Origin of the sequence: Nocardia cyriacigeorgica, from assembly GCF_010858045.1 — a bacterium.
Lineage (GTDB): Bacteria > Actinomycetota > Actinomycetes > Mycobacteriales > Mycobacteriaceae > Nocardia > Nocardia cyriacigeorgica_E.
The window spans coordinates 1-57,671 of the sequence record NZ_JAAGVC010000022.1 but is presented as its reverse complement, the minus strand read 5'-3'; the positions used below and the strand labels follow the sequence as shown (position 1 = coordinate 57,671).

Sequence of the window (57,671 nt, the reverse complement as noted above, 5' to 3'; positions counted from 1 at the left end):
CGGGCCCGATCTCGAGGGACGGGAAATCAGTCGATGCGGACCGAATTCAGCGTCACCGGCTGGTTCGGCTTGCCGTCGCCGGGGCCGTTGGACTCGTCCTGCCCGGCCTGGGCGATCTTGTCCAGGGTGGCGAGCCCGGTCTCGTCGACGGTGCCGAAGATGGTGTAGTTCGGCGGCAGCTGGGAATCGCCGTAGACCAGGAAGAACTGGCTTCCGTTGGTGCCCGGCCCGGCATTGGCCATGGCGATGACTCCGCGCTTGTAGGCGATCGGTTCCTGCAGGGCCGGATCATCGGGGGCGAACTGATCGGTGGGGTACTCGTTGTCGAACTGGTAGCCCGGTCCGCCCATGCCGGTGCCGGTAGGATCGCCGCACTGCAGCACCTCCAGGCCGGGGCCCTGGGTGAGGCGGTGGCAGCTGGTGCCGTCGAAGAAGCCCTGACCGGCCAGGCTGGCGAAACTGTTCACCGTGCACGGCGATTCGGCGTTGTTGAGCGTCAGGCCGATCGGGCCCTGGCTGGTCTCCATGCTGATGCTCAGCGTCGCGTTGTCGCCGGTGGTCTGGATGCCCTCGGTGCGCGGCTTCTGCGCCGGCTTGTCGGCGGGCTTGGGGCTGTCGGGATAGGCGCAGCTGACGGTGGCGGGCTTGGCCTTGGCCGGCGGCGGAGGCGCGGCGATGGGGGTGCTCGACAGCGAGGCGTCCGGCGTCTCGGCCGCGGTGTTGTCGTTGTCCTCACCGCGGGTCAGGAAGTACACGCCGGTCACCGCCGCGACCGCGACGACGACGCCGAGCGCCGACATGGCGATGGTGAGTTGCTTGCGCTTGCGCGCCCGCGCGGCCCGGTTGGCCAGCTGGCGCTCCAGCTTGCGTTTCGCTGCCGCTCGACGCTGTTCGTTGCTCGGCACTACCACGTTCCTCCCGTGCGGCGGCCTGGCCCGGAGACCGGCCGTGCGCTGTTCTCTCACTACGAAAGTGTCATGTTCGGCTAAGAGTGTGCCATCTCTACCTGAGACCGCCCGGCACCCGCCGCGACCCGCGCGGACAAACCGGTTGGACTCGAGGCACGGTAGTGAGGGAAACTGGACCATCGTGACCAAGACCAGCAGCTTCTCCGCCCCGAAGGGGGTACCGGACTACGTGCCCCCCGGCTCGGCCGAGTTCGTCGCGGTGCGCGACGGCCTGATCCGCGCCGCCCGACTCGCCGGGTACGGGCATATCGAGCTGCCGGTCTTCGAGGACACCGAGCTGTTCGCGCGTGGTGTCGGCGAGTCCACCGATGTGGTGAGCAAGGAGATGTTCACCTTCTCCGACCGCAGCGATCGCAGCGTCACGCTGCGGCCCGAGGGCACCGCCGGAGTGATGCGCGCGGTCATCGAGCACGGCCTCGATCGGGGGCAGCTGCCGGTCAAGCTGTGCTATTCCGGCCCGTTCTTCCGCTACGAGCGCCCGCAGGCCGGCCGTTACCGTCAGCTCCAGCAGGTGGGCATCGAGGCCATCGGCATCGACGATCCAGCGCTGGATGCCGAGGTCATCGCCGTGGCCGATGCCGGCTTCCGCGGTCTGGGGCTGGACGGCTTCCGGCTCGAGGTCACCTCGCTCGGCGATGAGACCTGCCGCCCGCAGTACCGCGAGCTGTTGCAGGAGTTCCTGCTGGCGCTGCCGCTGGACGAGGAGACCCGCCGCCGCGCCCAGATCAACCCGCTGCGCGTGCTCGACGACAAACGTCCGCAGGTGCGTGAGATGACGGCCGACGCGCCGCTGATGATCGATCACCTGTCGGAATCGGCGAAAACCCATTTCGAGCAGGTACTCGGCCACCTCGACGCGCTGGGCGTGCCGTATGTGGTGAACCCGCGGATGGTGCGCGGGCTGGACTACTACACCAAGACCACCTTCGAATTCGTGCACGACGGGCTCGGCGCCCAGTCCGGGATCGGCGGCGGCGGCCGCTACGACGGCCTGATGGCCGAGCTGGGTGGGCAGGCGCTGTCGGGAATCGGTTTCGGTCTCGGCGTCGACCGCACCGTGCTCGCGCTGGCCGCCGAGGGCAAAACGGCGGGCGATCCGGCGCGCTGCGAGGTCTTCGGCGTTCCGCTGGGCGAAGCCGCGACTCAGCGCATGGTGGTGCTGGCCGCACAGCTGCGCGCCGCCGGGGTGCGGGTCGACCTGGCCTACGGCGGGCGCGGGGTGAAGGGCGCGATGAAGGCGGCCGATCGCTCCGGGGCGAAGTTCACCCTGGTCCTCGGCGACCGCGATCTGGCCGAGCAGACCATCGGGCTCAAGAACATGGCCACCGGCGACCAGCGCCAGATCCCGCTCGGCGAGGTGGTGGGCGCCGTTACCGCCGCATTGCATCGCGCGGAGTAGTACGGTGCCCGGGACATATCCCGCCGTGAGGACGACAGCGCGACCGTGACCGAACCAACTCCCACACCGGGCGAATCCGATCCGCCGATCGGGCTCGACCTGGTCGCTCCCGAGGTGTACGCGCCGATGCTGCGGCGCCTGTCCCTGGCCGCCATCGGCGTCGGCGTCGGTGCCGCGCTGCTGGCGGCGGTGTGGGTGAGCTGGCCGATCGCCGTCCTCATCGGTCTCGTCGTCGGCGCGCCAACAGTCGGCTACGCGCTGGCGCTGCGGCGTCGGCGGATGTGGTTGCGCGGCAATACGATTCACGCCCGCACGCTCTTCGGTGAGCGCCGGATCCCGCTCGCCGAGGCGACTGGCGTGGAGATCCTGGTATATCCGGGCCGATTGAGCCGAATCGTGCTGCGCGTGACCGCCGGGCCGGATACCCAGATCATCCCGCTGGCGATGTATACCGACGCGGGCAGCGGTCGCGAACTGCATCTGCTCGGCCTGCGCAAACTGGCCGACGGGCTGGCCGCCAGCCAGCTGGCGACCGCGGTCGCGGTCTCGGACATGCTGGTGCATCAGCTGCGCGCCGAGGCGCGCGATGCCGGGCTGGGGGAGCGTCCGCTCTATCGGGCGGTCACCCTCGTCCGCGCCAAGGACTACGTCTCACCGGTGGTGCTGACCGATAGCGAAGTGGCCGAACTGAGCTGAGATGTCTGTTACCTCACGGTCGGCCGACTCCGGCCGTGCGGCTGGCTAGGGTGGAAAAAGCCCGATCATCCGGCCGACCGCTGAGGAGTCGCTGTGAGTGCTGCCGCCCGACCCGCGCCCGTGACCGTCGCCGTGACCGGCGGGGCCGGCCAGATCGCCTACGGATTGCTCTTCCGGATCGCCTCCGGCGCCATGCTCGGCCCCGATACCCCGATCCGGCTGCGTCTGCTCGAGATTCCGGCCGCGGTCGCCTCGCTGGAAGGTGTCGCGATGGAACTCGAGGACGGTGCGTTCCCGCTGCTGGAATCGGTCGATATCAGCGACGATCCGTGGGAAGGATTCGACGGCGCGAATATCGCGCTGCTGGTCGGCGCGCGCCCGCGCACCGCGGGGATGGAGCGTTCGGATCTGCTGGCCGCCAACGGCCCGATCTTCACCGATCAGGGCGCGGCGATCAACGCCAGCGCCGCTGACGACGTCAAGGTGCTGGTAGTGGGCAACCCGGCCAATACCAATGCCTACATCGCCATGACCAACGCCCCTGACGTACCGGCCGAGCGGTTCACCGCGATGACCCGGCTCGACCACAACCGGGCCATCGCCCAGCTGGCCAAGAAGACCGGAGCCGCGGCCGCCGAGATCGAGCGGGTCGCGATCTGGGGCAACCACTCGGCGACCCAGTACCCCGACCTCACCCACGCCACCGTCGCCGGCCGTCCGGCGCTCGAGATGGTGGACTCCGGCTGGGTGCGCGAGGACTTCGTGCCCACCGTGCAGCAGCGCGGTACCGCGATCATCCAGGCCCGCGGCGCTTCCTCGGCCGCCAGTGCCGCCAGCGCCGCGATCGACCACATCCACGATTGGGTGCTGGGTAGCGCGGGCGACTGGGTGTCGATGGCGGTGCCCTCCGACGGCTCCTACGGCGTACCCGAGGGTCTGATCAGCTCGTTCCCGGTGACGTGCGCCCACGGCGGGTACACCATCGTGCCGGATCTGGAGATCGACGAGTTCTCCCGTGCGCGGATCGACGCCTCGGTCGCCGAGCTCGACGCCGAACGCGGTGCGGTGATCGATCTGGGGTTCGCGAAACCGGCCTGAGCCGCCGCTCAGCCGACCGTCCAGGTTTCGGTACCGGTCAGCAGTTCTTGCAGATCGGCGCGACGGCCCTGCTTCGCCGCCGCGGTCTGGGCGCGCACGGCGTCGTCGTAGGTGGGGCGGGTGACGTCACGGAAGACGCCGGTGACGACGTGCTCGAGCCCCTGATCCGACAGCCGTGACAAGGCATAGGCGTATTCGGGCGCGTCGGTGTGCGCATCGTGCACGATGATCTCGCGCTCGCCGACATCGGCGGTGCGTGCCACCGCGAGCCCGAAACCATCGCGTACGACAGCGAATTCACCATCGGCGCCGAAGACGACGGGCTGCCCGTGACGCAGCGGGATCAGCCGGGACTCGCTGTCGCCGCGGCGCAGCACATCGAAGGATCCGTCGTTGAAGATCGGGCAATCCTGCAAGATCTCCACGAACGAGGCGCCCCGGTGTGCGGTGGCCGCGCGCAGCACCTCGGTGAGCCCGGCGCGATCGGAATCCAGTGCCCGCGCGGCGAAGGTGGCTTCGGCGCCGAGCGCCATCGACAGCGTGTTGAACGGGTGATCCACCGACCCCATCGGGGTCGATTTGGTCACCTTCCCCGGTTCCGAGGTGGGGGAGTATTGGCCCTTGGTCAGGCCGTAGATCCGGTTGTTGAACAGCAGGATCGTCAGGTTGACGTTGCGGCGCAGCGCGTGGATCAGGTGGTTGCCGCCGATCGAGAGCGCGTCACCGTCGCCGGTGACCACCCACACCGACAGATCCGGTCTCGTCACCGCCAGGCCGGTGGCGATGGCGGGTGCGCGGCCGTGAATGGAATGGATGCCGTAGGCGTCGAGGTAGTACGGGAAGCGGCTCGAACAGCCGATCCCGGAAACGAACATCAGGTTCTCCTTGCGCACCCCGAGTTCGGCTAGGAAACCACGCACGGTCGCCAGGATGACGTAGTCGCCGCATCCGGGGCACCAGCGCACTTCCTGGTCGGAGGCGAAATCCTTGGCGCGCTGCGGGCTGTCCGAGCGCGGCACCGCCGCGGTGCCCGACGCGTCGGGCATGCCGAGAAAGGCGCCGGTTGCGGTGAGGTCGATGATGGTCATGAGCGGCCCCCGGGGCTGCGATAGGTGGCCCGCGCCCTGGCGGCGAAGGCCTTGTCCTGTTCCATATCGTCGAGTGATCCGTCGAGTGCGGCGTCGATGACGCCGACGAGTTCCTGAGCGGAGAACGCGGTGCCAGCGACCTTGGTCCACGGCCGGACATCCACCAGGTAGCGGGACCGCAGCAGCATCGCGAGCTGCCCGCTGTTCATCTCCGGCGCGACCACGGTGCGGTAGCCGCGCAGCAGCTCACCCAGATTCGGCGGCAGCGGGTTGAGGTGGCGCAGATGCACATGTGCGACCGGGACGCCGCGTCGGCGCGCTCGCCGGCAGGCCTCGCCGATCGGGCCGAAGGAGCTGCCCCACCCCACCAGCAGCAGTTCGGCGCGGCCGTCCGGGTCGTCGACCTCGACTGCCGGGACGGTGATCGCGTCGATCTTGGCCTGCCGCAACCGCACCATCAGTTCGTGGTTGGCCGGATCGTAGGAGATCTCGCCGCTGCCATCGGATTTCTCCAGACCGCCGATGCGATGGGCCAGTCCGGCCGTACCCGGCACCGCGAGCGGGCGGGCCAGTGTCTCCGGGTCGCGGGCGTAGGGCTGGAAGGGGCCCTCGGCGGGCGCTTCGGTTTCGAAGCCGGGATCGATGGGTGCGAGCTCCTCCACCCGCGGAATCGCCCACGGCTCCGAGCCATTCGCGATCGCGCCATCCGACAACACCAGTACCGGCGTGCGATAGGTCAGTGCGATACGGGCCGCCTCGACGGCGGCGTCGAAGCAGTCCGCGGGTGAGCGTGGCGCCAGCACCGCGACCGGTGATTCGCCGTTGCGCCCGTAGAGGGCCTGGAGCAGATCGGCCTGTTCGGTCTTGGTCGGCAGGCCGGTGGACGGGCCGCCGCGCTGGACATCGATGATCACCAGCGGCAGTTCGGTCATCACGGCCAGACCGATCGTCTCGCTCTTGAGCGACAGTCCCGGCCCGGAAGTACTGGTGACGCCGAGCGCTCCGCCGAGGGCGGCGCCGAGCGCTGCGCCGATGCCCGCGATCTCGTCCTCGGCCTGGAAGGTGGTGACGTCGAAGCTCTTGTGCCTGCTCAATTCGTGCAGGATGTCGGAGGCCGGGGTGATCGGATACGAGCCGAGGAAGACCGGCAGGCCCGCCAGCCGGCCCGCGGTGATCAACCCGTAGGCGAGCGCGGTATTGCCGGTGATCTGACGGTAGGTGCCGGGCGGCAGGGCCGCGCGGGCGACGGTGTAGGTGGTCGCGAAACTCTCGGTGGTCTCGCCGTAGTTCCAGCCGGCGTGAAAGGCCAGGATATTGGCCTCGGCGACGGCGGGGGAGTCGGCGAACTTCTCCCGCATGAAGCGTTCGGTGCCGCCGAGTTCGCGCCCGTACATCCACGACAGCAAGCCGAGCGCGAACATGTTCTTGGCGCGCTGGGCGGCCTTCTTGCCGACGTCGGCCGCTTCGGTGGCGGCCAGCGTCAGCGAACTCATCGGCACCGGATGGACCACCACATCGGCCAATGTTCCGTCGGTGCGCGGATCGCTGGTGTAGCCGACGCGGGCCAGGTTGCGTGCGGTGAATTCGTCGGTATCGAGGATGACGGTGCCACCGCGCGGCAGATCGCCGAGATTGGCCTTGAGCGCGGCCGGGTTCATGGCCACCAGCACGTCGGGCTGATCGCCCGCGGTGAGGATGTCGTGGTCGGCGATCTGGATCTGGAACGACGACACCCCGGGCAGTGTGCCCTGCGGTGCGCGGATCTCGGCCGGGAAGCTGGGCTGGGTGGCGAGGTCGTTGCCGAAGGCGGCCGCCTCATGGGTGAAACGATCGCCCGTCAGCTGCATGCCGTCGCCGGAATCGCCCGCGAAGCGGATCACTACCCGATCCACCGGGGTGGCGGCCCGCACTGTCGAGCCGGGAACTGCTGCCCGGCCCGCGATGTCGTGGTGGTCGACCATGTGCCTGCTTCACTTCCTGTCGAAGAGAGCTGCCCCTGGCCAACCTACTCCGCTCGGCGGGTGGGCTGCCGGGAAAGTGGGCGATCCTGGGCGCGTCGCAGCACGTCAGCGTGGCGGAGCGGCTGATCAGGCGAAAAGCGCCAGTTGCGGATCGACCGCGGCGGGCGCCCGCGGCACCGTCTCGGCGGGCTCGGGTGTCTCGCGGGTGAGCCGATGCCGTTCCAGCAGTGGGTCGATGCGGCCGCGCAACCACCGCGAATACTCGGGCGTGACGTAGGCACCGCGGCCGTAGAGTTGGCGGTACCGGCGCAGCAACGCCGGATGGGTCTCGGCCAGCCAGCCGAGGAACCAGCCCCGGGTGCTGCCACGTAGGTGCATGGGAAAGGCGACGACGCTGCGCGCGCCCGCATCGGCGATGGCGGCGAACAGCTCGTCCAGATGGCCACTGCTGTCGGTGAGGTAGGGGATCACCGGCGCGACCATGACATCGACCTCGAAACCCGCATCGGCGAGCGCGCGCACCAGCTCCAGCCGCGCCTTGGGCGACGGGGTGCCCGGCTCGACGCTGCGATGGAGTTCGGGATCGAGCATGGCCAGCGACACCCCGATGTGCACCGGTACCTGCCGCGCGGCGAGGGTGAGCAACGGCAGATCGCGGCGCAGCAGCGTGCCCTTGGTGAGGATGGAGAAGGGGGTACCGGAATCGGTGAGGGCCCGGATGATGCCAGGCATCAGCCGGTATCGGCCCTCGGCACGCTGATAGGGGTCGGTATTCGTACCCAGGGCGACGGTTTCGCGATGCCAGCTGCGGCGCGCCAGTTCGCGCCGCAGTACCGCGGCGATATTGGTCTTGACGACGATCTGATTGTCGAAATCGGATCCGGCGTCCAGATCGAGGTATTCGTGCGTGCCGCGGGCGAAGCAGTACCGGCAGGCGTGCGAACACCCGCGCATCGGGTTGATCGTCCACCGGAACGGCAGGCCCGACTCCTCGGGCATCTTGTTCAGCGCGCTCTTACAGAGCACTTCGTGGAAGGTGATGCCGTCGAATTCGGGGGTCTGTACAGTTCGGACGAAGCCTGCCCGGTCCAGGCCGGGCAGCGCGCCGTCGTCGGCGTCCAGGGTCTGGCTTTGCCACCGCACCCCGCTAGTCGAACATGCGTTCTAACCGCTGTCAAGCAATCTGGCGTGATTGCGGCGGTGTGGTGCCGGCCGGGTCGGCGAAGAACGCCACCAGGTCGCGCACCGTCTCCTGGAGCGGTCGCGGCTGGTAGCCCAGTTCACGAGTCGCCTTGCCGTGGTCGACGATCGGCGCCGATACCAGCGCCCCGATGGCGGCCTTGGACACGATATCGGTGCCGAGGCGTTTGCCGATCGGCTCGAGCACCGGCATGAGCCCGGTGATCACCTTGGGTGAGATGACGAATCGCGGGCCCTTCTTGCCGTTGATCGTCGCCGCGGTGCGGCAGACGTCGAGCATCGAGGTCATTTCGCCGCCGAGCAGGTAATTCTCACCGGTGCGGCCCTTTTCGCCGGCCAGGATCAGGCCTTCGGCCACATCGCGGACGTCGACCAGGTCGAATCCGCCGCCGATCATCGCGGGCACCCGGCCGAGCGCGGCGTCGCGCAGGGTGCGGTTGATCCGCGACAGCGGAGTGCTCAGATCGCGCGGGCCGTACACGCCGGTCGGATTGCACAGCACCGCGTCGAGGCCCTGTTCGATGACCGCGCGCAGCTCGATCTCGCCCTGCCACTTGGAACGGTCGTAGACCGGCAGTGCCGGGTCGGTCGAGCGCGCCGAGGTCTCGTCGATGCTGCCGCCGCAGGTGTACTGGTCGAAGGCGTGGATGGAGCTGGCGTGCACCATCCGGCGTACCCCGGTGGCGAGGGCGGCCTCGGCCACCACACGCACGCCTTCGGTGTTCACCCGCCAGGCCAGATCGTTCTTCTCGGCGAGGGTGATCACCGCGACGAGGTGGTAAACGATCTCCGCGCCCGCCAGGGCCGACCGCATGGATTCGGGGTCGAGGACGTCGGCGGAGACCCAGGTGACGCCCGCTGGACCGGGTTGGTGCGGCACGACCCGGTCGATCGCCGTGATCTCGTGTCCGCGATCGGCGAGCAGGGGGAGCAAATTCGTGCCAAGGTACCCGGCTGCGCCGGTCACTGCGACCTTCATGGGACAGAGGATATAGAACTTGTTCTAATTTGCAACACGTTCCAGTTTTCTCGCGCGCCCGTATGAGGGGTCGAGCGATGTCGGTGTCGTCGGCTATATTGGGCCGCAACCGAAGCGGCCGTGCTGTCGGGAGAACTTGCGCTGTAGGGGCAGACGAGCGGACGTTCGAGCAACGCGATGTTGACGACACTGATGTTGATGAGGATTGGGGGGCAGCTCCATGAGTGATGTCTCGGTAGAAACCGAAGGGCTCCGCGCGTTCGGCGCCACGAATGCGGCGATCGCGGGCGATATCGCCGGGGCGGGGAATATGGATGTGGTCGCCAGCGTCTCGGCGATGACTCCGGTGTTCGGGCTGATCGGGGCCGATTACCTACTGTCGTTCGCGGCCGCGCAGGTGCTGCAGGCGCGCGATATCAACGACCTATCCGATAAGTACGCCAAGCTGTCGCAGGCCGCGTTCAGTTCCGCTACCAATTACGACGTCACCGATCTCGGTAACGCGGGCGATCTCGGCAAGGTCGCAGGCGAGATCGGCGGTGCCCTGTGAAACCACTGGACGCCTCCGGCGCGTCCGGCGTGATCGCGCCGGAGGCCGAACAGTCGCTGATGGAGCAGGCCCGCGATCAGGTCGCCGCGGCCGCCCAGCAGGCGTCGGCCGTGCCGCTCGAGCAGCAGGCGATCCTCGACCTGCCGATGCCGCAGCTGCCCGCCGACCTCCCGCCGATCGAGCCGCCGGAATTCGTACTGGCGCAAAAGATCACCGAGGAAGGTCCGGGTGTCGGCGCCACACCGGTCGGCATGCCCGGGCTGTCCGGTCTCGGCGCGCCGGTCGCCACGCCCGAAGATGTCCTCAGCGGGCTGCCACCCGAGGCGTCTGCCCTGATCGGTGATGCCGGAGCCGTGATCAACCACGCCGCGGCGCCTGTCCTCGACGCCGCCCAGGGCGTGCTCGGGCAGGCCGGCGGTGCGGTGAGCAGCGTGATGGGCGGATCCTCCGCCGCGAGTGCCGCCTCGGCGGCGGGTGCCGCCGCCACTCCGGCCGCTGCGGCGCTCCCGGCGCTGCCCGCCGATCCGGTCGGCGCCTTGATGAGCGGTATCGCGCTGCCCGCCCTGCCCGGGATCGACATGCTGTTCAAACCCATCCTGGATCTGCTCGGCAGCTTCGGCACCGGCGTCATGGGGGCCTTCGACCCCACCGCCATCCTCAGCCAATCCTCCAAGGTCATCGAGATGGCGATGCAGGTCGGCAAGGGCAGCCTCGGTGCGGTCGAACAGGTGTGGCAGAGCCAGGCCGCCACGGCCGCGCAAGACGCGGGTCAGAAGGCCAACAGCGAGGGCATGGAGACAAGTCAGCGCGGGATCGACATCTCCGAGCTCACCCAGCGCGCGGCCGCGGTGGTGCAGCAGGGCAATGCCCAGCTCACCACGATCGCCACCTCGTTCGCCAGCCAGGCGGTCGCGCTCGCGCCGGTGATCATGACCCCGCCCGCCCAGGCCACCCTGATGGCCACCGCCACCGAACATCTCGGCCAGGCGGTCAGCGTCGTCAACGCCACCCGCGGCGATCTGGCGGGTAAGACCGCCGAGCTCAACGGGCTGGTGAGCCAGCTGGTCGGGCAGAACGGCCCGGCGCCGGCGGAGATCGCCCAAGCGGTCATGCAGAACGTCGGCGAGCCGCTCATGTCGCAGGCCGAGGAGGTCGCCACCACCGCGGCCGGTTTCGATTCCGGCACCAGCGGCACCAACGGCCTGTCCACCAGCGCCGCCAGCTACGGCAGCGGTGGTTCGGCCGGCAGCGGCGGCGGCACCGGAGCGTTCGGCACCGGCGGGTTCGGTCGGGGCGGCAGCGGCGGTTCGGCGGGGCGCGCCGGTAGCGGTGGCGTCGCCGGAATCCCTTCTCTGCCGGGCACATCCGGTGCACCGGGCGGTGTCGCGCTGCCCGGCGGTATGCGCGCACCCGTCGCCGGCATGCCGATGGGCGCGGGCCTCGGCACCACGCCTGCCTCGAGCTCCGGCTTCATGGGCGGCCCCGGTGCCGCCGGTGCCGCGGGGCAGCGCAACAACAACGAGGACGAGCACTCGCGCAACGTCGACCCGTACCGCAGCCGCACCGGCAACGACGACCTCACCGGTCCGCTGGGCGAATCCACCCCCGAGGTCATCGGTGCCACCAACACCGACGAGGGCGACGGGTCCGATTACTACCAGGACCAGTTCTAGAAACGGTCCGCCATATCGGCACGACAACGGCCTCGCACCGAAACCCGTGCGAGGCCGTTGTTTTCGTCCGCCGCATCCGCGCCGTGGACGTGCGCGGTGGCGTCTCAGCGAGCGGCCGGGTTGTCCAGATCTCGGGCGGAGTAGGTGTCGCAAGCCTGCATGCGGCCGCTCTGATAGCCGGCCAGGAACCACTTCTGCCGCTGCTCCGACGATCCGTGCGTCCACGCCTCCGGGTTGACCCTTCCCTGCGCGGCCCGCTGGATCCGGTCGTCACCGACCGCCGACGCCGCCGACAACGCGTCCGCGATATCGGTATCGGAGAGCTTCTGCAGGAACGGCCGCCCGTCACCGCCGGGGGCCGGCATCTTGTCCGCGTAGTGCGCCCAGATCCCCGCATAGCAATCGGCCTGCAACTCGGTGCGCACCGCACCGGATTCCGGGCCGCGCGGATCGCGCTGCGCGCGGCCGATATCGCCGAGCAGGGTTTGGATGTGGTGGCCGAACTCGTGCGCGACCACATATTCCTGGGCCAGCGGACCGCCACTGGAACCGAACCGGTCGACGAGCTCCTGGAAGAAGCTGACATCGAAGTAGGCGGTCTGATCGGCCGGGCAGTAGAACGGCCCGACCGCGCTGGTGGCATTGCCGCAGCCGGTGGACACCGAGCCCGAGAACAACACCAGCTCCGGCTCCACATAGTCGACGCCTGCCTGTTTCGGCAGCTCGGCCGCCCACACCGCGTCCAGGCTCTGCGCGGTGAGCACCACCCGGCAGTCCACATACCGGTTGGCGTCCGCGGCCGTGCGGCAGTGCTCGGGCGTGCCAGCGGTCGGCTGGGACTGCACATCCTGGGCGCCGGTGAACTGGCCGAGTACCGATCCCGGGTCGCCGCCGAGCAGCAGCGTCAACACCAGCACGATCAGTCCGCCGGCGCCGCCACCGAGGGCCAACTTGCCGCCCATGCCCGGCCCGCCGCCGGATGAGGCTCGATTCGGGTCGATCTGCATACCCTCGTTGAAGGTCATGAGAATCCCTATCTGTGACGTGTCCGCTACAGCTTCGCACGGGTGGACCCGATATCGGTTTCCGCTCGGCGAATGTGTCTCACTACGATGGCTTGCACCGGGAGGGCGTTCCGGTGTCACATTCGTCGAAAGGAACATCGTGCTGCGCACCCACTTGGCTGGTTCGCTGCGAAGCGAGCACGCCGGTCAGACCGTCACCCTGAGCGGCTGGGTGGCCCGGCGGCGTGACCACGGTGGCGTGATCTTCATCGATCTGCGCGACGCCTCCGGAGTGGCGCAGGTGGTGTTCCGTGAGGGTGAGGCCGCCGAACAGGCGCACCGGCTGCGTGCGGAGTACTGCGTCAAGGTCGTCGGCGTGGTCGAACAGCGTCCCCAGGGCAACGAGAACCCCGACCTGCCCACCGGCGCGATCGAGGTCAACGTCAGCGAGCTCGAGGTGCTCAACGAGAGCGCGCCGCTGCCGTTCCAGCTCGACGAGCAGCCCGGTGAAGAGGCCAGGCTGACCCATCGGTACCTGGACCTGCGCCGAGAGGGCCCGGCCCACGCCATCCGGCTGCGGTCCAAGGTCAACGCCGCCGCCCGCCGGGTGCTGGCGCGCCACGAATTCGTCGAGGTGGAGACGCCGACGCTGACCCGCTCGACCCCCGAGGGCGCCCGCGACTTCCTGGTGCCCGCGCGCCTGCAGCCGGGCAACTTCTACGCCCTGCCGCAGAGCCCGCAGCTGTTCAAGCAGCTGCTGATGGTCGGCGGTATCGAGCGCTATTACCAGATCGCGCGCTGCTACCGCGACGAGGATTTCCGCGCCGACCGTCAGCCGGAGTTCACCCAGCTCGACATCGAGATGAGCTTCGTCCGCCAGGAGGACGTGATCCTGCTGGCCGAGGAGATCCTGGTGGCGCTGTGGGAACTCATCGGCTACGAGATCCCCACCCCGATTCCGCACATGACCTACCACGAGGCCATGCGTCGCTTCGGCACCGACAAGCCGGACCTGCGCTTCGGGGTGGAGATCACCGAATGCAGGGAGTTCTTCAAGGACACCCCGTTCCGGGTGTTCCAGGCTCCGTACGTGGGCGCGGTGGTGATGCCGGGTGGAGCGAGCCAGCCGCGCCGTCAGCTCGATGCCTGGCAGGAATGGGCCAAGCAGCGCGGGGCCAAGGGCTTGGCCTACGTGCTGATCGACGAGGACGGCGTGCTGGGCGGCCCCGTCGCCAAGAATCTCAGCGAGACCGAACGCGCCACCCTCGCCGACCACGTCGGCGCCAAGCCGGGTGACTGTGTGTTCTTCGCCGCGGGCGCGCCCAAGGCACAGCGCGCGCTGCTCGGCGCCGCGCGCGGTGAGATCGCGCGCAAGGTCGGCCTGATCGACGAGGACGCGTGGGCGTTCGTGTGGATCGTGGACGCACCGCTGTTCGAGCCCGCCGCCGAGGCGACCGCGAGCGGCGATGTCGCGCTGGGCTATTCGGCCTGGACCGCGGTGCATCACGCGTTCACCTCGCCGAAGCCGGAGTCGATGGACACCTTCGACACCGATCCGGGCTCCGCGCTGGCCTACGCCTACGACATCGTCTGCAACGGCAACGAGATCGGCGGCGGCAGCATCCGTATCCATCGTCGCGATGTGCAGGAACGGGTGTTCGAGGTCATGGGCATCAGCCATGACGAGGCGCAGGAGAAGTTCGGATTCCTGTTGGACGCCTTCGCTTTCGGTGCGCCGCCGCACGGCGGCATCGCCTTCGGCTGGGACCGGATCACCGCGCTGCTTGCCGGCATGGACTCCATTCGTGAGGTCATCGCGTTCCCGAAGACCGGTGGCGGTGTCGACCCGCTGACCGATGCGCCCGCGCCCATCACCGCGCAGCAGCGTAAGGAAGCCGGCCTGGACGCCAAGCCGGAAATCAAGGGCGTGACCGAGGTTTCGGCCGACGGCGCCCCCACCGCGTCCGAAACCGTCGAGCAGTAGCGACTTACGTCCACGATGGCCGGCCCCACGGGGGGCCGGCCATCGTCGTCTCCAGGGCTGCTCAGATGGCCGAGACGAGCCCTCCGGTCATCGTGCGGTAGGCGTAGGTGACCGCGATGGTCGCCACCGGGCCGGCGACCAGCAGACCGAAACCGCAGGCCAGCAGGCCGAGCAACGCGACGACCAGCACCGTGAGCATCAGCAGGATCACCGGCCAGATATTGGTGATCACCAGCTTGACGCTCGAGGTGATGGCCTCGATCGGACCCTGATTCTGATCGATGACGAAATGCAGCGAGAACATGCATCCCATCCCGACAGCGATACCCGGCAGCAGGCACAACGCCGAGGCGAGCGTGGTGGCCAGGAAGGCCAGCCCCGCGGTGAGCAACACATTGCCCGCGGCGCCGAGGTGGAAGTAGGAGCCGAAAGTCGCTGGATAGCCGTTGGTTTCATAGAGCGCGCCGCGCACCATCGCCGCTTGCAGCAGCCACAGCCCCACCATGACCGCGAGGAAGATGAACAGCACCGTCAGCGCCGAGCGCGGCGCGAGAACCTGCACGACCGCCACGAACAGCAGATAGATCACCAGGCCCAGCGCGCTCACTGCCAGCCAGGGGCCAGGATTTCGCCGGAATTTCTCCCAGCCGTAACTGAGTGCGTGGCCCACGTCGAGCGGGGCGGGCACGCCGGTGCCGGTCTGATTCAGATAGCCGTAGGTGGGCGCCTGTGGGTCGGGGCCGGTCCCCGGTGGGCCGTAGGTCGGCTGCGCCTGCGACTGATCCAGCGGCGGCGCAGGTTCGACCGGTTCGTTGCCGTAATTGGCCGCGCCCGGGCCCTGGAACTGCGGGTATCCTGCGGCGCCCGGCATTTCGTGACGGCCGTGGCCCGAGGGGGAGGACGCGGACGGGTCGCCGCCGGGGACCTGCCCGGTGCCGCCGCCCGGCGCGGGCTTGTCGCCGGACGGTTGCGGCGTGGCGGATGGTGTGTCGGTCACGGTGGTCGACCTTTCGGGTCAGCTGGTTTGCGGTGTGGCGCACGGTAGTTGACGACCAGGAAACAGCACGGCTGACATCGTCTCAAGTGATCGGCGCGCTCTACCAGAGCGGCGCGCGGACACGCCGAGCGACACGGAAAGGTTGCCCAACCGCTCGCTAGAAGTGACCCGATGCGAGTACTTTGATCTGTGATGACCGCACTATTGGCCGAACGCGCCACCGAAGTCGTGTCCGCAGCACAACAGTTGCTCACAAAGCGCATGGGTGCTCCGGTGAAGCTGAGCGATCCGATCGAACTCAGCGGTAGTGGTAGGACGACGGTCCTACGCGTGCGGGTTGCCGAGAACGCTTTCTCGCTACCGCGCACGCTGATCCTCAAGCAGGTGCGCGGCGCCGCGCCGATGCCGCGCAACGCGGGCATCACCCCCGGCGTCGCCAGCATCGACTCCGCGTTCCTGCGTGAGGCGGTGTCCTACCAGTTCACCACCGCGCTCAGCCGTGAACAGCGTCCCGGCGCCTACCTCATCGCGCACAGCCTGCCCGATCGGCTGCTCGTGCTCAGCGACCTGGGGGAGAACACCTCCCTCACCACCGTGCTGCGCTCGGGCGCCGAACCGGCCACCCAGAACGCCATGATGGCCTTCGCGCAGGCGCTGGGCCGGATGCATGCGGCGACCGTCGGCCGCGAGGCCGATTTCGTGGCGCTGCTGCGCCGGGTGGATGTGGCCCACCGCATCGACGGCATCGCCCAGCAGGCCGAGGCCGCTGTCGCCGAGGTTCCTGCCCTGCTGCTGCGTGAACTCGGCATGGAGGTCCCCGACGAGCTGGCCACCAAGATCACGCACGGGGCCCGGCTGTTCTCCGGCGGCCGGTTCCGCGCCTTCAGCCCGTCGGATCTGTGCCCGGACAATGTCATTCTCAACGACGAGGGCGCCCGCATCCTCGACTACGAGTGGGGCGGTTTCCGCGACGCGACCCTCGACATCGCCTATGCGCTGGTCTCGTTCCCCGGCTGCCTGTGCGATGTGGAACTCTCGCGCGAGCGCGCCGCCCAGATGGTCGAGGCCTGGCGCGCCGAGGTCGTCGGCGTCTGGCCCGCCCTCGCCGACGACGGCCTGCTCGCCGAGAAGATCCTGGAAGCGCGCCTGATCTGGGTGTGGCTGTCCACCTACTGGTTCCTGCCCGCCGATCACGGCCGGATCGCCGCTGCCCGCGAACACGGGCTGTCGGTGCCGCGTTCGGAGGCGCTGATCAACCGTTGGGCGGCCCTCGCCGAGGACGCTCGCGTCACCGGCGACGACGTCATCGGCGATTTCGCCGAGGCGATGACAGCGGTGCTCGTGGAGCGCTGGGCCGAATAACGGCCAAGGAAGATCGGGGCGCCCGGAATCGCGGGTGCTCACCGCCGTACCCCGCGCCGGGCTCCGAGCCGCCGCGGAGTCGGGCCGGTCAGCCGGCATGCGCAACGGGCCCGCCGCCGCAACGCCGGGGCGGCCGACGACCGGGCCACGGCGACCCTGTCCACCCGAGCCACGGCTGCCGGTACCTACCTCACCGACCCCACCCTCAGGGAGTCGACGCGGTGCGCGCAGAGCAGACCGGTCAGCTCGCGGGAGTGGCCCTCGGCTCCACCCGGCCGCCCGCCGGTACGGCGAACGACGCGCCGTGGCGGACGCCCGACTGCGGGTCGGCGACATCGAGGACGTAGAACCAATCCATCTGGGTCTGCGCGGCCGTCACCTCCAGCACACCGAAGCCGTGCGAATCCAACTCGACGTAGCGCAGATGCCGGTTGACGCCCTTGACCGCCTCCTCCACCGGCGCCGCGGCCGTCCGCGGCGGCGCCTGCAACACCTCACCCAAGCTCGACGAGGTCACCGACGGGACCACGAACTCCGCCCCGACGACGCGGCCGGCCGGGTCGGCGGCGTTCACCGGCAGATCCGCCGCCCACGAGGAGTGGATGTCGCCGGTCAGGAACACCACGTCCGACACCCCGTGCTCGGTGATCGCCCGGTACAGGCGCGCCCGGTCGGCGGTGTAGCCGTCCCACTGGTCGGCATTGACGGGCAGGCCCGACTGCGGAACACCCAACGCCTGGGTGAAGGCCGCGGTCGTCGCCGGATCCAGCGGCGGAAACACCAGCGGCGCGATCATCACCGAAGTACCCACCAGCTTCCACCGCGCCGTCGACGACGCCAGCCCGGCGGTGAGCCAGTCCATCTGCGCGCGCCCGGTGATGGTGCGCTGCGGATTGTCCACCTCGCGCCAGCCCGCGCCCGGCTTCACTTCCTGATCGCGGTAGCTGCGCAAATCCAGCATCGACAGCTCGGCCAGGGTGCCGAAACGCAGCCGCCGGTAGATCTGCACTCCCGAACCCGAACGCGACGCCCGGACCGGCATCCACTCCAGATAGGCCCGCGCCGAAGCTGCCTTCCGATCGGCCCAGGAACCCTGCGACACCGGATCGTGTTTGCCCGAACCGCCGGACCAGGAGTTGTCGGCGGATTCGTGGTCGTCCCAGGCGCAGATGAACGGCAGCAGCGCGTGCAGGCGTTGCAGATCGGGATCGGTTTTGTACTGGGCGTGGCGGATGCGGTAATCGGCCAGGGAGACGATCTCGTGCACCGGATCGTGCGGGCGCACCGATCCGGTCCGGCCGCCGTACTCGCCGCGCCCGTATTCGTAGAGGTAGTCGCCCAGGTGCACGATGGCGTCGAGGTCGGTGCGGTCGGCCAGATGACGGTAGGCGGCGAAGAACCCGGCCTCCCAGTTCGCACACGACACCACCCCGAACCGCAGCCGGTCGGGGGTGGCGCCGAGTGCGGGCGCGGTCCGGGTGCGCCCCACGGGCGAGCGCTGGCCGAGGGCGGTGAAGCGGTAGAAATACACGCAGCCCGGCGCCAGCCCGGTGACATCGACCGTCACGGTGTGGTCGGTGTCGACGGTCGCGGTGACCGATCCGGAGGCGGTGATCGAGGCGAAGTTCTCGTCGGCGGCCACTTCCCAGCGCACGGCCGCGGCGGCGCCCGTACCCGAGCCGGGGGTGGCGTCCTCGGCGACGGTGACCCGGGTCCAGATGATCACCGCGTCGGGCAGTGGGTCACCGGAGGCGACACCATGGCGGAAGACCGGCGCATTCGCCCGGGCCGGCGCGGCGAGCGCGAGGCCTGCCCCGGCCGCGGCGACCGCGCCGCCGGCCAAGACCGTGCGTCGCCGCACCACCGCAGTATCTGAAACGAGCACGTTTTCAGCCACGATCATTGATCACAACCCATCGACGGGGGACTGGCAAATCGAACCGCGGCGCGGCGGTTCGATCCGCGCTCCCGGTGTGTCGGACCCGGCCGGTAGCGTCATCGACGATGAGCGAGCGAACTATGAACGCGGTCGCGCGGGCGTTCATGACGCGGCCGGGCACCGGCAGGCAAGTGTCATGAGCGACGGGCTGTTCGACGTGCCCGGCGCGGCGGCGCCCGGCACCTCCGACACCGATATCACCTTCCGCGGCCCCGGCGCGGCGGCGCCACTGGCCGTGCGGATGCGCCCGGCCACGCTGGAGGAGGTCCTCGGCCAGCAGCACCTGCTCGGCCCCGGGTCACCGCTGCGCAGGCTGATCGAGGGCTCCGGCGCGGCGTCGGTGCTGCTGTACGGCCCGCCCGGCACCGGCAAAACGACGTTGGCCTCGCTGATCTCCCAGGCCACCGGCCGGCGATTCGAGGCGCTGTCGGCGCTGTCGGCGGGCGTCAAAGAGGTACGCGCGGTCATCGACCTGGCCCGCAGGCGGCTGACCGCGGGCGAGCAGACGGTGCTGTTCATCGACGAGGTGCACCGCTTCTCCAAAACCCAGCAGGACGCGCTGCTGGCCGCGGTGGAGAACCGGATCGTGCTGCTGGTCGGCGCGACCACGGAGAACCCCTCGTTCTCGGTGGTCTCGCCACTGCTGTCGCGATCGCTGGTGCTGCAACTGCGCTCGCTCACCGACGACGACATCCGCGCGGTGCTGCGGCGCGCCATCGGCGACGCGCGCGGCCTGGACGGGCAGTACACCGTCACCGAGGCCGCCCTCGACCACATCGTGCGCATCGCCGGTGGCGATGCCCGCCGGGCGCTCACCGCGCTGGAGGCGTCGGCGGAGTCCTCGCTCGACGGCACCGTCGACGTCGATCTGGTCGAGGCCAGCGTCGACAAGGCCGCGGTGCGCTACGACCGGGCAGGCGATCAGCACTACGACGTGATCAGTGCGTTCATCAAGTCCATCCGCGGATCCGATGTCGACGCCGCGTTGCACTACCTGGCCAGGATGCTGAGCGCGGGGGAGGACCCGCGGTTCATCGCGCGCAGGCTGATGATCCACGCCAGCGAGGACATCGGCATGGCCGATCCGACGGCGTTGCAGACCGCCACGGCGGCGGCGCAGGTCGTGCAGCTGGTGGGATTGCCCGAATGCCGGCTCGCCCTGGCCCAGGCCACCATCCATCTTGCGACCGCGCCCAAATCCGGCGCCGTGGTGGCGGCCATCGGGGCCGCGATGGCCGATGTCTCGGCCGGCAAGGCCGGTGCGGTCCCGCCGCATCTGCGGGACGGTCATTACGCGGGCGCGCAGCAGCTCGGCAACGCGCAGGGCTACCGCTACCCGCACGATGATCCCGGCGGGGTGCTGGCCCAGCAGTATCCGCCCGACCAACTCGTCGGCGTCGACTACTACCACCCGACCGACCATGGTCACGAGCGCGCGGTCGGACCCCGCGTGGAGAAGTTGCGCCGCATCGTTCGCGGCGAGTGAGCCGGCGGGCAGCGGGTGTGAGCTGCTCGGCCGACTCGATGAAAAACCGGGTGCGCCGCACCGGTAGGCTGGATATCTGTGCAGACCCACGAGATCCGACGGCGATTCCTGGACCATTTCGTGCGCGCCGGGCATACCGAGGTGCCCAGCGCCTCGTTGATCCTCGACGACCCGAACCTGCTGTTCGTCAACGCGGGCATGGTCCAGTTCAAGCCGTACTTCCTCGGCCAGGAAACCCCGCCCTTCCCGCGGGCGACGAGCGTGCAGAAATGCGTGCGGACCGGGGATATCGAAGAAGTGGGCATCACCACCCGGCACAACACCTTCTTCCAGATGGCGGGCAACTTCTCCTTCGGTGATTACTTCAAGGAGGGCGCGATCGCCTTCGCCTGGGAGCTGATCACCAAGTCGCAAGAGGACGGCGGCTACGGGTTCGACCCCGAACGCATCTGGGTCACCGCCTACGAATCCGATCCGGAGGCCGCCGAGATCTGGCGCCGGGTCGCCGGAATCCCCGAAGAACGCATCCAGTTCCGCGACGGCAAGGACAACTACTGGGACATGGGCGTGCCCGGTCCGGGTGGCCCCTGCTCGGAGATCTACTACGACCGTGGCCCCGAGTACGGCAAGGATGGTGGCCCGGTCGCCGATGAGGACCGCTACCTCGAGATCTGGAACCTGGTGTTCATGCAGGACATCCGCGGTGATCTGAGCCCCAAGCTCGGTCATCCGCCGGTCGGGGTGCTGCCGAAGAAGAACATCGACACCGGCATGGGTATCGAGCGCATCGCGCTGCTGCTGCAGGGCGTCGACAACGTCTACGAGACCGATCTGCTGCGCCCGATCATCGACAAGGCCGAGGCGCTCACCGGCCGCTCCTACGGCGTCGAACACGCCGACGACGTCCGCTTCCGGGTGATCGCCGACCATGCCCGCACCGCGGCCATGCTGATCGCCGACGGCGTCAACCCGGGCAACGACGGCCGTGGCTATGTGCTGCGCCGCCTGCTGCGCCGCATCGTGCGTTCGGCGCGGCTGCTCGGCGCCGAGAAGCCGGTGATGGGTGAGTTCATGAAGGTCGTCAGCGAGCTGATGTCGCCGTCGTACCCGGAACTGGCCACCGATTACAGCCGCATCGAGACCGTCGCGGTCGGCGAGGAGACGGCGTTCCTCAAGACGCTCAACACCGGCTCCAAGCTGTTCGACGACACCGCCGAGCAGGTCAAGGCCGCCGGTGGTAAGACGATCGCCGGTTCGGACGCGTTCACCCTGCACGACACCTACGGCTTCCCCATCGACCTCACCCTGGAGATGGCCGCCGAGGCCGGGCTCTCGGTCGACGAGGAGGGCTTCCGGTCGCTGATGGCCGAGCAGCGCCGTCGCGCCAAGGAAGACGCTCAGGCCCGCAAACACGCGCACGCCGACCTCTCGGTGTACAAGGAGCTCGTCGACCGCGGTGCCACCGAATTCACCGGTTTCGACGAGCTGACCTCCGAGGCGCACGTCCTGGCGCTGATCGCCGACGGCGTCCGGGTGCCCACGGCCACCGCGGGCCACGACGTCGAGGTGATCCTGGACCGCAGCCCGCTCTACGCCGAGTCCGGCGGTCAGATCGCCGACCGCGGCACCATCACCGCCTCGGGGCTGAAGCTGCGGGTCAACGACGTGCAGAAGATCGCCAAGAAGGTGTGGGTGCACAAGTGCACCGTGGAGCAGGGCCAGATCACCGAGCGTGACGTGGTGCTCGCCCAGGCCGATCCGGCGTGGCGGCGCGGCGCGACCCAGGGCCATTCCGGCACGCATATGGTGCATGCCGCGCTGCGGCAGGTGCTCGGCCCCAACGCGGTGCAGGCCGGTTCGCTGAACAAGCCGGGCTACCTGCGCTTCGACTTCAACTGGCAGGGTCAGCTCTCCGAACAGCAGAAGGCCGATATCGAGGCCGTCTCCAACGACGGTGTCGGCGCCGACTACCCGGTCAACACCTTCATCACCGATCTGCCCAAGGCCAAGCAGATGGGCGCGCTCGCGCTCTTCGGCGAGAACTACGGCGACCAGGTGCGTGTGGTGGAGATCGGCGGCCCGTTCTCGATGGAGCTGTGCGGCGGCACGCATGTGCAGCATTCCTCGCAGATCGGCCCGATCACCCTGCTCGGTGAGTCCTCGGTCGGTTCCGGTGTGCGCCGCGTGGAGGCCTTCGTCGGCCTGGATTCCTACAAGTACCTGGCCAAGGAGCGCGCGCTGCTGGCCGGTGTCGCCTCCGCGCTCAAGGTGCCCTCCGACGAGGTCCCGGCCCGCGTCGAGCAGCTGGTGGAGCGGCTGAAGGTGGCCGAGAAGGAGCTCGAGCGCACCAAGATCGCCGCGGTGCTCGCGTCCGCGGGCACGCTGGCCGACGGCGCCGAACGTCTGGGTGATCTGCTGCTGGTCGCCGCCGCCGCGCCCGAGGGTGTCGCCGCGGGCGATCTGCGCACGCTGGCCACCGACGTCCGCGGACGGCTCGGCAGCAACCCGGCCATCGTGGTGCTGCTCGGCAACACCGACGGCAAGGTGCCGTTCGTCGTCGCGGTGAACAAGCCGGCGCAGGAACTCGGCGTCAAGGCCGGTGATCTGGTGGCAAGCTTCGGCCCGGCCATCTCCGGCCGGGGCGGCGGTAAGCCGGAAATGGCCCAGGGTGCGGGCTCGGATCCGTCGGGTATCGCGGCCGGACTGGCCGCGGTCCGTGCTCGGGTGGCCGAACTCGCCGGCTGATGGGTGAACCCGGACGCACCGAACACCGGGGCGATCGGCCGGATCCGGCCACCGACCCGGGACGGGGCAGGCGTATCGCCATCGACGTCGGCAGTGTGCGCATCGGGGTCGCCTCCAGCGACCCCGACGGCATCCTCGCCACCCCGGTGGAAACCGTGCCGTGCGCCAAACCGAACCCGCGTGCGGCGGGTCCCGGACCCGACATCGCCCGAATTGCCGATATTGTGCGGGAATACGAGGCCGTCGAAATTATCGTCGGCTTGCCGCGCACCTTACGCGGGGAAAAGGGCACTGCCGCTACGCTGGCAATCGCATTCGCCGATCGTTTGCGGTCGGTGGTCGCCCCGGTGCCGGTACGGCTTTCCGACGAACGTTTGACTACGGTGTCAGCTGCACGTGCATTGCGGGACAGCGGAGTTCGCGCACGCGGCCAGCGGCAGGTGATCGATCAAGCGGCTGCCGTGTCGATCCTGCAGGGATGGTTGGACGAACGGAGTTCGGTGTTGAAGTCGGTCGAAGAAGCGGTACGCCGCGCGTCGTCCGGAGACGATGCATGACGGATCGGTGGGCGCGGGCCGAAGAACGCTACCGTCAGCGGGAAGCCGACCGGCGCTACCGCCGTGACGACGAGGCGTGGGGGCGAGACAGTCGCGCGCGAGCGGACGTGGCCGGGGACGCCGAGGACGAGTGGAACTATCTCGACGACGACGACACCACCGTCATCCCCCGGTACACCGACGACGATGACCTGATCGAACCCGAGCCGGAGCCCGAACCGGAACCGGTGCGGCGCCCGGCCACCCGCACCAAGAGCGCGACGCGGTCGCGACCTCGGGCGGAAGCGGCCGAAGCGCGGCGCGGCACACGGCAGCGCCCGGGTTCGCGGGCCAAGAAGAAGTCGAGGGTGGCCTCCCGGAAGGCGGCCGAGCGCAAACGGCGCAGGCGCACGATGCTGGCCGTCGCGGCGGTCTTCGTCGTACTGTTCGTGGGCGCCGCCGGTTTCGCGGGCATGAAGCTGATGGACGGGTACGCGCCCGCCGAGGATTTCGCCGGCCCGGCCGGACCGCCGGTGGTGGTGCGGGTGCATCCGGGCGAGACCGCGACCGAGATCGCCGACACGATGGCCGACAAGGGCGTCGTCGCCAGTAGCGCCGCCTTCTACGAAGCCGCCGTGCGCAATTCGAATATGAACTCGGTGCAGCCCGGGTACTACGCGATTCCGAGCCACAGTCCGGCCGCGGATGCGGTGGCCGCGCTGGTGAAACCGGAGTCGCGGGTGGGCAATCTGGTCATCTCCGAGGGCAGGCAGCTGCACGACCAGCACGATGTGAACACCGGCTCGCGCAAGGAAGGCATCTACACCAAGATCGCCGCGGCCAGCTGCATCGGCACCGGACCCGCCGCGGACTGCGTCACCTATCAGGAGCTGGAAGCCGCGGGCGCCGGCATGGACCTGGCCGCGCTGGGGGTGCCGGAATGGGCGATGGCCTCGGTGCGTCAGGTGCCGGACCGGGCGCGTCAGCTGGAGGGGCTGATCGCCGCGGGCAGCTGGGATTTCGATCCGAGCGGTACACCGGAGCAGATCCTGAAGGAATTGGTCAGCGCCAGTGCCGCGCTCTACGAATCCACCGGCCTGTTGCAATCGGGCGGGGAGACCGGACTGACGCCCTACGAATCGTTGATCGCCGCCTCCCTGGTCGAACGTGAAGCGCTGCCGCAGGACATGGGCAAGGTCGCACGGGTGATCGTGAACCGGTTGAAGGTCGACCAGCCGCTGCAATTCGATTCGACGGTCAACTACGCCCTCGACACCACCGAGGTCGCCACCACCGACGCCGACCGGGCCCGGCGCACGCCATGGAACACCTATGCCATGGCCGGTCTGCCCGCCACGCCCATCGCGGCACCGTCGGCGGCGGCGCTGCGTGCGGTGGAGCAACCCGAACCGGGACCGTGGCTGTACTTCGTCACCATCGATAAGCAGGGCACGACGTTGTTCACCCAGAGCTACACCGAGCATCTGCGCAATATCGACCGCGCCATGGAAAGCGGGATCCTCGACAGTGGCCGCTGAGATCTCCGGCGCCGAGGTTCGCAAGGCGGCGGTACTCGGCAGCCCCATCGCGCATTCGCGTTCGCCGCAACTGCATCTGGCGGCCTACCGCGCGCTCGGCCTGCCGTGGACCTATGAGCGCATCGAATGCACCGCCGAACAGTTGCCGGGGCTGGTGGACGGGCTCGGCCCCGAATGGGTCGGCCTGTCGGTGACCATGCCGGGCAAGGAAGCCGCGCTCGCCTACGCCACCGAACGCACCGAACGCGCGGAGCTGGTCGGCTCGGCCAATACCCTGCTGCGCATCCCCGGCGGCTGGCGTGCGGACTGCACCGACGTCGATGGTGTGCTCGGCGCGCTACGCGGCGGCGGGGTCGACACCCTGGCGGAGGCCGTGGTGCTCGGCGCGGGCGGTACCGCCCGCCCGGCGCTGCTGGCGCTGGCCGAACTCGGTGCCACCGCGGTGACGATCGTGGCCCGCGATGCCGGACGGGCCGCGAGCGCCGTCGATCTCGCACACCGGCTCGGGCTCACGACCGCCCTGATCGGATTCGACCCGGCGGCGGTGGGCGCGGCCGCCGCCCGCTCCGGCGCTGCGGTGAGCACCGTCCCGCCGGCCGCCGCGGCTGTGGTGGCCGATGCGGTCGCCGCTGTGCCGGTGGTGCTCGACGCGATCTACAACCCGTGGCCGACCCCGCTGGCCGAGGCCGTCGTCCGTGCCGGGCGGACCGTGGTCAGCGGCCTCGACATGCTGATCAACCAGGCGTACGGGCAGGTCGAGCAGTTCACCGGACGCCCGGCGCCGCGCGCAGCGATGGCCGCGGCACTCGACACCCTGCGCTGACGCCACTCAGGGGCCCGGAGCGAGCCGTTCCGAGGCGATGGCGAGATCTTTGTCTCCGCTGCCGGACAGGCACAGCACCACCAGTGTGTTGCGTGCCAGCTCGCCGCCCTCCGCCCGCTCCATCAGATGCCCGACCGCATGCGCGGATTCGAGGCCCGCGAGCACACCCTCGGTGCGGCTGAGCGCCCGCAGGCCACGCAACGCGACGGCATCGGTGGCGGTCCGTGCGCTCATCCGGCCGCTGTCGCGCAGATAGCCGAGTTCCGGGCCGACGCCCGGGTAATCCAGACCGGCGGCGATGCTGTGGGTGGCGGCGATCTGGCCGTCGGCATCCTGCAGCAGGTAGCTGAACGTGCCATCCACCTCGCCGGGACTTCCCGCCGTCAGGGTGGCGGCGTGGTCGCCGTCGGCCGCACCACGGCCCGCGGCCTCGACCGCGACCAACTCCACCTCGGGGTCGGCGGCGAACGGATGAAAGAGCCCGAGGGCGTTGCTACCGCCGCCGACGCAGGCCAGCACCAGATCGGGCAACCGGCCTTCGGCCCGAAGGATATCGGCGCGGGACTCGCGGCCGATGACCGTCTGAAAATCCCGGACCATCTGCGGATATGGCGCGGGCCCCACCACCGTGCCGAGCAACAGGTGAGTATCGGCCAGGTTCGCGACCCAGTCGCGGACCGAGGCGCTGATCGCCTCCTTGACCCGCCGATTCCCGCTCTCGACCGTCCGCACTTCGGCACCGAGCATCCGCATCCGAGCCACTGTGGCGGGCTGGCGACGGACGTCCTCGCTGCCCATGTAGATCACGCATTCCAGGCCGAGCATCGCGCACACGGCGGCGACCGCGCCGCCGTGCTGGCCCGCACCCGTCTCCGCCACGATCCGCGTCTTGCCCAGGCGCTGCGCCAACAGCGCCTGCCCGAGCGCGTTGTTGATCTTGTGCGAGCCGGTGTGCGCCATATCCTCGCGTTTGAGGTAGACCTTCAGGCCGGGCACACCCAGCGACGCGGCGAAACGGGGTACCGCGTGCAACCGGGTTGGCCGTCCCACGCGGTCGCGCAGCAGGGTGGCGAGTCGTTCGCCGAAGGCCGGATCGGCGCGGGCCAGCCGATAGGCCTGCTCGAGTTCGAGCAGCGCGGGCATGAGGCCCTCGGGAACGTAGCGCCCGCCGAACGCGCCGAATCTACCGTTCTCGTCCGGGTAGACATCGTGCCGATATGCCGGCTGCAGTCCGAGATCGAGAACCATCCGCGCCTTCGCCTCCACAGTCGAGAACCGACCAGGAAGTCTCTACCAGTGCCGCGACCGCTTCACCATGGTTGGGAAACGCCGCAGTGAACTGGCGGTTATCGACTCCGGCGCCGACACGGCCAACTCTGTAACGGGTTCTAGTTTTGTGCGGAGGGGGCTGGGTTATGGTGGTCGGCATGACAGCTTGGGTGTTGCGGGCCACAGTGCTCGGTGCGCTGGTCGTCGGCTTGCGGGTCCTGCTGGGGTTCGGCATGGTGAACTGGCCGACGCAGGGCGCGTGGATGCGGTTGCTGTGCCTGGTGGTGATCATCGCCGCGGGCGTCGGATGGGGCTTTATCGACGGCCGCCGCGATCGTGCCGCGCATCCGGATGCCGATCACGGCGCCGATCTGACCATCCCGTGGTTGAAGGCCGCGGTGGCGGGCGGCCTCGCCAGCGGTGCGGCGTCCTGGATTCTGGACCTGCTGCCTGGCTTCGCGCTCGGTGACAACGGCTTGCTGTTCGAAATGACCGCGGGCGCCTCGTTCATCGTGCTGCTGATCTTTATCCCGGCGCTGGCCGGCATCGCGCTCGGGCGCAGGCTCGGCGGCAAGGACGGTTCCGCCGCGGCCGGAACCCACCAGCCGGTAGCGGCCGCATCCTGATCCGATGATCCCCCAGTGGTGCCGGGGGATCGCGACGTCCTAGAGCAGGACCGCGCTACCGGCACCGGGTTCGGGATCGCGGGCGATCGCCGAATACGCGGCGGCCAGCAGCGTCGGATCCGGTCCTTCCAACCGGCCGGGCTTGGCCAGGCCGTCCAGCACCACGAAACGCAGGACACCCGAACGGGTCTTCTTGTCGGTCTGCATCGACTCCAGCAGCTGTGGCAGTGCATCGGCATCGTAGGTGGTGGGCAGGCCGACGCTCTCCAGCACGGTGCGGTGCCGGTCGGCGGTGGCGTCGTCGAGGCGCCCGGCCAGCCGGCCGAGTTCGGCGGCGAACACCAGGCCCACCGAGACCGCGGCGCCATGACGCCAGCGGTAGCGTTCCCGGCGCTCGATGGCGTGGCCGAGAGTATGGCCGTAGTTGAGGATCTCGCGCAGCGCGGCCTCCTTGAGATCGGCCGCAACCACCTCCGCCTTGACCGCGATGGCGCGGCGGATCAGTTCCGGCAGCACCTCGCCGGTGGGGTCGAGTGCGGCCTTCGGGTCGGCCTCGATCAGATCAAGGATCACCGGGTCGGCGATGAAACCGGCCTTGATGATCTCGGCCATGCCCGCGACGATCTCGTTGTGCGGCACCGTTTCCAGCGTCGCGAGATCGACCAGCACCGCGGCGGGTTCATGGAAGCAGCCCACCAGGTTCTTACCGGCCTCGGTGTTGATGCCGGTCTTACCGCCGACAGCCGCGTCCACCATGGCCAGCAGGGTGGTGGGCACGTGCACGATCTTCACCCCGCGCATCCAGGTGGCGGCGACGAATCCGGCGAGATCGGTGGCCGCGCCGCCGCCGAGGCTGACGATGACGTCGTTGCGGGTCAGCCCGATGCGGCCGAGCACCTCCCAGCAGAAACCGGCCACGGCCAGATCCTTACCGGCTTCGGCGTCCGGGATCTCGATGCGATGGGCGTCGATCCCGGTGTCGGCCAGCGCTTTACGCACCACTTCGGCCGTTTCGGCCAGCGGCGGCTGATGGAAGATCGCGACCGTACGCACGCCGGAACCGCTGCCGGTGACCGACTCGACGAGCTCGCCGAGCAAGCCACGGCCGATGATCACCGGGTACGGGTCGGCGGTGCGGACCTCGAGACGACTCGGCTCTGTCACGTGCTCTGCTCCGATTCTGTGCGTTCTTGTTGGGTACGTGCGCGAGCGCGCGCCCGGCGGGCCCTGGCGCGGCGGGACCGTCCGTTGGTCGAGGTGCTCGCCGCCGGGGCGTTCGGGCCCGCGGCACCGGGCTGTCCGGTGGCGGTCTGGTCGGCGGTCTGGCTGTTCGCGGCGGCCTGCGCCGCCTTGCGGGCCGCTGCCCGTGCCCTCGACCTGCGGCGGGCCCTCGACCTGCTGCTGCCCTGCGGGTTGGTGGCGCGTGGCGTGCGGTTCTGCTGTTCGGCGCCCTCGCCCGCGGCCGGTCGCACCGATTCCAGCGACAGCTTGCCGAGGATCATCTTCACCACCCGGCCCGGGCTGCGCCCGTCGGTGCGCACCCGCACCGTCGCGACCTCCCGGTACAGCGGTCGCCGACGCCGCATCAGCTCGCGATATTTGGCGCCGGGATCGGCGCCGTTGAGCAGCGGGCGGGCATTACTGGTGCCGGTGCGGCGAAGGCCTTCGGCCACACTGATTTCCAGGTACACCACGGTGTGTTCGCGCAGCAGCGCCCTGGTGTTCTCCGAGAGCACCGCACCGCCGCCGAGGGAGACCACACCCGGCTCGTCGAGGATGGCGCGGCGCACCACCTGCTCTTCGATCTTGCGGAACTCCGCTTCGCCGTCGGTGGCGAAGATATCCGCGATGGTGCGCCCGGTTTCCTGTTCGATCCCGGCATCGGTGTCGTAGAGCTGCACGCCGAGTTCGCGGGCGAGCTTGCGGCCGATCGTCGATTTACCGGCCCCCGGCGGTCCGACCAGCACCACGCGCGGAGCGCGCGGGTCGGCCTGGGAAGTCATCGTGCCCGACTGTCCGCGTCGGTCGGCGCCACATGCGGACGGGTGCTGATGCGCTTGACGTAGCTGGTGATGTTGTCGGAGGTCTCGGCGAGCGAATCGCCGCCGAACTTCTCCAGTGCCGCTTGTGCGAGCACCAGCGCCACCATCGATTCGGCCACCACACCGGCCGCGGGCACCGCGCACACATCCGAGCGCTGGTGGATCGCGACGGCTTCCTCGCCGCTGCTCATATCGACCGTCGACAGCGCACGCGGCACCGTGGAGATCGGCTTCATCGCCGCACGCACCCGCAGGGCCTCGCCGTTGGTCATGCCGCCTTCCAGGCCACCGGCCCGGTTGGTCGAGCGCAGCACGCCGTCGGGGCCGGGCTTCATCTCGTCGTGGGCCTGGCTGCCGCGCCGGCGCGCGGTCTCGAAACCGTCGCCCACCTCGACACCCTTGATCGCCTGAATGCCCATGAGCGCGGCGGCCAGCCGCGCGTCGAGACGGTTCTCGCCGCTGGTGAACGAGCCGAGCCCGACCGGAAGTCCCTCCACCACGACCTCGACCACGCCGCCGAGGGTGTCGCCGTCCTTCTTGGCGGCCTCGATCTCGGCGATCATCGCCGCTTCGGTCTCGGCGTCGAAGGCGCGCACCGGGCTGGCGTCGATCGCCTCCAGGTCGGAGGCGGACGGGACATGGCCGGTGGTGTTGGCGGCGGTGCCGATCGAGACCACATGCGAGACGACCTCCACCCCGAAGGCCTGGCGCAGGAACGCGCGCGCCACCGTGCCCGCCGCGACGCGGGCCGCTGTCTCGCGGGCGCTGGCCCGTTCGAGCACCGGGCGCGCATCGTCGAAGCCGTACTTGAGCATGCCCGAGTAGTCGGCGTGGCCGGGGCGGGGACGGGTCAGCGGGGCATTGCGTGCCAGGTCGGCCAGTTCGGCCGGATCCACCGGGTCGGCGGACATGACCGTGGTCCATTTCGGCCATTCGGAGTTGGCCACCTCGATGGCGACCGGGCCGCCCATGGTGCGTCCATGCCGGACACCGCCGACGATGGTCACCTTGTCGGCCTCGAACTTCATCCGGGCGCCGCGCCCGTACCCGAGCCGACGGCGCGCCAACTGTGCGGAGATCTCGTCCGACGTCACCTCGACACCGGCCACCATCCCCTCGAGGATGGCGACGAGAGCGGGACCATGGGATTCTCCAGCAGTTATCCAGCGCAGCACGCCGTCCATCTTCCCATGTGGACGCTCTCGGCCGGGAAACCGGTCCACCGTGATCAGCGGCACCCTTCCCGCCTGCGCCGAATGGTTGCCGCGCGATCACCCGAAGCCCACCGCGAGCAGCGTCGCCACGCACATCGACGGGCCGTGCGGCAGGGTGACCGGACCTGTGGTCGACGGCGTCGCCGGCGCGCGGGGGCGGCGCATGGTTCGTGGGCGGTGCGGCGGCCGCGGGGCACCGACCGATCCGGCCGATGGAGCGATCGGATCGGTGGCCGCGCTGCACCGGCTCCGTCCGCCTCGCGGCACTACGAGCACTGCGGCCCCCGCGACGGCGGTCAGCACCGGTGCGCCGACGGCGGCAGCCACCCATGCCTGGCCGCCGCACATCCCGGCGGCCGCCCCGAGCCCGACCGCGAGCTTGACATCGCCCGCCCCGAACGCCGCCGGTGTCACCAGATGCACCACGAGATACGGCACGGAGAGCAGCACTGCCCCGACGAGTGCCGCGGCGAGTCGGCCGGTGCCTGCCGCATACCCGAGCACGACGGCAGCGCCGGGTCCGGTGAGCAGATCGGGCAGCCGCCGGTGCCGAATATCGCTGACACTCAACGCCATACACCAGGCGGCGAGCGCGATGAGCGCGAAGGTTCCCATCTGTCGACAGTGACAGGTGGGTCAGCGTCGCGGGAGCTGCCTGGCGCCGATTGGGGATAACCGCGACGGCTGTGAATACCGTCCGATTCGCAGGTGTCAGAAGGTGAGCCCGGTGGCGAGGCGGTCGAGCGCGTCGTCGAACACCGATACCACGTCGAGGTCGGGGTTATCGGCCCAGCGACGCATGAACCCGAGCGCGATTCCGATGACGGCGCCGGTGAACCAGGCGATCTCCGGATCGTCGCCGTCGCGTCCGGTGCGCTGGGCGACCAAGTCGGCGATCGCGCGTTCCATGGCGAGCAGATTGGTCAGGGTGGCTCCGCGCAGGCCCGGCTCGTACAGCATCAGCCGGGTCCGGCGCCGGCCGAGCTCGATATCGGCCTCCGACATCTCCGCGGTGACCTCGTGAAAGGCGCCGCGCAACGATTCCACCACGCTCGCCTCGGCGGGCTGTTCGGCCAGCTTGGTGAACATGACGTTGTCGTACTCGTCGGAGATCACGAGATCTTCTTTGGTGGGGAAGTAGCGGTACACGGTGCTCGGGGCGACCTCGGCCGCCGCCGCGACCGCTTCCACCGGCGTGGCGTCATAACCATTGGCCTCGAACAGGGTCATGGCATGGCGCTGGATGGCAGCAGCGGTCCTGGCCTTCTTGAGCTCGCGCAGCCCCTTGGTGGGCTTCGCCGCGCCCGGAGACACGGCCGACCGGTCGGCCGCCGGCCGCGAGGATGGCTTTCCGGCAGCTGCGGATTGCTGATCTCCGACCGACGACCTCACCGTGTACCCCACTCCCTGTGCTCAATCCCGCGACGGCGGCTGACTCGATTCTGCAACAGCGGCCGCGCCCACGGTTCGTGCGCCGCGCGCGGCCGGCGTCACGGCACGGGGAGCGGCACCGTCGAGATCGTCGAGGTTGCGACCCTCGACGTCGATCTCGGGTAGCAGCCGATCCAGCCAGCGCGGCAGCCACCAGCCGTGCCGGCCGAGCAGCGACATCATGGCGGGCACCGCCGTCATCCGCACCAGGAAGGCATCGAAGAGCACCGCGGCCGCGAGGGCGAAACCGAACGACTGCACCATCGGGGTGGCCGAGAACAAGAATCCGGCGAACACGCTGATCATGATGATCGCCGCGGCCGTGACCACCCGCGCGCCCGCGGCGAAGCCGTCGACGATCGCGGCATCGGTGCTCTGCCCGCGCAGATGTTCCTCCCGCATACGCGTCACCAGGAACACCTGGTAATCCATCGCCAGCCCGAACACCATGCCCACCAGCATCACCGGCAACAGGTTGACGATGATGCCGGAGGACTGCACACCCAGCTGATCGTTGAACCAGCCCCACTGGAACACCGCGACCACCACGCCGAAGGTGGCCGCCACGCTGAGCAGGAAACCGGCGGCCGCGACCAGTGGCACCAGTACGGAACGGAAGACCAGGATCAACAGCACGAAGGCCAGGCCGCCGACCAGGGCGAGATAGGGCAGCAGCGCGGCCCGCAATTTCGCCGACGAGTCGATATCGAGAGCGGTCTGGCCGGTGACCATCACCCGCGCATCACCCGGCAGCGCGGCGCTGCCCGCCTCGTCACGGATGGCCTCGAGTGCCCGCGTGGTGGCGGGATCGGCCGGGCCGTGTCCGGGTACCACTGCCAGCAGCGCGGTGGCGCCGGTGGCGTCGAAGACCGGCGGCGCGACGGCTGCCACGCCGTCGATGCCACTGATGATCGTGCGCACCCTGGCGGCCGCGGCGGGAGCGGCAGCGTCGGCGCCCGCGTCCACCACCACGGTGAGCGGGCCGTTGGCGCCGGGACCGAACCCGTCCGCGATCAGGTCGTAGGCCTTGCGTTGGGTGGTGTCGGCCGGCGCGGTGCCGTCATCGGGGAAGCCGAGCCGCAGATCCAGCGCGGGCACCGCGGCGAGCAGCAGAATCGCTGTGGCACCGAGCAATACCGGCAGCCGGTGCGCGACCACGGTGGCGGCCCATCGCCTGCCCATCGTCATCCGGGCGGGCCCGGTGCCGCGGCGCGGGCCGCGCACCCGCACCAGCCGTTCACCGCCCCAGCCCAGCAGCGCGGGCAGCAGCGTCAGTGCCGCGATCACCGCCATGGCGACGGTGAACGCCGCCGCCAGACCCACCTGAGTGAGGGCGGGGATCCCCACCACGGTCAATCCGGCCAGAGCGATGACGACCGTGAGTCCGGCGAACAGCACCGCCGAACCGGCCCGTCCGACGGCTTGACCTGCCGCTTCGGGCAGGGCGTAGCCGGCCGCCGCGAGCTGGCGGTAACGCAGGATGATGAACAGTGAGTAGTCGATGGCGACCGCGATGCCCAGCATCAGCGCCAGCGCCGAGGTATCGGTGTTCAGGTCGGCGAAGCCGCTGGCCGCGGTGATCGCGGCCAGCCCGACCGTGAGCCCGGCGGCCGCCACCAGCAGCGGCAACCCGGCCGCGAGCAGTGAGCCGAGGGTGATCAGCAGCACCACCGCCGCCACCAGCACGCCGATGGTTTCGCCCGCGCCCTCGTCGGGGGCGGCGGCAGCGTCGGCGCCGGCCTCGGCGGTCATACCGGCCTCGCGGGCGGTAGTGAGCGCCTCGGCGACGGCGTCGCGATCGGCCTCGGTCAGTTCCTCCCGGCTCACCCGATACGACACCTCGATCAGACCCGTTCGCCCATCAGCGGCGATGGCGTCGGGGCCGAGTTCGCCGACCCGCGCGACATTCGGCCCGACGGCCAGACGGTCCCGGACCTGGTCGATCGTCTGCCTGGCGTCCTCGAGGCGCGTGCCCTCAGGGGCCACCAGCACGACCCGCGCCGTCGCGCCGTTCGCGGCGGCGTCGGGGAAGCGCTGCGCCATCACATCGATGGCCCGCTGCGATTCGGTGCCGGGCACCGTGAACGTGTCCGAGGTCGGCCCGGACAACGTGGCCGCTGCCCCGATCGCCCCGGCGATCACCGCGAGCCACACCACCACGACCAGGCCGCGGCGCCGGAAACTTCCGATTCCCAGCCGATAGAGCAGCACTGACATAGGAGACACCACCTATTTGAGAGTGAACTAGTAAATCGGAGTGTACTCCCAAAACATGCTTGGGTGTCGAGCCCGCGGAAGACGGCGGTAGCTTTGATCCATGTCTGCTGATGCTGCGGGGCTGCGGCCCGACTACGCGGCGCGTCGAAGCGCGCTGCGCAGCCTGCTGGTGGAGAACGAGATCGACGGGCTCCTGGTCACCGACCTGGTCAACATCAGGTACCTGACCGGCTTCACCGGCTCGAACGCCGCGCTGCTGGTGTCCTCCTGGGACGCGCACGGCGCCGAAGATCGCACCGTCATCAGTACCGACGGCCGCTACCGCACCCAGGTCGCCGAGCAGGTGCCCGACCTGCACGCCGACATCGTGCGCGCGTGTGCCCGCCGCGTGGTGGAACTCGCGGGGGAGTGGCAACTCGGCCGGGTCGGCTACGAGAGTCACGTGGTCACCGTCGACGAGCACCGCGGCTTCGAGGAGCTCAGCACCGGTCTGGAACTGGTCGCCACGCCCGGGCTCGTCGAGCAGTTGCGCATGGTCAAGGACGCTTACGAGGTGGACCGGCTGCGCGCGGCGTGCGCGGTCGGCGATGCCGCGCTGGCCACCCTGCTCGAGCGCGGCGCGCTGCGACCCGGTCGCACCGAACGTCAGGTGGCCCGCGACCTGGAATGGGCGATGTTCGAACACGGCGGCGAAGCCGTCGCCTTCGAGACGATCGTCGCCGCGGGTGCGAATTCGGCCGTTCCACACCATCGCCCGACCGATGCGGTGCTGGCGACGGGCGATTTCGTGAAACTCGATTTCGGTGCGGTCGTCGGCGGCTACCACTCGGACATGACCCGGACCCTGGTGCTCGGCCCGCCGGCCGACTGGCAGCGCGAGGTCTACGAACTGGTGCGCGAGGCGCAGCGGGCAGGCCGCGAAGCCCTGCGACCTGGCGTGCCGGTCGCCGATGTGGACGGCGCCGCCCGCGCCGTCATCGACGCCGCGGGCCACGGTGCGTTGTTCGTGCACGGACTCGGACACGGGGTCGGACTGCGTATCCATGAAGCGCCCGGAATCGCGAAAGCGGGCACGGGTACACTGCTGTCTGGCGTGGCGGTGACCGTCGAACCAGGTGTGTACTTTCCCGGCCGCGGCGGGGTCCGGATCGAGGACACGCTCGTGGTGCGCGAAGGGGGCCCGGAACTGCTCACCCGCACCAGCAAAGACCTGACCGTCGTCGAGTGACGCCGGTCGCCGAGAACCGAGGAGATCCGAAGACAGTGGCGGACACCAGCGACTTCAAGAACGGCCTCGTGCTGAAGATCGACAATCAGCTCCAGCAGATCGTCGAGTTCCAGCACGTGAAGCCGGGCAAGGGCCCCGCCTTCGTGCGGACCAAGCTGAAGAACGTGGTCTCCGGCAAGGTCGTCGACAAGACGTTCAATGCTGGTGTGAAGGTCGAAACCGCGACCGTCGACCGTCGCGATATGACCTACCTGTACCACGACGGCTCCGACTACATCTTCATGGACGGCGAGACCTACGACCAGATCCACCTGGGCGAGAACATCGTCGGCAAGGCCGGTGGCTTCCTGCTGGAGAACATGGGCGTGCAGATCGCGATGCACGAGGGCGAGGCGCTGTTCATCGAGCTGCCGGTCTCCATCGAGGTCGAGGTCACCCACACCGAGCCGGGTCTGCAGGGCGACCGCTCCAGCGCGGGCACCAAGCCGGCCACCATCGAGACCGGCGCCGAGGTGCAGGTCCCGCTGTTCATCAATGTGGGCGACAAGCTCAAGATCGACACCCGCGACGGCAGCTACATCAGCCGCGTCAACTCCTGACGCCGCATGGCGGACCAGCCCGCGGAGAAGAAACCCGCATTCAAGAAACTCGGCGCACGCCACAAGGCCAGGCGCCGCGCGGTGGATCTGCTGTTCGAAGCCGAAGCCCGCGATATCGACCCCGCTGATCTGATCGACGAGCGGGTCGAGTTGTCGGTCACCGATCAGGCGGTCGCACCGGTGCACGCCTACACCCGCACGCTGGTCGAAGGCGTCGCCGATGATCTCGACCGGGTCGACGGCACCATCGAGTCCTATCTGCAGGACTGGACGCTGTCGCGGTTGCCCGCCGTGGACCGCGCCATCCTGCGGATCGCGGTGTGGGAGTTGTTCCACGCCAACGATGTGCCGCCGGTGGTGGCGGTCGACGAGGCGGTGGAACTGGCCAAGGAGCTGTCCACCGACGACTCGCCGTCGTTCGTCAACGGTGTGCTCGGTCAGGTGGTGCTGGTGGCGCCGCAGGTCCGCGCCGCCGCCGCGGCCACCCGCGCGCCGCGGCCCGAGCCGGAGCAGTGATGCACAAGTACCTGGTCATGGTCATGCGCACGCCTCGGTTCGATCCGGCGGTCGTGGAACCGCACAAGCAGTTCCTCGCCGAACTGCGGGCCAAGGGCATGCTGCAGGAAACCGGCCGATTCACCGACGGCACCGGTGGCGCCTATATCGTGCTGGCCGATTCGCTCGACCAGGCGCGCGAGATCGTCTTCACCGATCCGGTGCACACCACCGGAGCCTCGGAGGTCACGGTGTACGAGTGGGAGATCACCGGCTGACGTTGTGCGAAGCGCCGACGCGGTCCCGGTCGTGAACCCCGCCAGGTTCTGCCGGGACCGAGCCGTCTACCGGCCCGCCGTCGGTCGGTTCCGAGCTGTGGCCCGCACCGCGGTGATCGTTCCGGCGACGGTGATGGCCGCGATCCCGAAGGTCATCAGCCGTGCGGAATTCACGACCGAATCCCCGCCCAGGTTGACCAAAGTGCCGGCGATGGCGGAGGTCACGGTGTAGGCGATGAGCTGGGTGGTGCTCAACGCCGCCGCGGCCTTGGCGCCCTCGTTCTCGTCGGTCGTACTGGCCATCGCGGCCACGCTCAGGTGCGGGAAGGCCAGGCCGATACCTGTACCGGCCACGAAAAGAGCTGCGGCCCACAGTAGTACGACGATGATGGCGGCGTCGTCGGATTGAGCGAGCCCGTAGACGAGCAGTCCGCCGGTGAGGAGAACCGGCGCCGTCCGGATGGCCCGTCGCGCGGCGGCCGGGCCGAGGCCGACGCTGAACAGCTGAGATACCACCCACCCGACGGACAGAGCGGCGCCGAGTAGCCCGGCGGCGAAGGGCGCCAGAGCGCCGAGCTCCTGACCGAACAGTGGAATGAAGTTCTCCGTCATCACGCCCGCGCACAGGGCGGCGACGGTGAGGTACACCCACTTGAGCGGATTGTCGCGCTGATAGGTCGAGCGCGGCAGCACCGAGGACCTGCCACGCTTTTCGGCGGCGAGGAACACGCCGAGCAAGACGGCGCCCGCGATCATGCAGCCCGCGGTCGGCCATCCGGACGCCACCGTGGAACTGAGGCTGAACACCGCCGCCGCGGCCGTGAGCAACGCCAGCGACAGCAGCGGCACGTTGCTGCGCTCGGTGGCAACGGCGGTCCGGGGTGGCAGGGCGCGGACACCGAGCATCGCCAGCACCATCGCGGCGAGCAGGAGCAGGGCATAGGCCCAGCGCCAGGCGCCGACCTGGGCGAAGGCCCCGCCCAGGGTCGGGCCCACCAGCGTGCCCACCCCCCACATCGCCGATACCAGACCGGCGGCCCTGGCCCACAGGTGGGCAGGCAGCGCCGCACGGATCACCGCGTAGCCGAGCCCGGCCAGCAACCCGCCGCCGAAACCCTGTACGACGCGCCCGACCAGGAGCAATTCCATTGTCGGGCTCAGCGCATTCAACGCCGCGCCCAGTCCGAAGGTGAGGAAGCCGACCAGGTACGCCCCCCGCACGCCTCGGCGTCCGAGGATTCGGCTGACCAGCATTGATGCGATCACCGCCGCCATCAGGAATCCGGTGGCGACCCACGCGTAATAGTCGGCGCCACCGATGTCATCGACGATGGATGGCATGAGGGCGGCGGTGAAATACAGATTCATCGCATAGAGCGCGACGCCACCGGCCAGGATCGCCACGCTCGCGAAGTGGCTGGGCGACAGCAACTCACGCCAGCCGCCAGTGGGTCGGTCCGTCGTCACCGCGTTGTCGTTGTCGGGCTTTTCGTGCTCATCGAGCGAGGTAGAGGTCACGAGCAGCTACGCTAGAACTTAAAGCTCACTTTAAGTCAAGGAGTTCGATGTCGAAACCGGCACCCACCGATCTGCTGACGGTCGGCGAGGTCGCTCAGCGCGCGGGGATCGCCACGTCCGCGGTCCGGTTCTACGAAGACCAAGGGTTGATCACCTCGATTCGTACCTCGGGCAACCAACGTCGGTTCCGCAGGCATGTGCTGCGCAGGCTGTCGCTGATCCTGGTCGCCAAGCGCCTCGGTATCCCGCTCACCGAGGTCGCCGAGGTCTTCGCGTCGCTGCCGGAGGATCGGATGCCGAGCAAACGTGACTGGCAACGGATCTCCCGGCGCTGGCAATCCCATCTGGCCGCCCGCAGGCGCGAACTCGAGGCCCTCGAACGCGAACTCACCGGCTGTATCGGTTGCGGTTGCCTGTCGTTGCAGACCTGCTGGGTACTCAACCCTGGCGATGCGCTCAGTGACGAGGGGCCCGGTCCGCGTCGGTTGCCGCACGAGGACGCGGCGGGCGCCGATATGCCGTGAACGTCACTGGCGTTACCGCGCACCCGGCGTGGTGGGCGGGCGGCGCAGCGGGGTCGTCGGGGAGTCCGATGCCGGGGGCCACGGCGGCATAGACGGCCGGGGTGTTCGCGGTATGGGCGCCGGTTGTGGTGGCCCAGCCCAGGGTGCGGGCGGCGGTGACGTGAAGGCCGGGCCGAACGGGGAGTCGGCCGGGACCGGCTGTGGCGGAGCCGTTCGCGACTGCCGCGGCACCGGTTCCGGCCGTGGATGCCGGGGACGTCGATCAGCGGGATCGGCCGCGCTCGCCGCTCGTGTGGGAGGCCGGTACTCCTCGGGCCGGGAGGCGATCCAGCCGGCCACGATGGCCAGGCCGGTGGGTCGGTGGACGGCGAGGAAACCGAAGGGGCGGTCGAAGGTCGCGGTGCAGACGGTGACTCGGTGTTCGGTCGGCGGTGGTGGCATGCCGCCGGCGCGGAGGGCGAACGCGGTGACCGCCGCGGCTTCGAATCCATCGCGGGTGAAGCGGGCCAGCACGTCCTGTGCGCCCTGGCTGATCGCCAACGGCCTCGGGGAGATCCCGGGGAAGTGATGCCCGGATGTCTGTGCGGCGGTGAGGCCGAATATCGGGCTCAGGTGGGTGGCGCAGAGGTCATGGTTGGAGCGGATGTCGAAGGGCGGGAGTTGTAGCCGGAGCTGAGGTCGATTCCGCAGTGAAGTCTCTTCGCGCACTGCGAGTCCGGGCCCGTCGGTGCCCACGGGGAGTTGCGTGCGCACTTCGATCACACCGGCGAGTGCGTCCAATCCGGTGGCGAGCACGTGGGCGGGAGTGGCAGGTCCTTGGAGCAGATGAATATCGACATCGGCCGTGCCCTGCACGACGATGCGGGTCACCGGTTGGGGTCCGTCCAGGATCGCCGCGTCCGTCAGACTGCTGGTGGTCCGTGACAATGCGGTCACCGCTGGGCCGTGCCATGGGCCGGTCCCCGGTGTCATGGCCGTCTCATGAAACGATTCGCGCCACGTGGTGCGGGCCACCAGGGCGGTTGCCAGGACCAGCAGGGTCGAGGGGTCGATTCGGAGTGGAAACTTCTTGATCAGGCCACCGGTGTGCTGGTCGGCCCAGGCATCAAGGGTGACCTGGCCGGTGAGGAGATCGACTGTGCCCACCGGCAAGCCGCTCAGCCACTCGTCGTTCAACGGCAGGTTGCGGTTGACCCAGACGCCGAGCGCTGCAGACAGATCGACCGCGTCATCCATCGTCTCCATGAGCCGCAGTGCGGCCGAATGGGCTGTGCTGCCGGGCATTCCGATTGCCGCTTCGAGTTCGGCGCGCGCCGGCCCGCCCGCGGCCGACGCCATCAGGCCGAGCAGCGGCCACAGCCCGGCGCCGGAGAGGACGAAATCTCCGTCCGCGCCCGCCTCGCACCAGCGGCGAGTGAGGTGGTTCGCGGCATCGACGTGGGGTTCGAGCACGGTCCGCATGGATTCACCCTATCGGCGGCGCGGCAGGAGGGCGACAGCGTATACCGCTGCGCGTCCGGGTCGCTGCCACCGGACCGAATCGCGTGACATAGTGCGGCGCAGCTGGTTTCGCCCAGGCGAGGCGAACCGGCAACCGTGGGTCGACGGGGCGGGACTTCTGGACAGGGCCATTGTGTGTCACCAGTGGGGGTCGAATCACGCCCAGCGGAGTCGCGAGCCGCCGACCCATGCCCGCGCTCCCGCCGGGTGGGTGTACAGGACGCCGGCGGGAGCGCGAGCAGCAAGCCGTGACCGGCTCGGATCGAGAACGGAGGCCGGCCCCGACGCCGGGCCCCGCGCTCTCGCTGTCGATCTTGCTACCTCAACCGCGCTCGAGGTCAAACCGTCCGCCGGCAACCGGTCGAGGCGACCGGTTGAGAGACAGATAGACTTTTCCTCGCAACACTTCGATGGTGAGGAGATCGGGCGATGACCGAGAATCAGCGCACGATATTGCGCGGACGCTGTACGCCGGAGCAGGCGTGGGCGGTGTTCGATGATCTGCCCGCCGCCCGTGTCGGCGAGGTGACCACCGGCCGCTGGCGTGGCAGCGAAGTGAACACCGGACATCCGTGGGCCGGTGTGCTCGTGGAATCCGGTTGGTACGGCAAGCAATTCGACAGCCCCGACGCGGTGCATCCGCTGCTGTTCGCCGACCAGAACGGTTCGATCTTCGCCGTGGACCCGCGCCGTGCCCCGCTGGGGCTGGCCGGTCGATTCCCGGCCACCTGGCTGCGCCCGGTGCGCAACAATCTGCGCTTCCTCGCGCCGGCGCTGCGCACCAAGAAGCCGACGGCCCGGTTGCGCGATATCGAATACCGCGGTGTCGTCAGCGCGGCCATGGTTTACGACCACCTGCCGATCATCGACCATTTCCGGCGTCTCGACGACGATGCCCTGCTCGGCGTGATGGATATGCGTGGGCTGGCCGAGCCGTATTTCTTCATGCTCGAGCGCTGACCGGAAGGTCGCTGCCGCGACCGTCGGTTGCCGCCCGCGTCCACGGCCCATCGACTCGAATCGGCGACCCGAACTGCCGCGATCGTGTCCGCTGTGCCGCGCCGGGCGATCGTCCCCGCTACCGATCTGCGCCCGGCCGCAGAATGATCTTGCCGAGCGGGGCGCGTGATTCGACCAGCTCATGCGCCTGAGCCGCGGCGTCGAGCGGCAACGTCGTCTCGACGGCGGGTGCGAGTGTGTGGACTCGCTCGAGGATGTCGGCGCGGTATGGCGCCAGCTCCGCGAGCCAGGCGGGCCCCGCGCAGCCGATGAGGGTGAGCCCACGGGGGAGAAGATCGCCTGCCGTCACCTGTGCCGGCGCGCCGGACAGCCAGCCATAGCTGAGCATGCGTCCGCTGCCCGGGGTCATGACGTCGAGCAGCGGCGCAGCGGACGAGCCGCCGATGGAATCGAAGACGACGTCGACGGTGGCGTCGGCGAGCCGGGCGCGCAGGGTATCGGCCCAGTTGTCGGCACGGTGATCGAGCACGTCGGTGGCGCTCAGCTCGCGGGCCCGTTGCTGCTTGGCCGCGTCGCCCGCGGTGGCGATCACCCGCGCCGCGCCGAACTGCTCGGCCAGCTGAACCAGGTAACTGCCGACGCCCGTCGCCCCCGCTTCCACGAGCACCGTCTCGGTGCCGGTGAGCCGGGCGGCCTTCAGCAGCGCGATCGCGACCGATCCGCTCATCGCCGCGGCTGCGGCATCCTCGGCCGAGACTCCTTCCGGGATAACGGTCGCGGCCTCGGCTGCCGCGCGAACGAACTCGGCGTAGGAACCCGCACCCGCCGTATCCGCCACCACTCGGCGCCCGAGAAGGCTCCGATCCACGCCGTCGCCGACCTCGACCACCTCGCCCGCCGCCTGGAACCCGAAGACGGCCGGAAGGTCGACGGCCATCGGGAAAATGCCCGAGCGCATGAGGGTTTCGGGGTAGAGGACGGGGATCGCCTCCGCGCGGATCAGTACTTCGCCCGCCTCCGGTCGCGGCTCGGCGACCTCGCGCGCGACCAGGACCTCTGGCCCACCGATTCCCGTCATTACGATTGCTTGCATTGGAACTCCATAACTTGACCAACGGTCCACTTACTCGTGCAGACGATATGGACCGCCGGTCAACTTGTCAACCGAAAGTGGTGCGATGACCGACCGTCGTCCGGCCGAACGCGCGGATGCCGCGCGCAATCGGCGCGCGATCCTGGACGCGACCAGGGCCCTGCTCGCCGAGCACGGCGCGGAGGCGATCACGATGGATCGGGTCGCGGCAGCCGCGGGGGTCGGCAAGGGGACCATCTTCCATCGCTTCGGCAACCGGGCCGGGTTGCTACACGAAATGGTCGCCGAGAGCGCGTTGACGCTGATGAACGCGGTCAAGGACGGGCCGCCGCCGCTGGGGCCAGGCGCGCCCGCGGGGGAGCGGCTGATCGCCTTCTTCGAGGCGATGGCGTGGCTGGTGATCGACAATCTCGAGCTGATGGCCGCCTATCGCACCGAGGCGCCGCATCCGAGAACCGCGGAGTTCCATCGGTTCTGGTTCGACCACATCACCGCGCTGCTGCGTGAGGCGCGTCCCGATCTGGATGCCGAGGTCGTCGGGCGGCTGTTGCTGGACAGTTTGGCCGGGCCGACCGTGCCCGATCTGGTGCGCTCGGGCGAGACCGATCGAGTGCTGGCAGCGGTGCGCGCGATGATGGAGTCCGTCTTACGCGCACCCTGAGCCGGGAACGGGGTCGCTCGTGCTGCGGCGTGGAGTGCCGAGACGGATCACGGAACGGCGGCGGGCTGCCCACCGAGCGCCGGCGCCAGGTGCGCGTTGTGCGCCCGGTCGGATCAGCGCGGCGCCAGGATGGCGTCGAAACGTTGATCGGCCAGGTCGAGTTGTTCGAGGATGTGCACCTTGACGTGCTCGGCGAGCGGGGTGTCCGCTCGCAGCACCAGATCTCGGTAGACGTCGGTGAGCGGCCGGTACTTGGTGGCGAGTTTGTGCAGGACGGGCCCGGTGGCGTACAGGATGCCGACGCCGTTGTCGGTGAAATCCGACAGCTTCACCACCCGCGCCCACGGCGCGCGCTCGAGTTCGGTGGTGACGTGTTCGCGATACTGTTCGTGCCGGTCGCGGCCCGGGTCGGGCGCCGGATTGGTCACCGACGCAACGATATCGGCGACCCGTGCGCCGAACCGGTCGGCGAGGGCGGCCAGCGCGGCGGATGTCGGCGAGCCCGATCTCGTCCCGGCCAGCTCGGTGGGGTGGTCTTCCACCGAATCGTGCAGCAGCCCGGCGATCACCACCTCGGTATCGCGCACCTCGTAATGGCTGGCGATCCGGATCGCCACGCGCAGTAGATGGTTGATGTACGGCTCGCGGCCGTATCGGTCCTCTCGGTGCAGATCGGTGGCCAGCTCGAGCGCGGCCGTGAGCTGCTCTGCGCCAGGTAATTCCGCCGTTTCCAGCTCGAATCTGCCGCGCAGCCCGTCTTCACCGTAGACATCGCTGATCGTGTGCAGCGGCATCACCGCCAGCACCCCCGCCCCAGGATCATTCATGCAGCAAATGTAGCGGCAGGGTACGACACCGTGCTGTGGCCGCCGCCACGTTTTCCGCACCCGGTGGCCTCAGCGCACGTTGCGCGGACGGAACTGGATGCTGATGCGCGGGCCGACGGGCTTTCGGGTCTTCGGCACCGCGTGCTCCCAGGTGCGCTGGCAGGAACCGCCCATGACGAACAGATCGCCGTGGCCCGGGTGGAAGCGCAGACTCTCGCCACCGCCCTTGGGGCGCAACAGCAGCGGGCGGGGGGCGCCAAGCGACACGATGGCGACCATCGTGTCGTGGCGGGCGCCGCGTCCGATGGTGTCGCCGTGCCAGGCGACGCTATCGCGGCCGTCGCGGTAGAAGCACAGCCCGGCCGTGCGGAACGGCTCACCCAGCTCGGCCAGGTAATGCTCGGTGAGGGCTTCGCGGGCCTGATCGAGCAGCGGGTCGGGCAGCGGATCGGTTTCGCCGTAGAAGCACAGCAGCCGCGGCACATCGACCACCCGGTCGTACATCGGCCGCCGTTCGGCGCGCCACGGTACCGACGAGGCGAGATGCTCGAACAGCTCATCGGCTCCGCTGAGCCAACCGGGTAGCTGGTCCACCCAGGCGCCCGCGGCGAGGCGGGTACGGCGCACCCCGGCCAGCGGCGCCAATCCGCTTTCGCCGAGCCCGTCGAGCAGCGATCCCTGCAGCGGCATGGTCATGAGAGAGAGCCTAACGCCATTCGAACATATGTGCTAGTGACTGCTGTGCATACTCTATCCGCCGGGCCCGCGTCCGTCGCCGGATGGTCGAATGGGGTCTTCGCGCTTGATTCGGAGGGAGTTCCATGGCCGTGCTGCAGAGCGACGGAGGTTCGGGGGACAAGGAGAATCCGGCGGGGGGACCCGAGGGGCCAGGGCATCTGAGCCGCCAGCTGGCCAACCGGCACATTCAGCTGATCGCGATCGGCGGCGCCATCGGCACCGGCCTGTTCATGGGTTCGGGCAAGACGATTTCGCTGGCCGGGCCGTCGGTGATCCTCGTCTACATGATCATCGGGTTCTTCCTGTTCTTCGTCATGCGGGCGATGGGCGAGCTGCTGCTGTCGAACTCCGAGTACAAATCGTTCAGCGATTTCGCCGGTGATCTGCTCGGCCCGTGGGCCGGGTTCTTCACCGGATGGACCTACTGGTTCTGCTGGGTCGTCACCGGTATCGCCGATGTGGTCGCGATCGCCGGCTATGTCGCCTACTGGTGGCCTGAGCTGCCACTGTGGATTCCCGCGCTGGTCTGTATCGCGGTGCTGCTGGTGCTGAACCTGCCCACCGTGCGCGCGTTCGGCGAGACCGAGTTCTGGTTCGCCCTGATCAAGGTGATCGCCATCGGCGCGCTGATCGTCACGGGTCTGGTGATGGTGCTGACCGGCTTCACCGGTGACAGCGGCAGCACCGCCTCGATCGCGAACCTGTGGAACGACGGCGGGTTCTTCCCGATGGGGCCGATGGGATTCGTGGCGGGCTTCCAGATCGCGGTCTTCGCCTTCGTCGGCATCGAACTGGTCGGCACCACCGCGGCCGAGGCCAAGGACCCGGAACGAACCCTGCCGCGCGCGGTGAACTCCATCCCGGTGCGCGTGCTGCTGTTCTACGTGGGCGCGCTCATCGTGATCTGCGCGGTGACGCCGTGGCGTGAGGTCTCGCCCGACGAGAGCCCCTTCGTGGCGATGTTCAGCCTGGCCGGTCTGGGGATCGCGGCGAGCGTGGTGAACTTCGTCGTGCTCACCAGCGCCACGTCGAGCGCGAATTCCGGCATCTACTCCACCTCGCGGATGGTCTACGGACTCGCCGGTGACGGCGACGCTCCCGCCATCTTCGGCAAGCTCTCGCCGCGCCGGGTGCCGGCCAACGCGCTGCGTTTCTCGTGTGCGTTCCTGATGATCGGCGTGGTGCTGCTCTACGCGGGCCAATCGATCGTGGAGGCGTTCACCGTGGTGACCACGATCTCGTCGCTGTGCTTCATGTTCGTGTGGACCATGATCCTGGCCAGCTACCTCGCCTTCCGGCGCCGTCGCCCGCACCTGCACACCGCGTCGAAGTTCAAGATGCCCGGCGGTATCCCGATGGTCTGGGCCGTGCTCGCCTTCTTCGCCTTCCTGATCTGGGCGCTCACCCAGGAGTCCGACACCCTGCAGGCCTTGCTGGTGACGCCGATCTGGTTCGCGGTGCTCGGGCTCGCCTACCTGGTGGTCCGGCGCAGCCCGCACCACAAGGCGCTGCGCGACCAGCATCGTGACAAGGTCCTCGCCGAAACCTCGGCGCTGGGCTGACCGGCTGTCCGCCCCGATCGGGGCGGGCATCCCGCGAGGGCGGGGTCGGCGCACTGTCCCGGCCCCCGCCCGAGGTGACTTCGGGGCGGCCGGTGTCGTCGTGGTTCGGCTTCCGTTTTCGATCCCGTCCGCGGTGACGGCGCCTAGAGTCGTCGGCAGTGTTCGCGAGGTCGCGCGGCAGCCGTCGTGCGGTGCTGGAGGGGAGCTGCCGATGGCAGAGGAAACGAGATCCGTACCCACCGCGGGTGTGGCGATGACCGCGATCGGTGTGGCGATGATCCGCATGCGCGAGAGCCTTCGCCCCGACCGGCTCTATGACGACCCCCTTGCCACTGTGTTCGTCGATGCCGCGCGGACCGGCTTCGACGACGAGCGCTGGGCCCGATTCGAGGCCTTGGCCGACCAGTTCTATGAGGCACGTTCGGTTGCGGTCAGACTCGTCGACGACGACATTCGTGACGGCATAGCGGCCGGCTGCGAGCAGATCGTGCTGCTGGGCGCCGGTCTCGACACCCGGGCGTTCCGGCTCGGTTTGGCGCCGGGCATCCACTTCTTCGAGCTGGACCTGCCCGAATTGTTCGCCTTCAAGGAACCGCTACTGGCCTCCCACGATGCCAGGCCCACGTGCGTGCGCCGGGTGGTTGCCGCGGATCTGCGCGAGGACTGGGCGAAGGCGCTGCGGGAGAGCGGGTTCCGCGTCGACCGGCCCACCCAGTGGATCGACGAGGGCGTGCTCGGCTACCTCTCGCGCGAGCAGGCCTACGCGGTCGCCGGCACCGTCACCGAACTGTCGTCCACGGCCAGCCGGTTCGGCGTCGGCCGATTCCAGACCGACGCCGCCGCCCCGTCGTACCGGGCGCTGCGCGACCTGGTGTCCGGCGCCGGCGATCGCCCGACCCCGATCAACGGCCTCGGCAACGACGCCGAAACCTGGTTCGGCACCCACGGCTGGCGCACGAGCTTCCGCGCCTGGGACGATCTCGCCGCACCGTACGGGCGGCCCGTGACGATGAACGACCCGCAGGCAGGCAACATCCTCGCCGTCCGCGAGTGACTTCGGCCTCGCCCGGATCGTGCCGCGGCGGATGCGGGCCTCGTGGCCAGGGTTCGCGCTGAGCGTCCGCCGCGCCCGCGCACGACATCGCACGTCGCCATGCGTTATCGGGCTCACAACCGGTGCCGAGTCGATGATCGGTGTTCCCGCTCACAACCGCTGATCCAGCCCTCACCTGGTGAAAAGCGGCTACGGCGGGCTGATAGGCTGCTCGGCGTAAGACATCCTTTAACGGACCGTCCGGTGAGGCGGGGAAGGAGGTCGGCATGGCTGTGCCCGAAGAACGGGCAGCCGCGTCCGGCGCTGCCGAAGCGACGTCGGCGGGCAGCGGCGACGCCGCCGGGGCGACCGGCCCCTCGGAGCGTCACACTCCGGCATGGGTAGCGGCGGGACGGGAACTGTTGTCTCCCTCCGACGTCGGCCGCACCATCGCGCGTATCGCGCATCAGATCATCGAGAAGACCGCCCTGGATTCGGGCGATCCCGCCGCGCCCCGGGTGGTGCTGATCGGCATCCCGACCCGCGGCACCACGCTGGCGGCCCGGCTCGCGGACAAGATCGAAGAATTCTCCGGTGTCCGCCCGGCGCTCGGCTCGCTGGACATCACCCTCTACCGCGACGACCTGCGCAGCAGGCCGCATCGCCCGCTGGAGCGCACCTCGGTGCCCGAAGGCGGCATCGAGGACGCGCTCGTCGTGCTCGTCGACGATGTGCTGTTCTCCGGCCGCACCGTGCGCTCGGCCCTCGACGGCCTGCGCGACCTCGGCCGCCCCCGCGCCGTACAACTCGCGGTCCTGGTCGACCGCGGCCACCGCGAACTGCCGATCCGGGCCGACTTCGTCGGCAAGAACGTGCCGACCGCGCGCACCGAGGACATCTCGGTGCTGCTCACCGAACACGACGGCCGCGACGGTGTGTACCTGCACCAGGAGGAAGCGTGAGGCATCTACTGACGGTCGCCGATCTGCGCCGCGACGTCGCCACCGAACTGCTCGACGAAGCCGAACGTTTCGAACAGGCCCTGCTCGGCCGCGAGGTGCACAAGCTGCCGACGCTGCGCGGGCGCACCGTGATGACGGTGTTCTTCGAGAACTCCACCCGCACCCGCGTCTCGTTCGAGGTCGCGGGCAAATGGATGAGCGCCGACGTCATCAACGTCAGCGCGAGCAGTTCCTCGGTCGCCAAGGGCGAATCGCTGCGCGATACCGCGCTCACCCTGCACGCCGCGGGCGCCGACGCGCTGATCGTGCGGCACCCGGCCTCGGGCGCGGCGCATCAGATCGCGCGCTGGTTCGAGGAGTGGGCGCGGACGTCCGGTGGATCGGTCCCCGCGGTCATCAACGCGGGCGACGGCACCCACCAGCATCCGACCCAGGCCCTGCTGGACGCGCTCACGCTGCGTCAGCGCCTCGGCACCATCGAGGGCAGGCGCGTGGTGATCGTCGGCGACATCCTGCACAGCCGGGTCGCCCGCTCCAATGCCTTCCTGCTGTCCACCCTCGGCGCGGAAGTGGTGCTCGTCGCGCCGCGCACGCTGCTGCCGACCGGGGTGGAGAGCTGGCCGGTGCGGGTCTCGCACAGCCTCGACGCCGAACTGCCCGGCGCCGACGCGGTGCTGATGCTGCGGGTGCAGGCCGAACGGATGAACGGCGGCTTCTTCCCGTCGGCCCGCGAATACGCGGTGAACTACGGACTGTCCGAACGCAGGCTGGCGCTGCTGGACGAGCATGCGGTGGTGCTGCATCCGGGCCCGATGCTGCGCGGTATGGAAATCGCGTCGTCGGTGGCGGATTCGCCCAAGGCCGCGGTGCTGCAACAGGTGACGAACGGAGTGCATATGCGGATGGCGGTGCTGTTCCGGCTGCTGGTGGGGACCCAGGAGGCCGCGGCATGAGCGGTCAGCGCCTGGAGGAGGCAGCGTGCGTAACCACGGAAGGCGCCCGATCATGCCAGGAGGTCACAGCATGAGCGAAAACAGTGTGAGCGCATCCGTTCTGCTGAAGGGTGTACTGGTCTACGGCGAGGGCGAGCCGGTCGACGTGCTCGTCGCCGACGGTGAGATCCGCGATATCGCCACCGATCTGGGCGTCATCGACGGCGCCGAGATCATCGACGGTAAGGGCCAGATCCTGCTGCCCGGCTTCGTCGACCTGCACACCCACCTGCGCGAACCCGGCCGAGAGGACACCGAGACCATCGAGTCCGGTTCCGCTGCCGCCGCGCTCGGCGGCTACACCGCGGTCTTCGCGATGGCCAACACCAACCCGGTGGCCGATTCGCACGTGGTGACCGACCATGTGTGGCGGCGCGGTCAGGAGGTCGGCCTGGTCGACGTCTACCCGGTCGGCGCCGTGACGGTGGGGCTGGAAGGCAAGCAGCTCGCGGAGATGGGCACCATGGCCGCCGGTATCGGCGCGGTGCGCATGTTCTCCGATGACGGCCACTGCGTCTACGACCCGCTGATCATGCGTCGCGCCCTGGAATACGCGAACTCGCTCGGGGTACTGATCGCCCAGCACGCCGAGGAGCCGCGGCTGACCGTCGGCGCCGTCGCGCACGAGGGCCCGACCGCCGCCCGCCTGGGCCTGGCCGGCTGGCCGCGCGCTGCCGAGGAGTCCATCGTCGCCCGCGACGCGCTGCTGGCCCGTGATGCCTGCGCCCGCGTCCACATCTGCCACGCCTCCACCGCCGGCACCGTGGAGCTGGTGAAATGGGCCAAGTCGCAGGGCATTTCGATCACCGCCGAAGTCACCCCGCATCATCTGCTGCTCGACGATTCGCGGCTGGAAACCTACGACGCGGTCAACAAGGTGAACCCGCCGCTGCGTGAGGCCTCCGACGCCGTCGCGCTGCGGCAGGCACTCGCCGAGGGCATCGTCGACTGTGTCGCCACCGACCACGCCCCGCATGCCGAGCAGGACAAGTGCTGCGAGTTCGCCGCCGCCCGTCCCGGCATGCTCGGGCTGGAGACCGCGCTGTCGATCGTGGTGCAGACCATGGTCCGGCCGGGTCTGCTGGATTGGCGTGGGGTGGCGAAGGTGATGAGCGAGCGCCCGGCCGAGATCGTCGGACTGGACGAGCACGGCAGGCCGATCGCGGTCGGTGAACCGGCGAACCTGGTGCTCGTCGACCCGGACGCCAGTTGGACGGTGCGTGCGAAGGAACTCGCCAGCATCTCCGACAACACGCCGTACCAGGACATGACGCTGCCGGCCCGGGTGACCGCCACCCTGCTGCGCGGCCGGATCACCGCCCGCGACGGCGTGGCGGCCTCGCCCGCGCGGACCGGAGGGCAGTCGTAATGGAACGCACGCTGTGGGTGGTCGGGCTGGCGCTGCTGTGGGCCGTACTGATCTACCTGATGTATCGGGGCTGGCAGAACCGGGCGGCCCGCCAGGCCGAGCGCATCGGCGACCTGCCTCCGGTGCCGCAGGAACTGGGCGCTCAGCTGCTCGAACCGACCACCGGCCTCTACCTCGGCAGCACCATGGCGCCGAGCTGGCAGGACCGGATCGCGGTCGGCGACCTCGGCTTTCGAGCCAACGCCGAACTCACCAGGTTCGAGCGAGGCATCCTGCTCGAGCGTGACGGCGCGTCGGTGATCTGGATTCCGCAGGAATCGATCACCGCGGTGCGCACCGAACGCGGCCACGCGGGCAAGGTGATGACAGAAGATGGTGTGCTGGTGATTCGCTGGAAACTGCCGACCGGGACCGAGATCGATACCGGATTCCGAGGAGACGACAAGACGGTGTATCCGGCGTGGGCACAGATGACGACGGGAGACGAGGGATGAGCGGAAATAACGAAGCGGCCTTGGTGCTGGAGGACGGCCGGGTTTTCCGTGGCACCGCCTACGGCGCCGTCGGCGAGACGTTGGGTGAGGCGGTGTTCTGCACCGCGATGACCGGCTACCAGGAAACCCTCACCGACCCCAGCTATCACCGCCAGATCGTGGTGGCCACGGCCCCGCAGATCGGCAATACCGGCTGGAACGACGAGGACGACGAGTCCGGCAAGATCTGGGTCGCCGGCTACGCCGTGCGCGATCCCGCGCGCCGCGCCTCCAACTGGCGTGCCACCCGCACGCTGCCAGAGGAGCTGGTGCGCCAGGACGTCGTCGGTATCGCGGGCATCGACACCCGTGCGGTGGTGCGGCATCTGCGCACCCGCGGTTCGATGAAGGCGGGCATCTTCAGCGGTGACGCCGTGGCCGCCTCGGTCGACGAACTGGTGGCCAGGGTCAACGGCCAGCCGTCCATGCTCGGCGCGGATCTGGCCGAAGAGGTCAGCACCGACGGGCTCTACACCATCGAGCCCACCGGCGAGCACCGCTTCACCGTGGTCGCCGTCGACCTCGGCATCAAGACCAACACCCCGCGGATGTTCGCCGAACGCGGCATCCGGGTGCACGTGGTGCCCTCGGGTACCTCGTTCGACCAAATCCAGGAGCTGAAGCCGAACGGTGTGTTCCTGTCCAACGGCCCGGGTGATCCGGCCACCCAGGACGGCGCGGTCGAACTCACCCGCCAGATCCTCGGCGCCGGCCTGCCGCTGTTCGGCATCTGCTTCGGCAACCAGATCCTCGGCCGGGCGCTGGGCCGCGGCACCTACAAGATGAAGTTCGGCCACCGCGGCATCAACATTCCGGTGGTCGAGCACGAGACCGGCCGCATCTCGATCACCGCGCAGAACCACGGCTTCGCCCTCGAAGGCGAGCAGGGGGAACAGTTCGACACCCCCTTCGGCACGGCCGAGGTCAGCCACGTCTGCGCCAACGACGGCACCGTCGAGGGTGTGCGCCTGGTGGACGGGCGCGCCTTCTCGGTGCAGTACCACCCCGAAGCCGCCGCCGGCCCCCATGACGCCGCGTACTTGTTCGACCGTTTCGCCGGTCTGATGGAAGGAGCCTGATGCCTCGCCGCACCGATCTGAACCACATCCTGGTGATCGGCTCGGGCCCGATCGTCATCGGTCAGGCCTGCGAGTTCGATTACTCCGGCACCCAGGCGTGCCGGGTGCTGCGGTCGGAGGGCCTGCGGGTGTCGCTGGTCAACTCCAACCCGGCCACGATCATGACCGACCCGGAGTTCGCCGACTCCACCTACGTCGAGCCGATCACCCCCGAATTCGTCGAGAAGGTCATCGCCAAGGAGCGCCCCGACGCCATCCTGGCCACCCTCGGCGGGCAGACCGCGCTCAACACCGCCGTCGCGCTGCACGAGCGCGGCGTGCTGGAGAAGTACGGTGTCGAGCTGATCGGCGCCGACTTCGACGCCATCCAGCGCGGTGAGGACCGGCAGAAGTTCAAGGACATCGTCGCCAAGGTCGGCGGCGAGAGCGCCCGCTCGCGGGTCTGCTTCACCATGGACGAGGTGCGCGACACCGTCGCCGAGCTCGGCTTCCCGGTGGTCGTGCGGCCCTCGTTCACCATGGGTGGCCTCGGCTCCGGCATGGCCTACAACGACGAGGATCTCGACCGCATCGCCGGCGGTGGCCTGGCCGCCTCGCCGACCGCGAACGTCCTGATCGAGGAGTCCATCCTCGGCTGGAAGGAATACGAGCTCGAGCTCATGCGCGACGGGCGCGACAACGTCGTGATCGTCTGCTCCATCGAGAACGTCGACCCGATGGGCGTGCACACCGGCGACTCGATGACCGTCGCCCCGGCGATGACACTGACCGACCGCGAATACCAGAAGATGCGCGATCTGGGCATCGCGATCCTGCGTGAGGTCGGCGTGGACACCGGCGGCTGCAACATCCAGTTCGCGGTGAACCCGGCCGACGGCCGCCTGATCGTCATCGAGATGAACCCGCGCGTGTCGCGGTCCTCGGCGCTGGCGTCCAAGGCCACCGGCTTCCCGATCGCCAAGATCGCCGCCAAGCTGGCCATCGGCTACACCCTCGACGAGATCGTCAACGACATCACCAAGGAAACCCCGGCCTGCTTCGAGCCGACCCTGGACTACGTCGTGGTGAAGGCGCCGCGGTTCGCGTTCGAGAAGTTCCCCGGTGCCGATGGCACGCTGACCACCACCATGAAGTCGGTGGGCGAGGCGATGTCGCTCGGCCGCAACTTCTCCGAGGCGCTGGGCAAGGTGCTGCGTTCGCTGGAGACCAAGTCCACCGGGTTCTGGACCACCGACGACGGACAGTGGGCGCCCGCCTCCGATTCCCCCGCCGATGTCCAGGCCGCGATCACCGCCGTGCTCGACGATCTGCGGGTACCCACCGAAGGCCGCATCTACCAGGTGGAGCGGGCCCTGCGCCTGGGCGCGAGCATCGACGACGTCGCCGCTGCCTCCGGTATCGACCCGTGGTTCGTCGCCGAGATCGCCGGCCTGGTCGAACTGCGCCAGGAACTGCTCGACGCGCCGGTGCTCGACGAACCGCTGCTGCGGCTGGCCAAGCACTACGGCCTGTCCGACCGCCAGATCGCCGCGCTGCGTCCGGAACTGGCCGGTGAGAGCGGTGTCCGCGCACTGCGGCATCGGCTGGGGGTGCGCCCGGTGTTCAAGACCGTCGACACCTGCGCGGCCGAGTTCGAGGCCAAGACCCCGTACCACTACTCCGCTTACGAGCTCGATCCCGCCGCCGAATCGGAGGTCGCGCCGCAGCACGAGCGCGAGAAGGTGATCATCCTCGGCTCGGGCCCGAACCGGATCGGCCAGGGCATCGAGTTCGACTACTCGTGTGTGCACGCGGCGCAGACGCTGTCGCAGGCCGGCTACGAGACGGTGATGGTCAACTGCAACCCGGAGACCGTCTCCACCGACTACGACACCGCAGATCGCCTCTACTTCGAGCCGCTGACCTTCGAAGATGTGCTCGAGGTTTACCACTCGGAGTGCGAATCCGGCACCGTCGCCGGTGTCATCGTGCAGCTGGGCGGCCAGACTCCGCTCGGCCTGGCGCAGCGGCTCACCGACGCCGGTGTGCCCGTGGTCGGCACCAGTGCCGCTGCCATCGACCTGGCCGAGGACCGTGGCGAGTTCGGTGACGTGCTGGTCGCGGCCGGGCTGCCCGCGCCGAAGTACGGCACCGCCACCACCGTCGAGCAGGCCAAGAAGATCGCGGCCGAGATCGGCTACCCGGTGCTGGTGCGCCCGTCCTACGTGCTGGGCGGTCGGGGTATGGAGATCGTCTACGACGAGACCTCGCTCGAGGGCTACATCTCCCGCGCCACCGAGCTCAACCCCGAGCACCCGGTGCTGGTCGACCGCTTCCTCGAAGACGCCATCGAGATCGACGTGGACGCGCTCTGCGACGGTGACGAGGTGTACCTCGGCGGCGTGATGGAACACATCGAGGAGGCCGGCATCCACTCCGGTGACTCGGCGTGCGCGCTCCCGCCGATCACCCTCGGCCGCAGCGATATCGAGGCCGTGCGCCGCTCCACCGTCGCGCTGGCCAAGGGCATCGGCGTCAAGGGCCTGCTCAATGTGCAGTACGCGCTCAAGGACGACGTGCTCTACGTGCTCGAGGCCAACCCGCGCGCCAGCCGCACGGTGCCGTTCGTCTCGAAGGCCACCGCGGTGCCGCTGGCCAAGGCGGCCGCGCGGATCATGCTCGGCGCCACCATCGCCGACCTGCGCAAGGAAGGCATGCTCCCCGGCGAGGGCGACGGCGGGCATGTCCCGCTGGACGCACCGGTCGCGGTGAAGGAAGCCGTGCTGCCGTTCCATCGGTTCCGCAAGGCCGACGGCACCGGCGTCGACTCGCTGCTGTCGCCGGAGATGAAGTCGACCGGTGAGGTCATGGGCATCGACGCCGATTTCGGTACCGCCTTCGCCAAGAGCCAGGCCGCGGCCTACGGTTCGCTGCCGACCGAGGGCACGGTGTTCGTCTCCATCGCCAACCGCGACAAGCGCGCCATGGTGTTCCCGGTGAAGCGGCTCAACGATCTGGGCTTCCGCATCCTGGCCACCGAGGGCACCGCGGAGATGCTGCGCCGCAACGGCATCCCGTGCGAACGGGTGCGCAAGCACTCCGAGGACGGCCCGGCCGACGAGCCGACCATCGTCGAGCAGATCCGCGACGGCGAGGTCGACATGGTGTTCAATACCCCGTACGGCAACTCCGGCCCCCGCGTGGACGGCTACGAGATCCGCAGTGCCGCAGTGGGCGTGAACATCCCGTGCATCACCACGGTGCAGGGTGCGGCCGCGGCCGTGCAGGGCATCGAGGCCAGCATCAACGGCGGCATCGGGGTGCGTTCGCTGCAGGAACTGCACGCGGTACTGCGCGGGTGAGCCACGATCAGGAGAGCGGAGCGGGATCGGTGCGGACCTTCGGCGACCGGTTACAGCACGCGATGCGGCATTTCGGCCCGCTGTGCGTCGGTATCGATCCGCATCCGGCCCTGCTCGCCCAATGGGGTCTGACCGACGACGTGGACGGCCTTGAAGCCTTCGCCGAGATCTGCGTCGAGGCCTTCGACGGCTGCGTCGCGCTGGTCAAACCGCAGGTCGCGTTCTTCGAGGTGTACGGCGCGGGCGGGATCGGGGTGCTCGAGCGCACCATCGAGGTGTTGCGTGATTCGGGCACGCTGGTGCTGGCCGACGCCAAACGCGGCGATATCGGGTCCACCATGGAGGCCTACGCCCGCGCCTGGCTCGGCGACGGCCCGCTGAGTTCGGACGCGGTGACGGTGTCGCCGTATCTCGGCTTCGGCTCCCTCGATCCGGCGCTCGAGCTCGCCGAGGCCGAGCACCGCGGGGTGTTCGTGCTCGCCGCCACCTCCAATCCGGAAGGCGCGCAGCTGCAACGGATCACCGCCGGTGATGGGCGCACCATCGCCCAGACCGTCGTCGACGCCGCGGCGGCTCGCAACACCGGCGCGGGCTTCGGCTCCGTCGGCGTCGTGGTCGGCGCCACCCTCACCGAGGCGCCGGATCTGAGCAGGCTCAACGGCCCGATCCTGATGCCGGGGGTGGGCGCGCAGGGCGGGGGAGCGGACTCGATACGCGGCCTCGTCCCGCACCACCTGCTGCACGGCGTGGTGCCCAACGCCTCGCGTGAGGTGCTGCGCGAAGGTCCGTCGGTTCCGGCGCTGCGGGCGCGCGTCGCCGCGCTGCAGGAAGAGTTCGGCTTCCTCCAGGCCTAGTGCCCGGCCGCGTACACGATCACCCCGGACCCGGCGGCGGTTTCGGCACGGGTGTCTCATCCGCGACGCATCGGCCGTGGTGCTGGTATCGGCGTCGCGGCGGTGAGATGCTGTGAAGGTTGATCGGGGGATCTCCGGCGGGGCAATAGTCGGCGGTTTTCCATCACAGCACCTCGCACTTGCGGGGGACATCAGGTCCGGCCCGCCCACCCCTCGGGCCGGGCCTGATCCATGTCCGGCGCCGGGCTTCGGCGGCGGTACCCGAGGTGCGTTTGCTGGTGCCCTGACGCCTCGCTGAAATGCTGTGTGGTCAGTTGGCGGCCCGAGTACCCGGTACCGCGTCGTCTGGGCCCATAGACGCGCCTGCCTGCCGATACGGCCGTGCCAGGTACTCGCTGTCCCGCGTCCAACCGTCCTGCTTCGACGCCCAACGGCCGGCCGCCACGGCGCGCTGACCTGATCTGCGCACCGCCCTGACACGGTCGGAGGTTCGCGCGCGAGCTGCCCGGAACGCGACACGCGCCTGATTCCGGAACGACACGCAGAAATTTTCCAGAAAGTTCCTGGTCGGGGGGTTGTGGGTTTGCCGGCGGCGGTGACGACGCCGTGGCAACCGCCCCGCTAATTCGTTCCGTGTACGAAAACGCCCTGCTTGCAGGCTGTTTCGTGGATTCGAACCGGTGTTCGGGAGGGCGGGCGG

The 57,671-nt window shown here is 69.3% G+C and carries 49 protein-coding genes; 29 read left to right on the top strand and 20 right to left on the bottom strand.

Going from position 1 to position 57,671, the window contains the following annotated elements; genetic code table 11:
* Positions 1 to 26: 26 nt before the first annotated feature.
* A complete protein-coding gene (locus GV790_RS18795) occupies positions 27 to 905 on the bottom strand; it encodes a peptidylprolyl isomerase (protein ID WP_163814634.1) in 879 nt (292 codons plus the stop codon).
* A 184-nt stretch (positions 906 to 1,089) separates the two neighbouring features.
* Between GV790_RS18795 and hisS the strand changes: the two genes are divergently transcribed.
* The 3 genes from hisS (at position 1,090) to GV790_RS18780 (ending at position 4,161) form a co-directional block, all read left to right on the top strand.
* Positions 1,090 to 2,367: a histidine--tRNA ligase gene (gene hisS, locus GV790_RS18790; protein WP_163814633.1), complete on the top strand. Its 1,278-nt coding sequence runs from the start codon at positions 1,090 to 1,092 to the stop codon at positions 2,365 to 2,367.
* A gap of 45 nt (positions 2,368 to 2,412) precedes the next feature.
* Complete coding sequence (locus tag GV790_RS18785; protein ID WP_163814632.1) at positions 2,413 to 3,063, top strand: hypothetical protein; 651 nt, start codon at positions 2,413 to 2,415, stop codon at positions 3,061 to 3,063.
* Between the two features lie 93 nt (positions 3,064 to 3,156).
* Positions 3,157 to 4,161, top strand: a complete 1,005-nt coding sequence (locus tag GV790_RS18780) for a malate dehydrogenase (RefSeq protein ID WP_163814631.1) — start codon at positions 3,157 to 3,159, stop codon at positions 4,159 to 4,161.
* 8 nt (positions 4,162 to 4,169) lie between these two features.
* On the opposite strand, the gene GV790_RS18775 is transcribed toward GV790_RS18780, so the two are convergent.
* The 4 genes from GV790_RS18775 to GV790_RS18760 all read right to left on the bottom strand — a co-directional run bounded on the left by GV790_RS18775 (position 4,170) and on the right by GV790_RS18760 (position 9,389).
* On the bottom strand, positions 4,170 to 5,249 hold the full coding sequence (locus GV790_RS18775) for a 2-oxoacid:ferredoxin oxidoreductase subunit beta (protein ID WP_163814630.1): 1,080 nt from the start codon (positions 5,247 to 5,249) through the stop codon (positions 4,170 to 4,172).
* On the bottom strand, positions 5,246 to 7,210 hold the full coding sequence (locus tag GV790_RS18770; protein ID WP_178128104.1) for a 2-oxoacid:acceptor oxidoreductase subunit alpha: 1,965 nt from the start codon (positions 7,208 to 7,210) through the stop codon (positions 5,246 to 5,248). Before GV790_RS18770 ends, GV790_RS18775 begins: the two co-directional genes overlap by 4 nt.
* A 126-nt stretch (positions 7,211 to 7,336) precedes the next feature.
* Positions 7,337 to 8,353: an Rv2578c family radical SAM protein gene (locus GV790_RS18765; RefSeq protein ID WP_163814629.1), complete on the bottom strand. Its 1,017-nt coding sequence runs from the start codon at positions 8,351 to 8,353 to the stop codon at positions 7,337 to 7,339.
* A 31-nt stretch (positions 8,354 to 8,384) separates the two neighbouring features.
* A complete protein-coding gene (locus tag GV790_RS18760; protein WP_163814628.1) occupies positions 8,385 to 9,389 on the bottom strand; it encodes an NAD-dependent epimerase/dehydratase family protein in 1,005 nt (334 codons plus the stop codon).
* A gap of 220 nt (positions 9,390 to 9,609) precedes the next feature.
* On the opposite strand from GV790_RS18760, the gene GV790_RS18755 reads away from it, so the two are divergent.
* Positions 9,610 to 9,939, top strand: coding sequence for a type VII secretion target (locus tag GV790_RS18755; RefSeq protein ID WP_163814627.1), 330 nt, complete (start codon positions 9,610 to 9,612; stop codon positions 9,937 to 9,939).
* Positions 9,936 to 11,612, top strand: coding sequence for a hypothetical protein (locus GV790_RS18750; RefSeq protein ID WP_163814626.1), 1,677 nt, complete (start codon positions 9,936 to 9,938; stop codon positions 11,610 to 11,612). Before GV790_RS18755 ends, GV790_RS18750 begins: the two co-directional genes overlap by 4 nt.
* Before the next feature lie 104 nt (positions 11,613 to 11,716).
* On the opposite strand, the gene ypfJ is transcribed toward GV790_RS18750, so the two are convergent.
* Positions 11,717 to 12,637 (bottom strand): KPN_02809 family neutral zinc metallopeptidase, encoded by a 921-nt coding sequence (gene ypfJ, locus GV790_RS18745; RefSeq protein ID WP_163814625.1) that lies wholly within the window; start codon positions 12,635 to 12,637, stop codon positions 11,717 to 11,719.
* 139 nt (positions 12,638 to 12,776) lie between these two features.
* Between ypfJ and aspS the strand changes: the two genes are divergently transcribed.
* Positions 12,777 to 14,600 carry an aspartate--tRNA ligase gene (aspS, locus tag GV790_RS18740; RefSeq protein WP_163814624.1) on the top strand — a complete coding sequence of 608 codons (1,824 nt, stop codon included), beginning with the start codon at positions 12,777 to 12,779 and terminating at the stop codon, positions 14,598 to 14,600.
* A 61-nt stretch (positions 14,601 to 14,661) separates the two neighbouring features.
* On the opposite strand, the gene GV790_RS18735 is transcribed toward aspS, so the two are convergent.
* Positions 14,662 to 15,597, bottom strand: a complete 936-nt coding sequence (locus GV790_RS18735; protein ID WP_163814623.1) for a hypothetical protein — start codon at positions 15,595 to 15,597, stop codon at positions 14,662 to 14,664.
* 192 nt (positions 15,598 to 15,789) lie between these two features.
* Between GV790_RS18735 and GV790_RS18730 the strand changes: the two genes are divergently transcribed.
* Positions 15,790 to 16,959: a phosphotransferase family protein gene (locus tag GV790_RS18730; RefSeq protein WP_163814622.1), complete on the top strand. Its 1,170-nt coding sequence runs from the start codon at positions 15,790 to 15,792 to the stop codon at positions 16,957 to 16,959.
* Between the two features lie 241 nt (positions 16,960 to 17,200).
* Here the strand turns inward: GV790_RS18730 and GV790_RS18725 are convergent, their stop codons facing one another.
* A complete protein-coding gene (locus GV790_RS18725; RefSeq protein ID WP_163814621.1) occupies positions 17,201 to 18,862 on the bottom strand; it encodes an alkaline phosphatase D family protein in 1,662 nt (553 codons plus the stop codon).
* A gap of 172 nt (positions 18,863 to 19,034) precedes the next feature.
* On the opposite strand from GV790_RS18725, the gene GV790_RS18720 reads away from it, so the two are divergent.
* From GV790_RS18720 to GV790_RS18700, 5 genes are all read left to right on the top strand, one after another.
* A complete protein-coding gene (locus GV790_RS18720) occupies positions 19,035 to 20,384 on the top strand; it encodes a replication-associated recombination protein A (RefSeq protein ID WP_163814620.1) in 1,350 nt (449 codons plus the stop codon).
* A gap of 78 nt (positions 20,385 to 20,462) precedes the next feature.
* Entirely contained in the window at positions 20,463 to 23,129 is a 2,667-nt protein-coding gene (gene alaS, locus GV790_RS18715) for an alanine--tRNA ligase (protein ID WP_163814619.1), read from the top strand.
* A complete protein-coding gene (gene ruvX, locus GV790_RS18710) occupies positions 23,129 to 23,686 on the top strand; it encodes a Holliday junction resolvase RuvX (RefSeq protein ID WP_163814618.1) in 558 nt (185 codons plus the stop codon). Before alaS ends, ruvX begins: the two co-directional genes overlap by 1 nt.
* The gene (locus tag GV790_RS18705; RefSeq protein WP_163814617.1) at positions 23,683 to 25,203 is read left to right on the top strand and encodes an endolytic transglycosylase MltG; all 1,521 of its coding nucleotides are present in this window, start codon (positions 23,683 to 23,685) and stop codon (positions 25,201 to 25,203) included. The genes ruvX and GV790_RS18705 overlap by 4 nt, the downstream gene beginning before the upstream one ends.
* Entirely contained in the window at positions 25,193 to 26,026 is an 834-nt protein-coding gene (locus GV790_RS18700) for a shikimate dehydrogenase (protein WP_163814616.1), read from the top strand. The genes GV790_RS18705 and GV790_RS18700 overlap by 11 nt, the downstream gene beginning before the upstream one ends.
* A gap of 6 nt (positions 26,027 to 26,032) precedes the next feature.
* On the opposite strand, the gene trpB is transcribed toward GV790_RS18700, so the two are convergent.
* A complete protein-coding gene (trpB, locus tag GV790_RS18695; protein WP_163814615.1) occupies positions 26,033 to 27,274 on the bottom strand; it encodes a tryptophan synthase subunit beta in 1,242 nt (413 codons plus the stop codon).
* A 179-nt stretch (positions 27,275 to 27,453) separates the two neighbouring features.
* Between trpB and GV790_RS18690 the strand changes: the two genes are divergently transcribed.
* Complete coding sequence (locus GV790_RS18690) at positions 27,454 to 27,921, top strand: B-4DMT family transporter (RefSeq protein ID WP_256673384.1); 468 nt, start codon at positions 27,454 to 27,456, stop codon at positions 27,919 to 27,921.
* A gap of 39 nt (positions 27,922 to 27,960) precedes the next feature.
* Here GV790_RS18690 and aroB read toward each other — a convergent pair whose 3' ends face one another.
* The 6 genes from aroB to GV790_RS18660 form a co-directional block, all read right to left on the bottom strand.
* On the bottom strand, positions 27,961 to 29,085 hold the full coding sequence (aroB, locus tag GV790_RS18685; RefSeq protein ID WP_163814613.1) for a 3-dehydroquinate synthase: 1,125 nt from the start codon (positions 29,083 to 29,085) through the stop codon (positions 27,961 to 27,963).
* Entirely contained in the window at positions 29,082 to 29,924 is an 843-nt protein-coding gene (locus tag GV790_RS31890) for a shikimate kinase (RefSeq protein ID WP_163814612.1), read from the bottom strand. Before GV790_RS31890 ends, aroB begins: the two co-directional genes overlap by 4 nt.
* On the bottom strand, positions 29,921 to 31,138 hold the full coding sequence (gene aroC, locus GV790_RS18675) for a chorismate synthase (protein WP_163814655.1): 1,218 nt from the start codon (positions 31,136 to 31,138) through the stop codon (positions 29,921 to 29,923). The genes GV790_RS31890 and aroC overlap by 4 nt, the downstream gene beginning before the upstream one ends.
* 96 nt (positions 31,139 to 31,234) lie before the next feature.
* On the bottom strand, positions 31,235 to 31,792 hold the full coding sequence (locus GV790_RS18670; protein ID WP_163814611.1) for a prepilin peptidase: 558 nt from the start codon (positions 31,790 to 31,792) through the stop codon (positions 31,235 to 31,237).
* 96 nt (positions 31,793 to 31,888) lie between these two features.
* Positions 31,889 to 32,491, bottom strand: a complete 603-nt coding sequence (locus tag GV790_RS18665; protein ID WP_163814610.1) for an acyl-CoA-like ligand-binding transcription factor — start codon at positions 32,489 to 32,491, stop codon at positions 31,889 to 31,891.
* A gap of 99 nt (positions 32,492 to 32,590) precedes the next feature.
* On the bottom strand, positions 32,591 to 34,825 hold the full coding sequence (locus GV790_RS18660) for an MMPL family transporter (RefSeq protein WP_163814609.1): 2,235 nt from the start codon (positions 34,823 to 34,825) through the stop codon (positions 32,591 to 32,593).
* Positions 34,826 to 34,925: 100 nt separating this feature from the next.
* Here GV790_RS18660 and GV790_RS18655 point away from each other — a divergent pair, with 100 nt between their 5' ends.
* Genes GV790_RS18655 through GV790_RS18640 form a run of 4 tightly spaced genes read left to right on the top strand, consistent with a single transcriptional unit; the run spans position 34,926 to position 37,425 of the window.
* Entirely contained in the window at positions 34,926 to 36,053 is a 1,128-nt protein-coding gene (locus GV790_RS18655) for a M24 family metallopeptidase (protein WP_175585942.1), read from the top strand.
* A 35-nt stretch (positions 36,054 to 36,088) separates the two neighbouring features.
* Complete coding sequence (efp, locus tag GV790_RS18650) at positions 36,089 to 36,652, top strand: elongation factor P (protein ID WP_014351746.1); 564 nt, start codon at positions 36,089 to 36,091, stop codon at positions 36,650 to 36,652.
* A gap of 6 nt (positions 36,653 to 36,658) precedes the next feature.
* Positions 36,659 to 37,168, top strand: coding sequence for a transcription antitermination factor NusB (gene nusB / locus GV790_RS18645; protein ID WP_163814608.1), 510 nt, complete (start codon positions 36,659 to 36,661; stop codon positions 37,166 to 37,168).
* Positions 37,168 to 37,425, top strand: coding sequence for a YciI family protein (locus GV790_RS18640; protein WP_163814607.1), 258 nt, complete (start codon positions 37,168 to 37,170; stop codon positions 37,423 to 37,425). Before nusB ends, GV790_RS18640 begins: the two co-directional genes overlap by 1 nt.
* A gap of 66 nt (positions 37,426 to 37,491) precedes the next feature.
* Here the strand turns inward: GV790_RS18640 and GV790_RS18635 are convergent, their stop codons facing one another.
* Complete coding sequence (locus GV790_RS18635) at positions 37,492 to 38,943, bottom strand: MFS transporter (protein ID WP_309139013.1); 1,452 nt, start codon at positions 38,941 to 38,943, stop codon at positions 37,492 to 37,494.
* 47 nt (positions 38,944 to 38,990) lie between these two features.
* Between GV790_RS18635 and soxR the strand changes: the two genes are divergently transcribed.
* The gene (soxR, locus tag GV790_RS18630) at positions 38,991 to 39,467 is read left to right on the top strand and encodes a redox-sensitive transcriptional activator SoxR (RefSeq protein WP_163814606.1); all 477 of its coding nucleotides are present in this window, start codon (positions 38,991 to 38,993) and stop codon (positions 39,465 to 39,467) included.
* A 12-nt stretch (positions 39,468 to 39,479) separates the two neighbouring features.
* On the opposite strand, the gene GV790_RS18625 is transcribed toward soxR, so the two are convergent.
* Positions 39,480 to 40,928, bottom strand: coding sequence for a serpin family protein (locus tag GV790_RS18625; RefSeq protein WP_163814605.1), 1,449 nt, complete (start codon positions 40,926 to 40,928; stop codon positions 39,480 to 39,482).
* Positions 40,929 to 41,396: 468 nt separating this feature from the next.
* Here GV790_RS18625 and GV790_RS18620 point away from each other — a divergent pair, with 468 nt between their 5' ends.
* Entirely contained in the window at positions 41,397 to 41,927 is a 531-nt protein-coding gene (locus tag GV790_RS18620; protein ID WP_163814604.1) for a DUF4334 domain-containing protein, read from the top strand.
* Between the two features lie 118 nt (positions 41,928 to 42,045).
* On the opposite strand, the gene GV790_RS18615 is transcribed toward GV790_RS18620, so the two are convergent.
* On the bottom strand, positions 42,046 to 43,020 hold the full coding sequence (locus tag GV790_RS18615) for a quinone oxidoreductase family protein (RefSeq protein WP_256673383.1): 975 nt from the start codon (positions 43,018 to 43,020) through the stop codon (positions 42,046 to 42,048).
* Positions 43,021 to 43,105: 85 nt separating this feature from the next.
* Between GV790_RS18615 and GV790_RS18610 the strand changes: the two genes are divergently transcribed.
* On the top strand, positions 43,106 to 43,681 hold the full coding sequence (locus GV790_RS18610) for a TetR/AcrR family transcriptional regulator (protein ID WP_163814603.1): 576 nt from the start codon (positions 43,106 to 43,108) through the stop codon (positions 43,679 to 43,681).
* A gap of 113 nt (positions 43,682 to 43,794) precedes the next feature.
* Here GV790_RS18610 and GV790_RS18605 read toward each other — a convergent pair whose 3' ends face one another.
* Positions 43,795 to 44,508 (bottom strand): HD domain-containing protein, encoded by a 714-nt coding sequence (locus GV790_RS18605; RefSeq protein ID WP_163814602.1) that lies wholly within the window; start codon positions 44,506 to 44,508, stop codon positions 43,795 to 43,797.
* A gap of 69 nt (positions 44,509 to 44,577) precedes the next feature.
* The gene (locus tag GV790_RS18600) at positions 44,578 to 45,204 is read right to left on the bottom strand and encodes an alpha-ketoglutarate-dependent dioxygenase AlkB family protein (RefSeq protein WP_163814601.1); all 627 of its coding nucleotides are present in this window, start codon (positions 45,202 to 45,204) and stop codon (positions 44,578 to 44,580) included.
* 125 nt (positions 45,205 to 45,329) lie between these two features.
* Between GV790_RS18600 and cycA the strand changes: the two genes are divergently transcribed.
* From cycA to pyrF, 9 genes are all read left to right on the top strand, one after another.
* Positions 45,330 to 46,808, top strand: coding sequence for a D-serine/D-alanine/glycine transporter (cycA, locus tag GV790_RS18595; protein WP_175585941.1), 1,479 nt, complete (start codon positions 45,330 to 45,332; stop codon positions 46,806 to 46,808).
* Positions 46,809 to 47,019: 211 nt separating this feature from the next.
* The gene (locus tag GV790_RS18590; RefSeq protein ID WP_256673382.1) at positions 47,020 to 47,862 is read left to right on the top strand and encodes an SAM-dependent methyltransferase; all 843 of its coding nucleotides are present in this window, start codon (positions 47,020 to 47,022) and stop codon (positions 47,860 to 47,862) included.
* A 266-nt stretch (positions 47,863 to 48,128) separates the two neighbouring features.
* Positions 48,129 to 48,803, top strand: coding sequence for a bifunctional pyr operon transcriptional regulator/uracil phosphoribosyltransferase PyrR (gene pyrR, locus GV790_RS18585; RefSeq protein ID WP_138447450.1), 675 nt, complete (start codon positions 48,129 to 48,131; stop codon positions 48,801 to 48,803).
* Entirely contained in the window at positions 48,800 to 49,756 is a 957-nt protein-coding gene (locus GV790_RS18580) for an aspartate carbamoyltransferase catalytic subunit (protein WP_163814600.1), read from the top strand. The genes pyrR and GV790_RS18580 overlap by 4 nt, the downstream gene beginning before the upstream one ends.
* A 70-nt stretch (positions 49,757 to 49,826) precedes the next feature.
* Entirely contained in the window at positions 49,827 to 51,164 is a 1,338-nt protein-coding gene (locus GV790_RS18575; protein WP_163814599.1) for a dihydroorotase, read from the top strand.
* Positions 51,164 to 51,658 (top strand): PH-like domain-containing protein, encoded by a 495-nt coding sequence (locus GV790_RS18570; RefSeq protein WP_163814598.1) that lies wholly within the window; start codon positions 51,164 to 51,166, stop codon positions 51,656 to 51,658. Before GV790_RS18575 ends, GV790_RS18570 begins: the two co-directional genes overlap by 1 nt.
* Positions 51,655 to 52,776: a glutamine-hydrolyzing carbamoyl-phosphate synthase small subunit gene (gene carA, locus GV790_RS18565; protein ID WP_163814597.1), complete on the top strand. Its 1,122-nt coding sequence runs from the start codon at positions 51,655 to 51,657 to the stop codon at positions 52,774 to 52,776. The genes GV790_RS18570 and carA overlap by 4 nt, the downstream gene beginning before the upstream one ends.
* A complete protein-coding gene (carB, locus tag GV790_RS18560; RefSeq protein WP_163814596.1) occupies positions 52,776 to 56,117 on the top strand; it encodes a carbamoyl-phosphate synthase large subunit in 3,342 nt (1,113 codons plus the stop codon). Before carA ends, carB begins: the two co-directional genes overlap by 1 nt.
* 29 nt (positions 56,118 to 56,146) lie before the next feature.
* Entirely contained in the window at positions 56,147 to 56,971 is an 825-nt protein-coding gene (gene pyrF, locus GV790_RS18555; RefSeq protein WP_163814649.1) for an orotidine-5'-phosphate decarboxylase, read from the top strand.
* Positions 56,972 to 57,671: the final 700 nt, after the last annotated feature.

Bases quoted from the DNA above. Each gene is read 5' to 3' on its own strand.
- GV790_RS18775 (WP_163814630.1), bottom strand. From the start codon at position 5,249: ATGACCATCATCGACCTCACCGCAACCGGCGCCTTTCTCGGCATGCCC.
- GV790_RS18770 (WP_178128104.1), bottom strand. From the start codon at position 7,210: ATGGTCGACCACCACGACATCGCGGGCCGGGCAGCAGTTCCCGGCTCG.
- GV790_RS18760 (WP_163814628.1), bottom strand. From the start codon at position 9,389: ATGAAGGTCGCAGTGACCGGCGCAGCCGGGTACCTTGGCACGAATTTG.
- GV790_RS18755 (WP_163814627.1), top strand. From the start codon at position 9,610: ATGAGTGATGTCTCGGTAGAAACCGAAGGGCTCCGCGCGTTCGGCGCC.
- ypfJ (WP_163814625.1), bottom strand. From the start codon at position 12,637: ATGACCTTCAACGAGGGTATGCAGATCGACCCGAATCGAGCCTCATCC.
- GV790_RS18730 (WP_163814622.1), top strand. From the start codon at position 15,790: ATGACCGCACTATTGGCCGAACGCGCCACCGAAGTCGTGTCCGCAGCA.
- GV790_RS18725 (WP_163814621.1), bottom strand. From the start codon at position 18,862: ATGATCGTGGCTGAAAACGTGCTCGTTTCAGATACTGCGGTGGTGCGG.
- GV790_RS18720 (WP_163814620.1), top strand. From the start codon at position 19,035: ATGAGCGACGGGCTGTTCGACGTGCCCGGCGCGGCGGCGCCCGGCACC.
- ruvX (WP_163814618.1), top strand. From the start codon at position 23,129: ATGGGTGAACCCGGACGCACCGAACACCGGGGCGATCGGCCGGATCCG.
- GV790_RS18705 (WP_163814617.1), top strand. From the start codon at position 23,683: ATGACGGATCGGTGGGCGCGGGCCGAAGAACGCTACCGTCAGCGGGAA.
- trpB (WP_163814615.1), bottom strand. From the start codon at position 27,274: ATGGTTCTCGATCTCGGACTGCAGCCGGCATATCGGCACGATGTCTAC.
- GV790_RS18690 (WP_256673384.1), top strand. From the start codon at position 27,454: ATGACAGCTTGGGTGTTGCGGGCCACAGTGCTCGGTGCGCTGGTCGTC.
- GV790_RS31890 (WP_163814612.1), bottom strand. From the start codon at position 29,924: ATGACTTCCCAGGCCGACCCGCGCGCTCCGCGCGTGGTGCTGGTCGGA.
- GV790_RS18670 (WP_163814611.1), bottom strand. From the start codon at position 31,792: ATGGGAACCTTCGCGCTCATCGCGCTCGCCGCCTGGTGTATGGCGTTG.
- GV790_RS18660 (WP_163814609.1), bottom strand. From the start codon at position 34,825: ATGTCAGTGCTGCTCTATCGGCTGGGAATCGGAAGTTTCCGGCGCCGC.
- GV790_RS18655 (WP_175585942.1), top strand. From the start codon at position 34,926: ATGTCTGCTGATGCTGCGGGGCTGCGGCCCGACTACGCGGCGCGTCGA.
- nusB (WP_163814608.1), top strand. From the start codon at position 36,659: ATGGCGGACCAGCCCGCGGAGAAGAAACCCGCATTCAAGAAACTCGGC.
- GV790_RS18640 (WP_163814607.1), top strand. From the start codon at position 37,168: ATGCACAAGTACCTGGTCATGGTCATGCGCACGCCTCGGTTCGATCCG.
- soxR (WP_163814606.1), top strand. From the start codon at position 38,991: ATGTCGAAACCGGCACCCACCGATCTGCTGACGGTCGGCGAGGTCGCT.
- GV790_RS18625 (WP_163814605.1), bottom strand. From the start codon at position 40,928: ATGCGGACCGTGCTCGAACCCCACGTCGATGCCGCGAACCACCTCACT.
- GV790_RS18620 (WP_163814604.1), top strand. From the start codon at position 41,397: ATGACCGAGAATCAGCGCACGATATTGCGCGGACGCTGTACGCCGGAG.
- GV790_RS18615 (WP_256673383.1), bottom strand. From the start codon at position 43,020: ATGCAAGCAATCGTAATGACGGGAATCGGTGGGCCAGAGGTCCTGGTC.
- GV790_RS18610 (WP_163814603.1), top strand. From the start codon at position 43,106: ATGACCGACCGTCGTCCGGCCGAACGCGCGGATGCCGCGCGCAATCGG.
- GV790_RS18605 (WP_163814602.1), bottom strand. From the start codon at position 44,508: ATGAATGATCCTGGGGCGGGGGTGCTGGCGGTGATGCCGCTGCACACG.
- GV790_RS18600 (WP_163814601.1), bottom strand. From the start codon at position 45,204: ATGACCATGCCGCTGCAGGGATCGCTGCTCGACGGGCTCGGCGAAAGC.
- cycA (WP_175585941.1), top strand. From the start codon at position 45,330: ATGGCCGTGCTGCAGAGCGACGGAGGTTCGGGGGACAAGGAGAATCCG.
- GV790_RS18590 (WP_256673382.1), top strand. From the start codon at position 47,020: ATGGCAGAGGAAACGAGATCCGTACCCACCGCGGGTGTGGCGATGACC.
- pyrR (WP_138447450.1), top strand. From the start codon at position 48,129: ATGGCTGTGCCCGAAGAACGGGCAGCCGCGTCCGGCGCTGCCGAAGCG.
- GV790_RS18575 (WP_163814599.1), top strand. From the start codon at position 49,827: ATGAGCGAAAACAGTGTGAGCGCATCCGTTCTGCTGAAGGGTGTACTG.
- GV790_RS18570 (WP_163814598.1), top strand. From the start codon at position 51,164: ATGGAACGCACGCTGTGGGTGGTCGGGCTGGCGCTGCTGTGGGCCGTA.
- carA (WP_163814597.1), top strand. From the start codon at position 51,655: ATGAGCGGAAATAACGAAGCGGCCTTGGTGCTGGAGGACGGCCGGGTT.
- carB (WP_163814596.1), top strand. From the start codon at position 52,776: ATGCCTCGCCGCACCGATCTGAACCACATCCTGGTGATCGGCTCGGGC.